This window comes from Microbacterium sp. (assembly GCF_047971895.1).
GTDB lineage: Bacteria > Actinomycetota > Actinomycetes > Actinomycetales > Microbacteriaceae > Microbacterium.
The window spans coordinates 1-55,436 of record NZ_JBKEAF010000019.1 but is presented as its reverse complement, the minus strand read 5'-3'; the positions used below and the strand labels follow the sequence as shown (position 1 = coordinate 55,436).

Sequence of the window (55,436 nt, the reverse complement as noted above, 5' to 3'; positions counted from 1 at the left end):
CTCGGGAGAGGCGGTGCCACGCGAGCACGCGGTGTTCGATCAGCCCGAACAGGACGTTCAGGAGATAGCCGATGATGCCGAGCAGGATCATCCCCGACCACATCTCGGGGAGCGAGAACTGCCGTTGCGACTCGAGGATGAAGTAGCCCATACCGCTTGAGCTTCCCAGAAGCTCACTGGCGACCATCAGCACGACGGCGACGGCGAGACTGGCGCGGATCCCTGCGAAGATCTGAGGGCTGGCAGCGGGGAGAACGATGCGGAAGATCCAGTCGACGGGCGAGATGCGCGTTGAGCGCGCGACGTCGACGACGGCGGGGTGAATCGCACGCACGCCGTCCATCGTGTTCAGCAGGATCGGCCAGACGGCACCGAGAACGATGATCGTCACCCGCATCTCAATCCCGATTCCGATCAGCTGGATCGCCAGAGGGAGCAGGGCGACTGCGGGAAGGTACCGAAGGAACTGCAGGACTGGGCTGACGGTCTCGCTGATAAAGGGGGAGAGTCCCAGGATCACCCCCGCCGTCACTCCGATGACGATCGACGCCAGGAGGCCAAGTCCGATGGAGGCGAGGCTGGGAGCGACATGCACGGGCACCAGGTCGAAGATCCACAGCTCCCGGAACCTTGTGAGGATGGTCTCCAGCGGAGGGAAGTAGAACGATGTCGAGTTCGCGCTGGTGAACCACCACGTGACGACGACGGCGATCGGCAAAAGCAACGCGAGGCCGAGATTGCGGAGACGTCGCGTCATCGTGCTTCCTTCCGAAAGGAGGGATGCCAGCGCAGCATGACCCGTTCCAGTGCGACGAAGGCGGCGTTGAGGGCGATACCAAGGATCCCGGCGAGGACGATATACGCATACATCTTTGCAACCGCTCCACCGAGACTGGTCAGAACGATCTGCTGCCCGATCCCGGGCGACGCGATCACAATCTGCACGCTGAGCGTGAGGAGCAGACAGATCGCCGCACTGAGGCGGAGCCCCGTCGCGATGTACGGAGCCGCGGTGGGAAGGATGAGCCGCGTGAGCACGTCACGTCGGCGCACTCGATACGAGCGGTAGGTGTCGCGGGCAACCGGATCGACGTCGCGCACTCCGTAGATCGTCTGGAGGAGCACGGCCCACACGGCGCCGAAGCTCGCCAGCAGAATTGGACTCTGGATGCGGGTCCCGAACATCAGTAGGACGAGTGGAACCAAAGCGAGCGCGGGAATCGTTCGGCAGAAGTCGAGCAGGAACACGGACGACTGGTACGCGAGCCGGCTTGCTCCGAGGGGGAAGCCCACGCCGATGCCCACGATCGCCGATGCGGCGAAAGAGATCGCCCACGCGCCCATGGTGATGCCTAGCGGGACCCAGACAGACCCGTTGGCGAAGATTCCAACGAGCGCGATCGCGACGTCGGTAGGCACCGGAACTGCACCGAGACCACCGCCGGAGGCAGCAAGTTGCCAGCCGACCAACAGTAGAGCGATGAATGCGATCTTGGCGAACGTGGTGGTGACGTTCAGATGAGGGAGCCGACCAAACAGGCCGACTCCCCCCACCGTGTTGGCATGCCTCATGGCTTCCAGAGCACACCGGCTGTGTCGAACTCGTCCTCGATGAACCCCTGGGCGTACATTGCGTCCGCGAAGAACTGGATGTTCGCGTCGGTAATCTGCGAATTATACACCGGCAGCAGCGCATTTGCGAGCGCCTGCTCTGACATCTCTGTGTAGGTCGCCATGATGCGGCGCACCTCAGCGGGGTTCTCCGCGGCGTAGGCGACAGCCTTCGTCATTGCCGTGGTAAAGCGGACGGCGACATCGGGTTCTTCATCGAGGAACGTGCTGCTCGCAACCCAGGTGGTGCCGACTTCGCCGCCGAGGCCATCCACGAACGGCTGCGAGAGCAACGCGAGCCCGTCAGCCTTTGCCTGCGTGAGGAAGGGCGTGACCACGACAGCTGCGTCGACGCGGTCCGACTGTAGCGCAGAGACCATGTCCGGGTAGGCGATCTCGACAAAGTCGACGGAGTCCGGGTCCACATCGTTCGCTTCGAGCGTGAGCCGCATGGCGAGTTCCGGGGCGGACCTCAGGCCGACGACTGCGATCGTCTTGCCCTCGAGTTCGGTGACGTCGGAAAGCCCGCTGTTCGCGGACGCGATGAGTGCCGCACCGTCTAGGAAATCGGCACCGCTACCGTAGTGGTCGTTTGCGAGCACGATGTTGAGGGGGAGCCCCTTGGAGGCTCCTGTGATGGTTGGTACCGGAGAGACGAGGGCGAACTGAAGCTCATCATTCAGGAGCGACGGAATTGCTGCTGCAGCTGCCTGGATGATCGTGGGTGTCACTTCGAGGTTCTGCTCCTCGAAGAAGCCCTGATCGATTCCCAGATAGACCGGCGCAGCATTCGCGATGGGCGTCACACCGACAGTGATGGTGGCCGCCGGGGTGGCTTCACCCGAAGGGAGACTCTCACTGGTCGGGCCTGAGGCACAGCCGGCAAGAGTCATCGCCGCGAGGGCTGCGATGACCGCCAGAGGGCGGCGCAGTGTTCGGGACATGAACTCTCCTTTGAAGGGTATTAGATGAAGCATAGAATATAATTTATTTTTTTAGAACGCGCAACGCCAGTGATCGTGCCCTGACGATGGATACCTCGCCCATCACGGTGCCCCCAGGCACACCCGCAACACGAACGCTGAACCCGTGCGGTCTGGGCGAGGCTAGGGTCGTAGACCTCTGGTTCGACAGGGATGCTCGGGTTCGGCGAGGGGATACCATGCACCGGCTGGGCGTGCGGGCTACCGGTCGCGCCGCCGGCTCCAGTCAGGTCAGGGCGTGACGACGATCTTGCCGGGCACGTGTGACCCCTCGAGCGCCGTGAACGCGGCGACCACGTCGTCGAGCGAGTACACGTCCGCGACCGGCAGCACAAGTGTGCCGTCGGCGATGCGGTCGCCCAGCTTCGCGAGGTTCTCGGCGGTGCGTGCGTCACGCTCGACGTTGTGCACACCGAGCTCTTCCAGCGCGGCGTAGGCGGCGATCGCGACCATGCGGTCGACCGGAACGCCCAGTTCGACGCCCGCGTCGAGCACCTCACGTCCGTGGCAGTCCATGACGGCGGTCACGGTACCGAGCTCGCGCACGCGCGCGGTCAGCCCCCCGCCGTACGTCACGGGTTCGACGCCGATCGAGCGCAGGAATTCGTGGTTGCGCTCAGACGCCGTGCCGATCACGTGCGCGCCGGCGGCGGCAGCCAGCTGTGCCGCCACGATGCCGACCGCACCCGACGCACCACCGACGAGCACGACATCGCCCTCGCCAACCGGTACGGTCACCAGGCACGACACCGCGGTCAAGCCTGCGATCCAGAGCCCGCCCGCGACCTCGAGTGGCACGGAATCTGCCCGCTTGGCAATTCCATCGGCGGTGGCGATCGTGCGCTCTGCGATTGAGCCCTCGCCGCGCCCGAAGACTTCGTCCCCGACGACGATCGGGGTGCCGTCCCAGTAGACGGCGCTGTCGCCGACGGCCTCGACGGTGCCGGCGACATCCGAACCGACGCGGCGCGGGAACGGCGCATTCAACGGGACGAACCCGGTGCGGATCTTGCTGTCGATCGGGTTCAGCCCCGCGGCGCGCACGCGCAGCACCACCTCGCCCGGTCCGGGCTGAGCGTCCTCCACCGTACCGATGCGAAGGACCTCGGGTCCGCCGGTCTGGTCGTACAGGGCTGCGCGGGTCATGCGGTCTCCTTCACGAATGTCTCTAACAGGTCACTCGTACGAGCGGTGGATCTGCTCGGGCTCGAGCTGCACCGCCCACCCTTCAATGGTGCCCGAGTTCTCGTACTCCTCGATCTGCAGGATCTGCCGGCCACGCTCGACCGTCTGTTCCATCGGCGAGGTGACGAACGCGTACAGGTTCAGCCACGCCGACTCCTCGAAGGCGATGCCCTCGAGCACGAGCACGTTGGCGTCGACGACCGCCCGCGCGCGCACCGAGCCGCGCGGCGAATCGGTGGTCACCGCCCGCGCGCCGTTCACCTTGTTCACAGCGACGACGCCGGCGAATGCGTCGTCCACCACCAGCACGCCGAACGCGTCGACGCTGGCGTCCTGGTCGGTGACGACGGCCGTACCGACGTGCACTGCGAAGATCGGGTAGTCGTCGCCCGGGTCGAGCTGGTCGGCGCCGTGCCAGACCACGTCGAAGCCCGCGGTGATCGCCCGCTGTTCGAGCGCGCGGCCGAGCTCGTACCCGCCGTGGTCGGCGGCGAAATGGATGCGTGTCATGATCTGACCTCCAGAGAGAACGGGCCGCTTCACACGGGGGGGGCTACGAACAGGCCCTTGTCGATGTCGTTGAACGATTCGCGGGCGACGAGCTCGCTCATCTCCTGTGCGGTGCCCCACTGGTCCTGCGTCGAGAGGTGGCTGATGTCGTGCTTGTGCGGCACCCACGTGTCGTCGTCGACCATCGCGAGCTCGGTCGTGTACTCGATGGTGTTCCCGGCCGGGTCGAGGAAGTACGCAAACGTGTTGTCGCCGGCGTTATGACGGCCGGGGCCCCAGATCATGCGCGCGCCGGCGCGCAGGATCTTGCCCGAGCCGCGCATCCACTCCTCGATGCCGCGCATCTCGAACGAAAGGTGGTGCAGCGCGTGGTGCGGGCCCATCGCCACGGCGATCGAATGGTGGTTCTCGTTGCACCGCAGGAAGTGCATCATGTCGCCGCCGTCCGGGCGCACGAGCGAGTCCGAGATCGTGAAGTCGAGGTGGTCGATATACCACTGCACGGTCTGGTTGAGGTTCGCGGAGTTGAACACGACGTGCGAGAGCTTCGCGGGGATCGGCTCGCGCTCGCGGATCTTGCGCGCCTCGCGGTGCTCATACCCGGCCGAGAACTCGAGCACGCGCCCATCGCCGTCGAACACACGGAATCCGTAGCCACCGCTGAAGCCGGCCAGCGCCTGCGGCTCGTGCACGAACTGCACCCCCTTGGCCTTCAGCTTCGCGGCGAGCGCGTCGACGTCGGAGCGGTCGCGCACGCCGAAGCCGACGAGATCGATGCGCTTGTCATCCTTGCGCAGCCGCAGGATGAACGGCTCCTCGGAGCCCTCGGCCGCGAGGTAGCTGAGCCCGTCGCCGCCCTCGACCTCGGTGAGACCCCAGTGCTTCACGAAGAAATCGCGCTCCTCCTCGAAATCGGGCACCGCGAGCGCGGCGTAGCGCAGATGGGACACGAGGCGCTGAGTCATCGTCGACCTTCTTTCCGAGTTCTGGGCGCGCAGGGCGCGTTTCCCCGAGGCTAAGACGAGTGGATGCCGCGGCACCATGGGCCCGCCGGATACCATGCATCTGTGGCGGCTGTCGACGCAGACTTGAACCTGCTCCTCGCGCTGCGCGCGCTGCTGGAGGAGGAGAACGTCACGCGTGCCGGTGCACGCCTGGGGCTCGGCCAGTCGACGATGTCGTCGGCCCTGTCGCGGTTGCGCACCCAGTTCGAGGACGAACTGCTCGTACGGGTCGGGCGCGACTACGAGCTGACGCCACTGGCCCGTCAACTGTTGCCGCAGGTGCAGCTGACGCTGCCGCTGGTCGCACAGGCACTCGGTCAGGACGAGCCGTTCGCGCCGGAGTCTACCGTGCGCACCTTCCGCATCCACCTATCGGACTATGCCGCCATCGAGCTGCGGCCCCTGTTCGCACTCGCTGAAGCGGTGGCCCCCGGCATCCGCTTCGACTTCCTGCGCCTCCCGGTCGATCCGGCCGATTCCGAGCGCGAGCTGCTCGCCAGCGACTTCGTCGTCCTTCCGCCGGGCGTCGGGCTCGACACCGAGAGCATCGAGTTGCTGCGCGATGAGTATGTGGTCATCGCCGATCGCGGCAATCCGGCGGTCGTCGACGGCGAGATCTCGCTGAAGGCGTTCCTGGCCAGCCCGCACATCCGGTGCGACTTCGGGCGCGCGCATCTCACTCAGGTCGAACGGCGGATGCATGAGCTGGATGCCTTTCCGAAGGTGCGCGTGACGACGTCGACGCTGCTGTCGGTACCGCTCATCGTTGCCGGCACCAACCTGATGGGTGTCGTGCCGCGGCGGCTCGTCGCGCGCAACGCCGCCGTCACCGGCACCGTCGCCGTGCCCACGCCCTTCCCGACGGTCGAACTGATCCTGCGGCTGTGGTGGAACGCTGCGCGCGTGCATGGCGCCGGCCACACTTGGTTGCGAGAGCTGGCAGCGCGGAGCGTCGCGAACGGCCTGCTGCGCCCCTGACGGCGATAGCAGGCATCGGGTTGCGTGACTGGTGGCACGGCGGCCCCCCCCCTAACGTCGATCACGACGACAGGCGGCCGCACCGAGGCTGCGCAGGATCAGGAGACGAAGATGTCGGTTCACAACGTGCTCATCGTCGGCGGGGGATTCACCGGCCTGACGACCGCGATCGCGCTCGCCCAGCGCGACGTGAAGGTCACCCTCGTGGACAAGGCGCCCGCGTGGGCGCGGGTGGGCCACGGCCTCACGATCCAGGGCAACGCGCTGTGGGTCTTCAAGGAGATCGGCGTCATCGACGAGGTCCTCGAGGTCGGCCAGGCCGAGAACGGTGTCACGCTGTACTGGGCCGACGGCCGTGTCATGGCCGAGATGCCCACGCCTCGCACGGGCGGCGACGACCTGCCCGCGACGATCGGTGCGCTGCGGCCCGACCTGCACGAGATTCTCGTGCGCAAGGCCGAAGAGCACGGCGTCGAGATCCGGCTCGGGCTCGAGCTGACCGACTTCGAGACTGACGGCGACACGGCCACGTCGGTGCTGTCGGACGGCACGCGGGAGACATGGGACATCATCGTCGTGGCCGACGGCATCAAGTCGGAGAACCGCGCGAAGCTCGGCATCGCCGAGGACCGCGCGCCGAGCGGCCTGGGTATCTGGCGTGCGGTCACCTCGCGCCTGCCGGAGATGACCGGCGGTATCGCCTACCCGCTCGACGACAGCGGTGCGTACAAGGTCGGGTACACGCCGGTGAGCGAAGACCAGTGTTACATCTTCGTACTGTGCCCGCCCGAGCGCCCCGACAACGGCCTGGAAGGCTGGCAGGAGGCACAGCGCCTCATGGCGAACTTCCACGGCCCGTTCGACTACCTGCGCGAATCGCTCGGTCCCGACACGTTCCTGAACTTCCAAGAGATCGAGTGGATCTTCGTTGAGGGTCCGTGGAACAAGGGCCGCGTCGTCGCGCTCGGTGAGGCCGTGCACGCCGTGCCACCGCTCATCGCCCAGGGCGCCGCGCAGTGTGTCGAGGACGCGCTGCTGTTCGCCGAGTACATGACTGCTGAGGACGACTTCGACGAGCAGCTCGCCGCCTTCCACGCCCGCCGCATCCCGCGGATCAAGGGAGTGGTGGATGCCTCGTTGCAGCTGGCCAACTGGGAGCTGCACCCCGGCACCCCCGACGCCGACCCGGGCCGTGTCATGGCCGAGGCCCTCGTCGCCCTGGTGCCCGAGCCGTGAGCGGCTTCCGGGTCCCCCGCCGCATCGTCACCGGGCACGATGCGGGCGGGGTGTCGATCGTGGTCAGCGATGCGCCCGTGCCCGTCACGCGCGAACTGCCCGATGACGGCGTCGCGTTCCACGAGGTGTGGGTGACCGACACGGTTCCGGCCGTCATCGGCGCGGGGCCCGAGGACCCCACCGCGGGCGCCATCACGGTGCCGCCGCCGACGCACGGCACGCGCATCCGCATCAACGAGTTCCTGCCCGGCAGCCTCGACGAGCACGGTTTGCAGTCGCCGGTGCACCGCACGCAGTCGATCGACTACGGCATCGTGCTCGAGGGCGAGATCACACTCATCCTCGATGACAGCGAGGTGACCGCGCGTGCCGGCGACATCGTCGTGCAGCGCGGCACCGATCACGCCTGGGCCAACCGCGGCGATACGATCGCCCGGGTCGCGTTCGTGCTGGTGGGCGCGGAGTACGGCGAGGACGCACTCGCCGTACTGCCGGCGGGCGCGATCGACGGACTCATGCACCACGGACCGAGGGACTCATGACACAGCTCGACCACGTCGGCCTCTCGGTCGGCGCTCTCGACGCCCAGGCCGACTGGTACGCCGAGGCGCTGGGGCTCGAGAAGCTCGAGCCCGGCGGTATCCCCGCCGTGGGGTTGCGTGTCGTCTTTCTCGTCGACCCCGAGTACGGGTGGGCGCTCGAGCTGCTGCACCGCCCCGGCTCGCAGCCGAAGCCGCGCGCAACCAGTGCGCCCGAGCACGTGCTCAGCCAGGGATACGGGCACATCTGCCTGCGCGTCAACGACGTGGATGCGCAGTACGATCGGCTCATCGCCGCGGGCGCGGCATCCATCATGCCCCCCGGTGACTCCCCGGTCTCCGGCGTGCGCATGGCGTTCGTCGCCGATCCCGAGGGCAACTTCATCGAGATGCTCGACCGCCCCGGCCCGCCCGGAACGGCGGTGACGACATGAATCTCCCGGGTGTAGCCGGCAACCTCTTCGTGATCACCGGTGCCGCCGGTGGCCAGGGTATGCAGGAGGCTCTGCTGCTCGCCCGGCAGGGCGCCGACATTGTGGCGGCCGACCTCCGCGATGACGCGCCCGAGCTGCGCGAGGCCGCGGCACCCCTCCGGGGGTCTGTGTCCTACCGCCGTCTCGACGTGACCGACGAGGCCGACTGGGCCGCACTCGTCGGCTCGCTCGGCGGGCGCGCCGTCAAGGGCCTCGTCAACAACGCCGGCGTCACGCACCGCGTGCGCATCGGCAACGTCGACCGGGCCGACTGGGATCGGGTGCTCGCGGTCAACGTCACCGGCGCCATGCTCGGCATCCAGGCTCTGCTGCCGCTCATGGGGCGGGGCTCGTCGATCGTCAACATCGGCTCGGCGGCAGGGCTCACCGGCCACTACACCGCCGCGTACACGACGAGCAAGTGGGCGATCCGGGGGCTTACGCATACATGCGTGACAGAGCTCGGGCCGCGAGGCATCCGGGTCAACATCGTCCACCCCGGCTACATCCGGACCGAGATGACGGCGAACGCACCGACCGCATTCCTCGACGCGAACGTCCAGATCGCGCCGCTGCACCGCGGCGGCGAGCCCGAAGAGGTCGCGAACCTTGTGGCCTTCCTGCTGTCGGACGCCGCCTCGTACATCACCGGTGCCGAGATCGGTGTCGACGGCGGCCAGTACCTCTCCGGCGTCGCGACGTTCCTCTCCGACGCCGTCCGCTCCGAGACCTCCTAGGAGATCCCATGTACATGTACTACCCCACCAACTACGTCTGGAGCATGGCGGTCGTCGCCTCGCTTAACAACGGCGGGTTCATCGACGAGGTCGACAAGGCCGCCCGTCCGGCGCTGGAGGCCTCGCAGCAGGGCGACGACGTCGGCACCGAGTTGCTGTACGCGTCGTGGCAGGCCGTCGCCGACCGTCTGCTCGCATCGGCAGAGGCCGACGAGGCGCGCGGCTGGACGCTCAGCGCATCCGACAAGTACTATCGCGCGGCGCTCTACACGTCGCAGGCCGAGCGCCTGCAGTCGCCCGCCTGGGAGGGCCGCAAGGCCGCCTACCAGAAGTCGATCGACCTGCTGCTCAAGCACGTCGAGCTCGGCGGCATCCCCGTCACCACGGTAGACGTGCCCTACCACGGCGACGACGCACCTGCGGGGTCGGCGCTGCCCGGCTACTTCTACCGTGCATCGGGCGACGGCCCGAAGCCGCTCATCATCATGTGGAACGGGCTCGACTCCACCAAGGAGATGATGTATACCTCCCGGTTCCCGCAGCAGATGGCCCGCCGCGGCATCTCGACACTCATGATCGACCCGCCCGGATCGGGTGAGGCGCTGCGCATGCGCGGCTTGCATGCCCGTTACGACACCGAGGTGTGGGCGAAGTCCATCATCGACTGGGTCGAGGCAAACGCCGCAGAGCTCGACGTCGACACCGCCAAGATCGGTCTCGTGGGCTGGTCGCTCGGCGGCTACTATGTGCCGCGTGCCACCGCGTTCGACAAGCGCATCGCGCTCGCTGTCGCGTGGGGCGCCAACTACGACTGGGCAGCCGTGCAGGAGGCCCGGCGCAACCGTGAGGGCGAGAACCCCGTGCCCCACTACTGGGACCATGTGCACTGGGTCTTCGGTGCGAAGGACGACGCCGACTTCCTCGAGAAGACGAAGAACATGCGCCTCGAGGGCGTCGTCGAGAAGATCACGGTGCCGTTCCTGGTCACCCACGGCGAGGGCGACCGGCAGATCCCGGTGAAGTATGCCTACGACGAGTACGAGGCGGCCGTGAACTCGCCCAAGCGCGAGCTGCGCATCTTCACGCAGGAAGAGGGGGGCGCCGAGCACATCGGCATCGACAACATGGAGTACGTTGGCGAGTTCACCGCCGACTGGGTTGCCGAGACCTTCGCCGAAGTGGGCTGAGCCGCTGCCGCCTCGCCGCGGCCGCGTTGCGGCGAGGCGGCAACCCTTACTTCAGCGTGCCGCGATGAAGGTCAGGGCGAGCGAGAACCCGCCCACGGCGATCGTGAACGCGACGAGCGCGAGCAGCAGCGCGCCGCCGGGCGCGCGCACATGCGGATCGGCGAGGTGGCGTGCGAACGCGCGGCTGCGGTATTGCCCGGTGGCCCAGATGAGCGTCGCGGCACAGAGCCCGAGGCACCCGATCGCTGCGCCTGCTCCGCCGATCAGCTCGGGCAGCAGGCGCAGAGCGATGAGCGAGCCGACCCCGACGGCGAGCGCTGAGCGGCGCCATGCCAGTTCGGTGCGCTCAGCCTGCGCCCCGCGGTCGCTCATCATCGCCCCTCGCCTCTCATCGCCACAGGGTGCCGAGCACGATGAGCACGCCCACGACCACGACGACGACCGCGATGGCCACACTCATGCGCGAGCCAGGCAGCGGCGCTGCGCGCCGCAGCGCCCGTTCGGTGCGCATCCAGTCAAGATACGCGGCAGGAGCGAGGACGATGCCTGTGCCGATGAGAAGAAGGGATGCCGCGAGCCGTAGCTGCGGCTGTAGATCGAGCGCCAGCGCCTCCAGCGCGACGCCTCCGGCGATCATCGCGAGGGCCGTGCGCGTCCACGCGAGGAACGTGCGCTCGTTGGCCAGCGTAAAGCGGGCGTCGGGCTCGTCCCCCGTGCGATACACCGACGGTGGGAAGCGCTTTTCGGGCACGTCAGACCCCTCTCGGACTCAGGTCAGTATGTGCGCGCAGTCGCGACCGCTCGTATCAGCTCCTCCGATAATACGTATCGATTGACAGAACTATTCTGCCAAAAGAATCATTGGCCGTGGTCACCTTCGTGAGGGAGTCGCCGCATTCTGAGGCGTAGCACGAGGTGTGCAAGGAGGCACAGATATGACGCTCACCCCACGGCGCGGAGTTGCGACTGTGGTCGCCGTCACGGCGACAGCAGCACTGATTTTCTCGGGCTGCGCGTCGGCCAGTCCGGACGCGCCCGCGACACTCGATCCCGAGAATCTCACGGAACTGAACGTCATCCGGTCATCGGGTGGTCAGTTCGAGCCGCTCATCCTCGGCATGGAGCAGGGCTTCTTCGAGGAGGAGGGGCTCAAGCTGAACGTCAAAGCGGGCACCGGCAACCCCGCGAGCCTCGCGCCGCAGCTCGTCAGCGGCCAGATCCAATTCGCGCAGCTCGATATCGCGTCGCCGATCAGCGCCGTGGCCGAGGGCGTGCCGATCTCGCTGCTGTCCGTGATCCAGAATGACGACCCGTCGCTCCCGTCGAGTGCCGGTGTGCTCGTTCCGCCCGGGAGTGACATCACCTCCGTCGCCGATCTCGAAGGAAAGACGATCGCGACGAACCAGCTGGCCGGACTTCCCGTGATCTCCACCAACATCGCGCTGGGTAAGGCAGGGGTACCGCTCGATTCGGTCACGTGGGTGCAGCTGACGCCCGATGCGCTCGCAGACGCGGCGCTCGGCGGTCAGGCTGACGCCATCCTCACCTTCGCGGCGTTCTTCGCCGGGGCGGTGGAGCAAGGGTTCACGTTCCTCGAGGACACGGCGGCGTCGCAGACGCTGCCGCGCATCACTCAGGTCGTATGGTCCGCGAGCGATCAGTACATCGCCGAGAACCCCGAGATCGTCGAGGCCTTCGTGCGCGCGAATGCCAAGGCCGAGAAGTATGCGAACGAGAACCCTGATCTTGTGCGCGCCGTGGACAAGGAGTTCACGAAACTTCCCGAGAGCTACATCGACACGCGTGCGATCCAGCCGTTCAGCGGACCGTTCCACGTCGACATCATCCAGCAGGCGGTTGACGCGATGGTTGAGCAGGGCTACGTCAGTCAGCCCATCGACGTCGCGACAGACCTGCTCTGGAGCGGCGCCAAGCTCGACTGAGCAGGGGCCGAACAGGACAGGCAGACGTGAGCACCATTACTGAGACGCCCCGTCGTCTACGACGGGGGAGGAGCAAGGGAATCGAGCGTTCGCGCGGCCAGCGGGCTATCGCGCAGATCGCGTTCGTCGTCGGGGCGATCGCCGTCTGGGAGCTCGTCGCCCTCAGTGGCCTGCTGCCGCCGGCGCTCCTCCCCCGCGTGGGGCCGGTCCTCATCGCCCTCCTGGAGCTCCTCGTCACCGCGGAGTTCTGGGCGGCGGTCGGCATGACCCTGGGTGGCGCCATGCTCGGACTGCTCATCTCCGCGGCCATCGCGATCCCCATCGGGCTCGTCGCGGGGACAGCGACCTTCATCGAACGATCGATCCGCATCCTCGTGGATCTCGGGCGTTCGTTCCCCTCGATCGCACTGCTGCCGGTCATCATGCTGTTCTATGGGACGACGATGCCCACCAAGCTCATCGCGATCGTGCTCGCCTGCGTGTTCCCGCTCATCGTCCAGACGCTGTACGGCGCGCGCGCGATCGAGCATTCCATCATCGAGACGAGCCGATCGTACCGCATCCGGTTCGGCTACTACTTCCTGCGCGTGGCGTTGCCGACAGCGACGCCGTCGATCATGACCGGGCTGCGACTCGCGGCGACGATCGCCGTCCTCGTGTCGGTCGGCGTCGAGATCGTCGGGGGCTTGCCCGGGATCGGCTCCGGCCTGTCGCGCGCACAGCTCGACGGTGCCACGCCGATCGCGTTCGCATACTTCATCGTGGCAGGCAACCTCGGCTATCTCGTGACGCGCGTCGCCGAGATCGCCGAAGAGAGATTCCTTCGCTGGAGGGCCTCGACCAATGACTGACAACACGGCAACATCGATGATCGGCCCGCGTATCGGACGTCTCGTGACCTTCGTATGGCTGCCGATCGCCCTCATCGCGTTGGTGTTCATTCTCACGGCCAACAGCACCAACATCTACTTCCCACCCGCGACGCACGTCATGGACACCATCTTCCGCGGCTTCACGGAGGGGCAGCTCGGCGCCGACCTTGGGTACAGCATGGTCAACTTCTTCGCCGGATACCTCATCGCGGCCGTGATCGGCATCGCCGTCGGTCTCTTTCTCGGCGAACAGGCGGCACTGCGCGACGCGGCTCAGCCACTACTGAACTTCGTGCGCGCGCTGCCGTTCGTGGCGCTCGTGCCGATCTTCATCACGGCGCTCGGCATCGGGGCCGGGCCGAAGATCGCCCTGATCGCACTCGGTTGCGTGTGGCCCGTACTGCTGCATACGACCGATGGCGTGCGCGGCATCGCCCCCTCGATCCTCGAGACGTCGCGCAGTTACCGCATCCGCAACGAGCTGCGCCTGCGCCGCGTGACCCTCATGGGGGCGCTGCCGCAGATCTTCGCCGGGCTGCGCATCGCGCTGTCTGTCGGCATTGTCATGGTCGTCGTGAGCGAGATGTTCGGATCGGCCGAGGGCATCGGCTACTACATCCTGTTCAGCGGGCAGCGTTTCGCGGTCGCCGAGACGTGGGCGGGCACGATCACACTCGCGGCCGTCGGCTACCTCGTCAACGTGGTGTTCATGTGGATCGAGCATCTCGCGCTGGGGTGGTACGAACGGCGCCCGGGCAGACAGAAGCCGAAGGCGAAGGTGAGCGCACGATCGTCACAGATCTCACAGAGGGGACCACACTCATGACACCCATCGAGACGACCGCAGGGAAGATCAGGGCGGATCACGCGCTCACGGTCGAGAACCTGACGAAGGACTTCGGCGACAAGCACGTGCTCGGCGGACTCGACCTCACGGTGCAGCCGGGCGAGTTCGTCTGCATCGTCGGCCCGTCCGGTGCAGGCAAGACGACACTGTTGCGGTGCTTGTCGGGACTGATGGGCCCGACCGCCGGAACGGTGAAGTACGGCGACCGGAACGTCGATCGCCCGCTCGCCGACATCGCCGTCGTCTTCCAGGACTACCGCGGGTCGCTCATGCCCTGGATGCGGGTGTGGGACAACGTAGCGTTCCCGCTGCAGAGCAACGGTGTGCGCAAGCAGGAGCGCCGCGAGCGGGCGGTGCGCGCACTCGAATCCGTCGGGCTCGGCGATGTCGCCGACCAGTATCCGTGGCAGCTGTCCGGCGGCATGCAGCAACGCGTTGCGATCGCGCGCGCACTCGCATATGACGCACCGATCCTGCTCATGGACGAGCCGTTCGGCTCGGTCGACGCGCAGACGCGGTTCGAGCTCGAAGACCTCATCCGGCAGTTGCGTACCGACCTGGGGCTCACGATCACGCTCGTCACGCACGACATTGACGAGGCGGTCTATCTGAGCGATCGCGTGGTCGTCGTCGCGGGTACGCCCACGCGCGTGATCGATGAGATCCCGGTCGACCTCGGCGCGGAGCGGGATCAGATCGGTACCAAGGCCAGCCCGCGCTTTGGCGAGCTGCGCAGCCGCGTCATGCGCGAGATCATCGACCCCCGGTTCCGGGACGAGCGGACGGAGAAGACGGATGCCTGAGCAAACCCGGACTGGAACCCCGCCGTTCGCCCGCGGCTACGACGGCTTCGACGGTCACGTCGGGCGCACCTACGGCGAGTCCCGCCCTTCATGGCCGCCGGAGCCGACGCCGCCCGACGGCGCGCCGAACGTCATCGTCATGCTCGTCGACGACATGGGCTACGCCGACATCGGTCCGTTCGGCAGCGAGATCGACACGCCCAATCTCGACCGGCTCGCCGCCGCGGGCGTGCGCTTCACGAACTACCACACGACGCCGGTGTGCTCGCCTGCGCGCGCGTCGCTGCTGACGGGCATCAACCCGCACCGCGCGGGCTTCAGCACCGTCGCCGGCTTCGACCCCGGCTTCCCGAACTCCACCTTCGAGATCGCCGACGACGTGGCCACGCTGCCGGAGACGCTGCGCGACGCCGGCTACGCCACATTTATGGTCGGCAAGTGGCACCTCAGCCGCGGCGGCGTCACGAACGACGGCGCCTCGAAGGCATCGTGGCCGATCCAACGCGGGTTCGACCGGTATTACGGATGCCTGGAGGGATTCACTCCGTTCATGGCACCCAACCGCCTCGTCCGCGACAACAGCCCGGTCGAGGTTGATCGCTACGCCGACGACTACTACCTCACCGACGACCTCACCGACGAGGCGATCGGCATGATCAAGGCGCTGCGGGCACACGATGCGCAGAAACCGTTCTTCCTGTACTTCGCCCATCACGCCATGCATGCGCCGTTCGCCGCCAAGCCGGAGGACATGGCGAAGTACCGTGGGCGTTACAACGACGGCTGGGACGCGCTGCGCGACGAGCGCTTCGCGCGCCAGCGCGAGCTCAGCGTGGTCGAGGAGGGCACCCGGCTGCCGACGCGCAACCACGAGGGACCGGCGCTCGACGTGCCGCCGTGGGACGACGTCCCTGCCGACGAACAGGCCAAGACTGCCAGGATCATGGAGGTCTACGCCGCCATGGTCGACAACCTCGACCAGAACCTCGGGCGGCTGCTGGAGATGCTGGAACAGTACGGCGAACTCGACAACACCATCATCGTGTTCACCAGCGACAACGGCGGCGCTAACGACGGCGGGCCCCTCGGAACGCGCAGTTACCTCGCCAACTTCCTCGGGTTCATGCGAGGCATCCCCGACGACTGGCAGCGCGACAGCGACATCGACATCGACCTCATCGGTGGCCCGCAGGCCATGGTGCAGTACCCGCGCGGCTGGGCGATGGTGTCGAACACGCCGTTCCGTCTCTACAAGGGGTCGACCTTCGGCGGTGGCGTGCGCACGCCGATGATCGTGCACTGGCCGGAGCGGATCGCGCGGGCAGCGTGCGACGACGGCTTCCGGCGCCAGTACGCCTTCGTCTCTGACATCGCTCCGACGATCCTCGAGGCGGTGGGCGTTCCCGCCCCCACCACGCGCCGGGGGAAGCCGGTCAAGGACGTAGACGGCCAGAGCTTCCTGCCGCTGCTGGCGGATAGCGATCACCCGGGTGTGCGCACCTCGCAGTACACGGAATGGAACGGCCACCGCGGCATGTACCGCGACGGCTTCAAGGCGCTGACGCTCCACCGCCCGGGCGCCGAGTACGACGACAGCGAGTGGCAGCTGTTCGACGTGCGCAACGACCCGACCGAGATCGACGACGTCTCGGTGCAGCATCCCGATCTCGTGCGCGATCTCGCCCAGGAGTGGGAGCGCGAGGCCTGGCGGAACACCGTCTTCCCCCTGGAAGACGCGAAGGGCTATCTCACGCAGGTGCACCGCCCGCGGGAGGACGCGTTCTCGGAACCTGTGCGCCTCCTCCCCGGCACTCCACAGCTCGAGCGCGAACGGTCGGCTGCGCTCATCGCGCAGCGGTCCTTCGAGGCCGTCGCCGAGATCACCGTCGACGGTGCCGATGAGGGCGTCCTCTTCGCCCATGGCGACCAGAACGGCGGATACGTCGTCTACCTCGAGGACGGCCGGGTGCATCTCGACTACAACGAGTACGGGCACCTGCACCGCGTCGCCGGTCCCGTCGTGGGTGCGGGCCGGCACCGGGTGGTCTTGGCCGCCGAGTGGCGGCCAAGACTGCGGTGGGATCTCTCGCTGTCGCTTGACGGCTCCGACGAGGTACGGCTCGACGGTGTGCAGATGATGATCGGCCTCGCTCCGTACACGGGGATCGACGTCGGGATTGACCGCGGCGGCCCCGTCTCGTGGTCGATGCACGAGAAGCACCGGTCTTACCCTTTCACTGGCCGGCTGCACAACGTGACCTACCTGCCGGGCGAGCTCGCCGAATTCAACCGCGCCGAGCATTTTCGGGCATGGCGGGACGCTGCGCTCGCCTTTGACTAGTCTTTCGGGTGGAGAGGCAAGTTCTGTGACGATGATGATGCCGGGATCGCAGCACCTGACCGATCTGGTCACCCGGATCCGGCGGGTGCTGCGCGCCAGCGTGCGCAGCGAGATCCCGTGGGAGGCCCTGCCGATGGCCCAGGTCGAGGTGCTGCAACGCCTCGACGACGAGCCGGGTATTCGCATCAGCGAGATGGCGCGGCGGCATCGGCTCGCGACAAACACCGTGAGTACGATCATCCAGCAGATGGTGGTCGCGGGCCTCGTCGCACGCGAACCGGATCCGCTGGACCGGCGGGCCGTCAGCCTGCACCTCACCAAGCAGGGCCGGCAGACCCTCGACCAGTGGCTGCACGCCAACCAGGAGCGCGTGAGCGCGGCGATGCAGCAACTGTCGGCTGATGAACTGAGCATGATCGAGAAGTCACTCCCCGCGCTCACCTCGCTCGTGCAGAGTCTCGAGGCGGACCACGTGCAGCGAATGGACGTGCCGACAGCGCCGCCCACGGCGAAGGCGTGAGATGGCAGCGGAGGAGTGCACCGACGGCTGCGGGTGCGGTGCGCCCGCACGGGCCCGCCTCGGTACCGAGGAGCGCACTCCCGCACCGACCGGCGAGAACTCCGGCCGGGGAGAGCATAGCCTGGAGCAGGCCACCATCCGTGCGGGCACCTTCACGATGGGGGATTCGAGCGGCGACCGGAACATCGGCGACGGCGAGCGCCCTCTGCACGACGTCACGCTGTCGGCTTTCACCATCGACGCGACCTCGGTGACGAACGACGCGTTCGCCCGCTTCGCCGACGCGACCGGGTACCGCACCGAGGCGGAGGAGTTCGGCTTCTCGGCGGTGTTCCACCTGGCCGTGCGGGCCCCGGCATCCGATCTCATGCAGCCCGTTCCGCAGGCGCCCTGGTGGGTCGGCGTGCGTGGGGCTGACTGGCGCCGCCCCGGCGGCCGGACGTCGTCGATAGACGGGCTCGGTGACCACCCGGTCGTCCACGTCAGCTGGAACGACGCGATGGCGTACTGCGCCTGGGCGGGCCGGCGTCTGCCCACTGAAGCGGAGTGGGAGTACGCCGCGCGCGGCGGTATCGCATCGGCGAAGTACCCGTGGGGCGACGAGGAGATCGCCGCCGGAGGGTGGCGGGCCAACATCTGGCAGGGTGAGTTCCCCCGCGTCAACACCAGGGCGGACGGCTGGCTGACGACCGCGCCCGTGCATACGTATCGACCCAACGGGTACGGGCTCTGGCAGATGGTGGGCAATGTCTGGGAATGGTGCCAGGACTGGTTCGACCCTCGGTACTACGAAGCCTCGCCGCCGGAGAATCCGTGCGGGCCACCGCGGGCCGCCGCGCGGGTGCTGCGCGGCGGCAGCTATCTCTGCCACATCTCCTACTGCAACCGGTACCGCAACTCCGCCCGCTCGCAGAACACGCCCGATTCGTCGATGGGCAACGCCGGGTTCCGCACTGTTGCGCTGTGACGCTCCACAGTTCCAGTGCGCCGCTCAGCGCGCCGGGTTGTGGAGACTGAATAAACGCTGGCATCGTTCGTTGTGGGACTCGGTATCCTGTTACGTGGGATGCAGTCCCACACCGATGTGCAGTCCGCCCAGGACATCGAGAGAGGAGATCGCGATGGAACGCGACATCTACGACGAAGACCACGAAGCCTTCCGCGACGTCGTCAAAGAGTTCATCAAGCGCTACGCGACCGAAGAGAAGCGCAAGCAGTGGGAGGCTGACGGCGAGATCGACCGGGCCACGATGCTCGCGGCCGGGGAAGCGGGCATCATCGGACTGAGCGTGCCCGAGGAGTTCGGTGGCGCCGGGATGCTGCAGGACTACCGCTTCCGCTCGATCGTGCTCGAAGAGACCATCGGTGCCGGGCAGGGTTCGCTCGCCGGTGCCTTCGGCATCCAGGACGACCTGGCGGTTCCGTACCTCGTGCACATGGGCACGCAGGCGCAGAAGGAGAAGTGGCTGCCGGGCATGGCCACCGGCGAGATCCTCGGCGCCCTCGCGATGACCGAACCCGGCGCGGGCAGCGACCTGCGCGGCATCAAGACGACCGCGAAGAAGGTCGACGGCGGCTACCTGGTCAACGGTGCGAAGACGTTCATCTCGTCGGGCAAGACGGCCGACATCGTCGTCACGTTCGTGAAGACCGGCGAGGGCAACCGTCCCGACGCCTTCAGCCTGCTGATCCTCGAGGACGGCATGGAGGGCTTCGACCACAGCAAGAAGCTCGAGAAGATGGGCTTCCACGGCTGGGACACCGCCGAGCTGTCGTTCGTCGACGTGTTCGTTCCGGAGGAGAACCTCATCGGCGGCAAGGAGGGGCTGGGCTTCGTCCAGCTGATGATGAACCTGCCGCTGGAGCGTCTCTCGATCGGCGTCGCGGCAGCTGCGGCCGGCGAGGCCGCCTTCGACTGGACGCGCGACTACACGCTCAGCCGTGAGGCGTTCGGCGAGCGCATCGCCGACTTCCAGAACACCCGCTTCCTGCTCGCCGACATGGCGACCACGGTCGATGTGATGTGGGCGTATATAGACCGCGCCATGCTGCTCTACAAGGACCAGAAGCTCACCGCCGAGGAGGCCGCCAAGGTCAAGTTCTGGGCGACCGACCGCGAGGCCGAGCTGCTCGACATCGGTGTGCAGCTGCACGGCGGGTACGGCTACATCACCGAGTACCCGATCGCGCGCGCCTACCTCGACGCCCGCGTGCACCGCATCTACGGCGGCACGAACGAGATCATGCGCGACATCGTGTCGCGCCAGATCGTCGGCAAGCGCTGAATCGAGGCGAAGGGAACCCCGGACGAGGGGAAACCGACCGCCTGACCGGGGGAACGGTGTCGGTGGCGGACTCGGTGGGCTTCACCGTCACCGGGCAGGCGAACCGCACCACGCACATCGAGCTGATCGCCGAAGACCGCGCGGGGCGCGGCAGGACGGATGCCGGGGGTGGACGCGCTCCGAACCTACCCCGGCTCAGAGCAGAACGAACAGCGCCGCCGACACCGCCCAGAACAGCAGGATGAACACGATGTCGCGTGCACGGAACGGCACGGGGTAGCGCTCGGTGCGGGTCGGGTAGGCGCCGAACGCACGGGCATCCATCGACAGGGCGACCCGCTCGGCGTGCCGGATCGCGCCGGCCAGGAGCGGTACGACGTAGCCCACGCCGCGCGCGATCGCGGCGAACGGGCCGCGACCGCCGTGCGCCCCCCGCACCCGGTGCGCGGCACGGATCACCTCGAGCTCGTGCCGGAACCGCGGCACGAACCGGAATGCCGCCATCGCGGTGTACCCGATGCGGTACGGCACTCGCAGGTGCTGGATGAGTGCACGCACCAGGTCGGGGCCGTTTGTCGTGAGCCCGGGGATGAGCGATAGGGCCAGGATGGCACCGAGCCGCAACCCCGTGGCGAACCCGGTGTGCAGGGCCGCGCCATAGAGCGTCCACTCGCCGAGCTGCAGCACGACGACGGAATGGTCGATGCGCGAGGCATCCGTCCACAACGCGAAGGCGACACCGAGCACGGCGATCGCCGCCGGCACGGCCACCGCGAGGAACACCAGCATGCGCCCGCTCAGATGGGCGCCCACTACCAGCAGCACATAGGCCAGAACGAAGAACGCAATCGGCGTCGCCAGGTCGCGCACGAACACCAGCAGCACCATCGCCGGAAGCGGAGCGGCGAGCTTCGCGAGGGGGTTGAGCCGGTACAGGAAGTGCACTGCGGCGGTGCGCGGCGTGGGCGCGTACGGGTCGAACGCGGCACGCTTCGGGACGGCGACGGTCTCGGTCGTCATCCCGCACGCCCCACATCGCTCAGGCGCACCACGCCGTCGAGCTCGGGATGCGACGGGATGCCGGCGAGGGTCGCCGCCAGCGGCGGCTGCCGCAGGCCGGCCGACTCGATGAGCTCACGATCGGCGAAGACATCCGCCGTCGTACCGTGCGCGACCAGCCGCCCCTGCGACAGCACCGCGACGTGGGCGGCATGGTCGGCGACCAGCTGCATGTCGTGCGTGACCACGAGCACCGTGCATCCCTCGCGGTGCAGGTCGCCGAGGATCCCGAGCAGTTCTTCGGCGCGTTCGCGGTCCTGTCCGAACGTCGGCTCGTCGAGGGCGAGCACGGGCGCGCCGGCGATCAGCGCCGTTCCCACCGAGAGCCGGCGCTTCTGCCCGCCCGACAGCAGGAAGGGATGCTCGTCCGCCTTCGCAGTGAGGCCGAACCGGGAGAGCATCTCGTCGACGCGCGTGCGCACCTCCGGCTCGGGAACGCGGCGCAGACGCAGCCCGTGGGCGAGCTCGTCGAAGACCGTGTGCGCGATGAACTGCTGTTCGGGGTTCTGGAACACGAAGCCGACGTGCTGCACGAGCTCCCGCGCCGGGGCGCGGCCGGGGTCGATGCCGTCGACCTGCACGCTGCCGCGCGGCGGCGGCACGACCCCTGCGACGGCCTGCACCAGCGTGGTCTTGCCGGCGCCGTTCGCGCCGACCACGGCCAGGAAGTCGCCGCGCGGGATGTCGAGGTCGATGCCGTGCAGCACCTCGCGGCGCCCGCGTGTGACGCGCAGCCCGCGCACGCGGATGAGCGGCGGTGCGGGGGCGATCGCGGCGTTCGCAGAATCGCGCGAAGTTCGCAGAGAGTCGGGGGATGCCTGCGAGCTCGGCGCGAAACTGCGAACATCGTGCGGTGCGGGGGTCTCGGCCAGGGCGGACCGCAGCTCGCCGGGGGTGAGGGGCAGCGGGTCGAGGGCGTACCCCGCGCGGCGCAGCCGCAGCGCGGCGAGGGTCGCCACCGGCAGCCACACCCCCAGGGCGTGCAGGTCGGCGGCGTGGGCGCGCAGCACCGCGTCGACGCGGCCGTCGTGCACCAGGCATCCCGCCGCATCGAGCACCACCACGCGGTCGACGAACTCGATCGCGGCATCGAGGTTGTGCTCGATCAGCACGATGGCACGGTCGCCGACCGCGACCAGGTCGGCCAGCGCCGCATAGACCTCTTCGATGCCGACCGGGTCGAGGTTGGCGGTGGGCTCGTCGAGCACGAGCACCGACGACTCCATCGCGAGCGCGCACGCGATGGCCAGGCGCTGACGGCCGCCGCCTGAGAGGCGGTCGGGGTTCTCGGCCCGGCGCTCCCACAGCCCGACGCGCCGCAGCGCGGCCTCGGCACGGCGCATCACCTCGGCGGCGGGCAGCCGCAGGTTCTCGACACCGAACGCCACCTCGTCGAGCAACGTGCCCGTCACCAGCTGCGCATCGGGATCCTGGAACACCATGCCCACGTGCGTGCTCAGCCGCGCGACGGTGGACGTGGATGTCTCGTGTCCGGCGACAACGACCGATCCCGTCATCTCGGCGGGCAGCGCGTGCGGGATGAGGCCGTTCAGCGCGAGTGCGAGGGTGGACTTGCCCGATCCGCTCGGGCCGAGCACGAGTACGACCTCGCCCGGTGCCACGGTGAACGACACGTCGCGCGGGGTCGCGGCATCCGCGCCCTCGTGCGTGATGGAGAGATCACGCACGGCGAGCAGCTCGGTGGCCTCGGGCACCGCGGTCGCGGCGGAGGCAGCGCGGTCCACGGATGTCACGGGCGTCTTTCGGGGTATGGAGCTTAGCCTGTCCTAAGTCCAGCGTAACCTGCGGGCGGGGCGCGTGTCAGCGGCGGCCGATGCCGCGGGCGACCCCCGCACGCCTCAGGCCCGCCCCGATCGCCAGGGCCACGGCGGTCCACGCGATCGGCCCGAGGAACAGCACCACGACGAAGGTGATCTGCGCCCACGGCTCGAAGGTCGCCAGGTCGAACACGAACGCCATGATGACGGCGAGCGCCAGCCCCACGATCGCGCCCGAGATCATGAATCGCCACCACTGCCACGTGCGGTAGCGGGTGAGCGCGGCGATGCCCTCCTGCAGGGCGCCGATGAGCACGGCCATGCCCACGTAGCGCACGAGCCACTGCGGCGAGAACGCCGAGGCGACGAGCGCCGCGACCAGGTGCGCGATGAGCGCCACCCACGGCAGCCGCAGCAGCTCCTGTGCGATGATGCCGGGCACCACGTGCACGCCGAGCACGAGCCCGTAGACGACCGCGAGCGGATAGACCGCCCAGATCGGCACGCTGATCCAGCCGGCGATGGCCGTCAGCAGGCCCGTGGCGACGCCGACGGCCGCGCAGCTGAGCAGCACGCGCGTCGACAGCACAGAGCGGGAAGGTGAGGCCACCCGTCAAGCGTAGAGGAGGAGCGTCACGCCCCGGTGCCGGAGCCGCCCTGCGACGGTGCCGACCAGTCGACGTCGAGCCCTGGGACGGTGTTCTCGTTCAGGTACCGGCGCACGAACGGGCACAGCGGCAGTACGCGGTCACCGCGCGACGCGGCATCCTTCATCGCCTCGCCGACCAGCACCGAGCCCAGCCCCTTGCCCTTGAACGCCGGGTCGACCTCGGTGTGCGGGAAGATCAGTTCGCCGTTGGGGGCGGGGCTGAACTCGACGAACCCGGCGAGCACATCGCCCAGATGGATCTCGTAGCGGCCGGCGCTGTCGTTGCGGGTGACGGTGGGCGTTTCGTCCATGGGGTTCCCCTTCCTCTGACCTCTCACCGTACGGCGTCTCGGACTATCGTGGGCGCCATGACGACGTATCTCGCGTTTCTGCGCGCGATCAATCTGGGCGCCACGCGGACGTTCCCCAAGGACGACATCCGCCGCGCGGTGGAGTCCGCCGGCTTCACGGGCGTCGAGACCCACCTCAACACGGGCAACGTGCGGTTCGACACCGCGATGCGATCGCGCGGCCTGATCGAGCAGGTGCTCGAGCAGGCCTTCGTCGCCGATCGGGGCTTCGAGGTGCCGACGGTCGTGTACATGACAGCCGAGTTCACTCAGATCGCCCGCACGGCGGCCGCCCTCAGCGCTGAGCGCCCCGATCTTGTGCGGGACTACGTCTACCTTCTCAAGGACGAACTGGGACCGGATGCCGCGGCCGCTGTCGAGGCGACGCGAACCGACCGTGGCGAGATGGTGGTGCGTGGCCGCGCCGCGCACGCGCTGCTGGGGCCCGGGTACGAGCCGGGCGCCGTCGATCCGCTCGGCGCCGCGAAGCTGCTGGGCGTCGCGACCAATCGCAACGTCAACGTCGTGACCACGCTCGCCCAGAAGTGGTGCGGTGCATGACGCTCCCCTTCCCCGAACCTCCGCCGGACGATGACTGGGCCCCGCCGGAAGACGAGTGGATGCCTCCTCCCGACGACCCCGACGACCCCGACGACCCCGACGGTGCCGGCGAGGGCCGCCCGGCCGCGACCGCGGCATCCATCCCTCGCCGCGATCTCACCGGAACCGACCCGCGCGCGGTGCTGCACGAGGTCTTCGGGTACGACGCATTCCGCGGCGACCAGGGCGCGATCGTCGACCAGGTGATCGCCGGCGGCGACGCCGTCGTGCTCATGCCCACCGGGGCCGGCAAGAGCATCACCTACCAGGTGCCGGCGCTCGTGCGCGAGGGCACGGGCCTGGTGGTCTCGCCGCTCATCGCCCTCATGCACGACCAGGTCGACGCGCTGGTGGCCAACGGCGTGCGGGCGGCGTATCTCAACTCCACGCAGCTGCCGCACGAGCGTCAGGCTGTGGAGCAGGCGTACTTGGCCGGCGAGCTCGACCTGCTCTACGTGGCGCCCGAGCGGCTCTCTGTGCCGCAGACGACGCAGCTGCTGCAGCGGGGCCGGCTGAGCGTGATCGCGATCGACGAGGCGCACTGCGTCTCGCAGTGGGGCCACGACTTCCGGCCCGACTACCTGGCCCTGGGCGACCTGGCCGAGCGGTTTCCGGGGGTGCCGCGCATGGCGCTCACCGCGACGGCGACGCGGGCGACGCACCGCGAGCTCACCGAACGGCTGCGTGTGCCGGACGCCGAGCACTTCGTGGCGAGCTTCGACCGGCCGAACATCCAGTACCGCATCGCGGCGAAGGCCGAACCCCGGCGGCAGTTGCTCGAGTTCATCCGGGCGCAGCCCGACCGCGCGGCGGGCATCGTCTATGCGCTGAGCCGCAAGTCGGTCGAGCAGACGGCCGACTACCTGTGCGCCCAGGGCATCGACGCGCTGCCCTATCACGCGGGGCTCGCCGCCGAGGTGCGCGCCGCGAACCAGTCGCGGTTCCTGCGCGACGACGGCGTCGTCATGGTGGCGACGATCGCGTTCGGCATGGGCATCGACAAGCCCGACGTGCGCTTCGTCGCCCATATCGACCTGCCGAAGTCGGTCGAGGGCTACTACCAGGAGACCGGCCGCGCCGGCCGCGACGGCGACCCGGCGGTCGCCTGGATGGCGTACGGCCTCGGCGACGTCGTGCAGCAGCGGCGTCTGATCGACCAGTCGCCCGGCGAGCGGGCCTACAAGATGCGGCTGGGCCAGCACCTCGATGCGATGCTCGCGCTGTGCGAGACGGTGACCTGCCGGCGACAGAACCTGCTTGCCTATTTCGGGCAGGAGTCGGATGCCTGCGGCAACTGCGACACGTGCCTCGAGCCGCCCGAGACCTGGGACGGCACGGTGCCCGCGCAGAAGCTCCTGTCGACCATCGTGCGGCTGCAGCGCGAGCGCGGCCAGGCGTTCGGCGCCGGGCACCTCATCGACATCCTGCGCGGAGCCTCGACCGACCGCATCCGAAAGCTGCGGCACGACGAGCTGGCCACCTACGGCATCGGTGCCGACCTCAGCGATCAGGACTGGCGGGGCGTCGTGCGGCAGCTCATCGCCGGCGGGCTGCTGGTGCCGCAGGGCGAGTACGGCACGCTGGCGCTCGGCGAGGCGGCGGGGGCGGTGCTGCGCGGCGAGCGCACGGTCGCGCTGCGGCGGGACGTGCTGCGGTCGGCGGGCCGGTCGCGCGCACGTCGGGCGGCGGCTCCGGAAGAGCTGACGGATGCTGCGGACCGTGCGCTGTTCGAGGCGCTGCGCGCGTGGCGCGCGGGCGCGGCACGGGAGCAGGGCGTGCCCGCCTATGTGGTCTTCGCCGATGCCACGCTGCGTGCACTGGCCACCGCTCGCCCGCGCGCGCTCGCCGACCTCGACGGCATCACGGGCATCGGTGCGACCAAGCGCGAGCGCTACGGCGACGCGGTGCTCGAGGTCATCGCCGGCGCGTGACGAGGCGCTCTGTTGGCGCAGCCGAGGCGCCCCCGCGCCACCGGTGGCACTGAGGGACCATGTCGACAAGGCACAATCCGCTGAAGGCACGCCCCGCCGCTGCGTTGTGGCACCTCTGCAATCGGCTTGAGGCTCTGTTGTGGGAGTCCTACCATCGGCAGTGACTTGCCCGCACCCGCTCATTCTCTAAGGTGATGCCCATGGCCGATGCCGTCGTTCGTTCCAAGAAGCCCGCCACGAAGAAGCGCACCCCTGCGGGCGGCGCCCCCGCCGCTCCGCGCAGCGCCGACGAGGCGCACGAGGCCCGCATCGATCGTGCCGCGGTGACCGGCCTGCTGCTCGGCACGTGGGCCGACACCCGCCGTGAGGCGCGCGAGATGATCAAGGACCCCGCGTTCCACAAGATCGAGGGCATGCCGATGGCCGAGCACCGTGAGCGGGCGCTCAGCCAGCTGCAGCTCGTCGTGCAGCACGGCGGATCGCGGCGCGCGTTCCCCGAGGAGTACGGGGGGCTCGCCGACAACGGCGCGAACCTCGCCGGGTTCGAGGAGCTCGTGCTCGCCGACCCCAGCATGCAGATCAAGGGTGGCGTGCAGTGGGGCCTGTTCGGCTCTGCCATCTACCAGCTCGGCACGAAGGAGCACTGGGACGCCTGGCTGCCCGGGGTGATCGACCTGAGCCTGCCGGGTGCGTTCGCGATGACCGAGATGGGGCACGGCTCGGATGTCGCGGCCATCGGCACTACGGCGACCTACGATCCCGAGACCGAGGAGTTCGTGATCCACACGCCGTTCCGCGCGGCGACCAAGGAGTTCCTTGGCAATGCGGCGCTGCACGGGCGCGCGGCGACGGTGTTCGCCCAGCTCATCACGGGCGGCGTCAACTACGGCGTGCACTGCTTCTTCGTGCCGATCCGGGACGAGGGCGGTGCGATGCTGCCCGGCATCACGAGCGAGGACGACGGGGTCAAAGGCGGCCTCAACGGCATCGACAACGGACGGCTCGCGTTCGATCAGGTGCGGGTTCCGCGCACGAACCTGCTCAACCGGTATGGCGATGTGGCCGCCGACGGCACGTACAGGTCAGACATCCCGTCGCCCGGTCGCCGCTTCTTCACGATGCTGGGCGCACTCGTGCAGGGGCGCGTCTCGCTCGACGGCGCCGCGACGACCGGTGCGGCGCTCGCCGAGTACATCGCGATCACGTACGCCAACCAGCGCCGTCAGTTCGACTCCGGCGCGGGCACCGACGAGGTGGTGCTGCTCGACTACGGCAAGCATCAGCGCCGCCTGCTGCCGCGCCTGGCGCAGACGTACGCCCAGTTCTTCGCGCACGACGAGCTGCTGCAGAAGTTCGACGGGGTCTTCTCGGGTCGCACCGACACCCCCGACGAGCGCGAAGACCTCGAGACCCTCGCGGCGGCGCTGAAGCCGCTGAGCACGTGGAACGCGCTCGACACCATCCAGGAGTGCCGTGAGGCCTGCGGCGGCGCTGGATTCATGGCCGAGAACCGGCTCGTCGGCCTGCACCACGACCTCGACGTGTACGTCACCTTCGAGGGTGACAACAACGTGCTGCTGCAACTGGTCGGCAAGCGCCTGCTCAGCGACTACGCGAAGCAGTTCAAAGGGGCGGATGCCGCGGCGCTCGCGCGCTACGCGGTGGGGCAGACCGCGGGCAAGATCTTCCACGGTGCCGGGCTGCGTCAGCTCGGTCAGGCCGTCGCCGACCTCGGCTCAACAGCACGCTCGGTCGAGCTCGGCCTGCGCGCCGACCAGCAGCACGAGCTGCTGGCCGACCGCGTGCAGCAGATGACGGCCGACCTGGCCATGGTGCTGCGCCCGGCATCCAAGCTCTCGCAGGACGAGGCAGCGGCGCTGTTCAACGAGCACCAGGCCGAGCTCATCGAGGCCGCCCGCGCCCACGGCGAGCTGCTGCAGTGGGAGGCGTTCAGCGACGGGGTCGCGGCGATCGAGGGCACTTCGACGGAGCTCAGTGCGGGTGGCTCGCGAGAGCTCGCTGGCACCGCACAGGTGCTGGGCTGGCTGCGCGACCTGTTCGGCCTGTCGCTCGTCGAGAAGCACCTCGCCTGGTACCTCGTGAACGGTCGCCTGTCGACGCAGCGCGCCGCCGCCGTGTCGCGGTACATCGACCGGCTGTGCCGGCGGCTGCGGCCGCATGCGCAGGACCTCGTCGACGCGTTCGGCTTCGCGCCCGAGCACGTGCGCGCGCCCATCGCACTCGGCGGCGAGCAGCAGCGCCAGGACGAAGCCCGCGCGTACTACGCCGAGCTGCAGGCCTCGGGCCGGGCGCCGGTGTCGGAGAAGAGCCTCAAGAAGAAGTAGCCGCGATCGACGTGTCCCAGAACATGCAGATCGACCAGAGAACATGACGGATGTCCCGGCGGGCGCAGGTCGCGGGTGACGTCTCCTGTTCTCGGCACCGGCATGGGTGGGGCCTACCGTATGGGTTGGCCTATTCTGGGCCGGTGAGCATCCATCGCGGCCCCGATGGCCTGGCGCGCTGCGCGTGGGTCGGCGATGACCCCGAGTACCGGCGCTACCACGACGAGGAGTGGGGGCGCCCGCTGCACGGCGACCGTGCGCTGTTCGAGAAGCTGAGCCTCGAGGGCTTCCAGGCTGGGCTCAGCTGGATCACGATCCTGCGCAAGCGCCCGCGGTTCCGTGAGGTGTTCGCGGGTTTCGAACCCGAAGCGGTCGCGCGCTTCGACGAGGGCGACATCGAGCGCCTGATGGCCGACCCGGGGATCGTCCGCAACCGCGCGAAGATCGTCGCGACGATCGGCAACGCCCGGATCGTGGAGCAGATGGATGCCGGCGAGCTCGATGCCCTGATGTGGTCCTTCGCACCGACGGGTCGCCGTCCCCGGCCGGCGGCGCTCACCGATGTGCCGGCCGCGACGCCGGAGTCGGCCGTGCTCAGCAAGGAGCTGCGCCGCCGGGGGTTCCGCTTCGTCGGCCCGACCACGATGTACGCCCTGATGCAGTCGACAGGCATGGTCGACGACCACGTCGCCGGATGCTGGCGTGCCGCCTCTCCGTCGACCAATAGGTGACAGCACGTGTCAACCGATGGTTGAAGCGATTCGGCCGACCGGTCGATCCGAGCACGGGCCCGTCCCCTCCCGAGTCGCCGACCCGCCGCTCAGGAGTCCCAGATGGGGCCGAAGGCCGGGATGCCGCGGCGCTCGAACGCGCTGACCACGCGGCGGGTGACGCCCTGGTTCGCGACGCAGATCACCGCGTCGGCGCCCGAGGCGACGAACGCCTCGTAGGCGACGTCGACGACGTCGGGCTTGCCGCGCTCGGTGGTGTTCCAGATGACGGCATCGGGCTGAGCCCGCTCGACCTCGTCGACGAGCTCGTCGCCGTACGTCTCCCGCGGATCCTTGGTGACCCACACCAGCCGGGCGCCCTGGGTATCGGTGAGCAGGTGCCCGAGCGCCGGCCCGATGCCGCTGCCGGTCGTGACGTACAGCACACGGCGGAACAGCTTCTTCGCGTTGGCCACGCCCACGGTCGGGATGCCGCGCACCCACACGTGAGCGGGTGTGTCGTCGATGAACCGGGCGGTCCAGGTGCCGGCGCGCGAGACGACCATGCGGTAGCCCGTCTGTCCCGGTTCGGCGGGTACGCAGGCGAAGGGATGCCAGCCCAGCAGCGGGTGGCGGCTGATCCCGCGGGTCGTGCCCACCGGCGGTGCGGACCCGTGGTCGAGGTAGACGATGGCGGCGTGGCTGGAGGGATGCTCGACCCTGATCGGCACGCGCCGGAGCAGCAGCCACGGCCACGCCGCGAGGAGGGTCGACGCCACCAGCATCCAGAAGATCGGGGATGTCAGCAGCGCGTGACCGAACGTGCGCATGTCGGTCTGCAGACCCGCGAGCACCAGCGCGTTGATCCAGCTGAGCACGAACACGGTCCAGATGCCGAAGCGGTGCGACGCCTCGAAGAGGTCGTGGTGGTCGCGACGGATGCCCGGTGCGGCGAGGATGCAGACCACCAGCAGCCCGATCACGATCAGCAGCGCGAGCAGCACCGACAGGTCGTCGTAGCGCACCATGCCGTCGAGCCAGGCCGGGGCGAGGATCACGACGTACAGCACATACCACAGCGTGCCCGCGATCGCGCCGCCCACGTGCAGTCCACCCACGTGGTAGTACTGCGCGAGGCGCCAGCGCAGTGCGAGCGGCCACGAGACCGGCGCCCGTGTGGCGACGGCCGAGATGAGGTTCACCACCCAGTACTGCCGGGGAAGCACCGCGAACAGGATGTTCACCTGCGAGATCGCGGCGATGATCTGCAGGCTGTGCGCCGTCGGCATCCACCAGTCGAAGAAGAGCCCGACGATGAACACCGCGATGTTCACGACCAGTACGATCACCAGCAGTACCGCGTACAGCATGAGGCGCACGCGTCTGCGCCGCTGTTGCGGATCGAGGACTTCCGACGACGCGGCGCTGGTCATCGCCCCATTATTCACCGGAACGGCAGGCCTGCGTGACGGATTCGCCTCGATGAGCGCAGGAGGAAGAAGTGGACTACGGACACCGACTCGAGTTCGGCGCGTTCCTCACCCCGTCCGCCGCCGACCCGCAGGCGTCGATGGGGCTGGGCGCGGGCGGCTTCTGGGACGCGACCTGATCCGCGCGCTGGTCGCCGCAGCGCGAGAGCGACCCTAGGATTCCGACGTGGACACAGCCCCGAGTGCCGACGCGGCCCGGCTCGACGCGGCCCTGACGGCGATCGACTGGAACGTGCTGCCCGACGGCTCCGAGCGGGACACGGTCGCCGCGCCCAGTGGACGCCTCGCGCGGGTGAGCCTCGGCCCCGCCGGCGGCGAACGCGTCGTGCTCGTGCCGGGCATGACGGGCTCGAAGGAGGACTTCGTCCTCATGATGCCGCTGCTGGCTGCGGCCGGGTACCGCGTCGAGGCGATCGACCTCGCCGGTCAGTATGAGTCCGCTGCGGCGGGACCGGAGAACCTCGACCCGCCGCAGCCGCGCTACACGCTCGACCTCTTCGTCGACGACCTGATCGCCGTGCTCGACGGCGGTCGCGCACCGGCGCACGTGCTGGGGTACTCGTTCGCCGGCACCGTCACCGCAGCGGCGGCCACGCGGCATCCCGAGCTGTTCAGCACCCTCACGCTGCTGTCGGCACCGCCGTTGCCCGGGCAGTCGCTGCGCGGGTTCAAGGTGCTGGGCCCGTTCAGCGGCCTCGTTCCCGGGCGTGCACTGGGTCCGCTGTTCATCGCCGCGGTCGGGCGCAACGTGCACCGCGCTCCCGCCGACCGGGCCCGGTTCGTCACGGCGCGCTTCGCGCACACGCGCCACTCGAGCGTCGGCGACATGATGACGCTCATGAAGCGCACCCCCGACCTGGCTCCGGCGCTGCGAGCCGCCGGCATTCCGATGCTCGTCGTGACCGGCACCGGCGACGTGTGGTCGGTCGACGCGCACCGCGCCCACGCCGAGCGGCTGGGCGCGCGCGTGCTCGTGCTGCCCACCGGGCACAGCCCGTGCGAGACCGCCCCCCACCAGCTCACAGAGGCGATGCTCGCGCTCATGCGCGACGCCGACCCGGCATGACACACGGGTGTGCGAGAATCCTGATTACTCTCACGTAACGAAGGGATGTGCCGTCTCATGTGCACACGCGTTGTCTGGCCCGATGCCAACGGATCGGTGATCGTCGGCCGAAACATGGACTTCCACATGGATCTCCTGACCAACCTCTGGAAGTACCCCCGCGGCATGAAGCGCACCGACGGCGTCGAGGGGAACCTCACGTGGACGTCGAAGTACGGCAGCGTCGTCGCCACAGCCTTCGACCTCATCGGCACAGACGGCATGAACGAGAAGGGCTTCGCCGGTCACATCCTGTGGCTCGTGGAGTCCGAGTACGGCAAGCCCGAGGCGCAGGCGACGCAGCTCAGCCAGGCCGTCTGGCTGCAGTACTACCTCGACAACTTCGCCACCGTGGCCGAAGCCGTCGAATGGACGAACCAGTCGCAGGTCGAGATCGCGCAGCTGTTCGACCCCACCGGGCACATCGTGCCCACCCTGCACTTGGCCCTCGACGACGCCACCGGCGACTCGGCGATCATCGAGTACACCGACGGCAAGCCCACGGTGTATCACAACCGTGACTACAAGGTCATGACGAACTCTCCGACCTTCGACAAGCAGCTCGAGCTGGTCGCGCAGGTACAGGGACTGGGGGGCGACAAGCCGCTGCCGGGTTCGACGCTGGCCAGCGACCGCTTCGCCCGGGCCTCGTACTACGTCGAGCAGCAGGTGCAGCCGAAGACGCAGCTCGACGCCATCGCCGCGATGTTCAGCATCATCCGCAACGCGGCCCAGCCGTTCCGGGAGCCCGAGCCTGGCCACCCCGAGGCATCCAAGACGATCTGGCAGGTCGTGCTCGACCTCACCAACCGGCGCTACGTGTTCGAGTCGACCACGCGCCCCAGCACCGTGTGGGTCGACCTCGACGAGCTCAGCTTCAACGAGGGCACCAAGGTGCTCAGGCTCGACCTGGTCGGCCGTCTGGCGCTCGAGGGCGGCTTGGCGGGCAACGTCAGCCACAGCTTCCACGACGTCGGCGAGGTGGCCACCGAGGTGCTCGCGACCGGTATGACGGCTCTCGAGTGGGTGGCCAAGAAGCAGGACGACTTCGTGGCGATCAAGAAGGCCGTGCAGGATCTGGTCGGCAAGAAGAAGCCCGTGGCAGCGCAGTGACGCCCGGCGGCGTCGTCAGAAGCGGCGGATGCCTTCGGCCCGCTGCCGACGACGGCGCCGCGACCTGCCGCGCGCGTTCTCGACGATCCGGCGTGGCCAGCTGCGCTCGCGGAAGTTCACCCCTGTGATGTGGAACGCCCACGCTGCGCGGCGTGCGAACCCCGCGAAGCTGTCGAACGGGCGTGCCGACACGCCCACCTGGAGCAGGCGGTCGTAGTCGACGCCCATGTCGGGGTCGAGCACGAGGCTCAGGTCGAGATCGTCGTGCGCCTTGGGGTCGTCCAGGTGCACGCGCTCGCGCAGGTGCCGCCAGGCATCCCGGCGCAGCCCGAAGTTCGACCCGAACAGCGGGACCCGCGCCACCACACCCTGGAACACCCAGAAATACCCGCCCAGGTAGACATAGCGGCCGACGAACCGCCAGAACCGGACCCTGCCGTAGAACGACCCCGTGCCGGTGAGCCCCGTGAGGGTCGGATCGGCGTCGAACCGTTCGGCCAGCCGGGCCACCCAGTCGGCCGCGGGGCGCGAGTCGGCGTCGAGCCGCCCGATGATGTCGCCCGTGGCCGCATCGAACCCGGCCGCCGTCGCCCGCAGCACCCCACGCACCGGCTCGTGCACGACGCGGACACCAGCCGCGTGCGCCACGGCGGAAGTCTCGTCGGTCGAGCCGTTGTCGACCACGATCACCTCATCGGCGGGGCGCGTCTGCCGCGCCAGTGCGTCGAGACAGTGCGTCAGCATGTGCGCATCGTTCAACGACGGGATCACGACGCTGATGGTGGTCATCGCAGAAATCCTAGGGGTGGCGACGATGGGTGATGCTCGCCATCGTCTGGTTTCGGAGAAGACGCCGGATCGACGTAGGGTGCAATGTCGAGCGCCCCGGCGTGCTCGTTGACGTGCCGCGTTCTGCGGTGCGCGCCCGCGATTCGTGACAGGTGAACGTGTGCGTAGCAGCACACGGCGGGGGCGTGCGGGCGTCGCGTCAGCGGCCGCTGTCGAACAGGTGGCGCCCGCTGTGGTCGAGCACCTTGACGGTGATGCCGCGCTCGCGCAGCACCGCCACGGTGCGTGTCTCCTCGTCGAGAGTGCGGCCCAGGGCGTGCACGTTGGCGACGACCACGATATCCCCCGCGTGCAGTGTGCCGAACAGGCGCACGAGGCGTGTCTCCCACGACTCGAGGGTCTCGGGTGCCGGGTGGCGGAATCCCTCGATCGGCACGCCGAAGCGGGCGAGGTCCTCGCGCTGCTGCACGACCGACGGCATGTCGGGCCGCGCGACGACGAGTCCCACGAGCCGCGCGTTGTCGGGCCGCGCCTGCCACCAGTCGCGGTCGCGCTGCAGTTCGGTGAAGCACTGCGGGCACTCGGCCGCCGCGTGCGGCGGGTGCATCGGGCTGGTGTCGGCGAGAGTGGATGCCGCATCCGCGCCGGCCGGGACGGCACGCCGCGTCGCGGCATCCGCCGTGGTGCTCGCGTCCATGACGCCCCCTTTCTGCTCCCCTCCATTGTGGCCCCTCGCGCCGCTCCCTGCGGCCCGCGCCATGCCCAGGAGCCCGTGCCCGCCTCCCCGGTGCGCGGCGCCCGGCGCGCTACCGTGGGTGGAGGAAAACGTTGGGGGCGGTGTCACTGGTGACCGAGACAGACCTGGATCACATCTTGTATCCCGCGATCGAGCCGTACGATGCGGGATCGCTGCTGGTCGGCGACGGCAACCGTGTCTACTGGGAGCAGAGCGGCAATCCGAACGGCAAGCCCGTCGTGTTCCTGCACGGGGGCCCGGGTGGCGGCACCGCGCCGTGGCACCGCCGGTTCTTCGACCCCGAGCGCTATCGCATCGTCCTGCTCGACCAGCGCGGATGCGGGCGCAGCACCCCGAGTGCGAGCGAGCCGGACGCCGACCTGCGCCACAACACGACCTGGCACCTGGTGGCCGACCTCGAGCTGCTGCGCAAGAACCTCGGCATCGAGACGTGGCAGGTGTTCGGTGGCTCGTGGGGCAGCGCGCTCGCCCTCGCCTACGCGCAGACGCACCCCGAGGCGGTGAGCGAGCTCGTGCTGCGCGGCATCTTCACGCTGCGCCGGCACGAGCTGGAGTGGTTCTACGAGGGCGGCGCCTCGGCCCTGTTCCCCGACCTGTGGGAGGAGTTCATCGCGCCGATCCCCGTGCTCGAGCGGTCGCACCTGATCGAGGCGTACCACCGGCGGCTGAGCGACCCCGACCCCGCGGTGCACACGCCGGCGGCCATCGCCTGGTCGCGGTGGGAGGCGGCGACGGTCACGCTGCGTCACGATCACGAAGGAGTGCGGCGGATGTCGGATGCCGCCACCGCGACGGCGTTCGCCCGCATCGAGAACCACTACTTCCTGCACGGCGGGTGGTTCGAGCCCGAGCAGCTGATCGCCGGTGCGGCGGCGCTGCGCGGCATCCCGGCGGTCATCGTGCAGGGCCGCTACGACGTGTGCACGCCGATGATGACGGCGTGGGATCTGCACCGGGCGTGGCCCGAGGCCGAGCTCGTCGTCGTCGACGACGCCGGGCACTCGGCCTCGGAGCCGGGCATCGCGCGGGCACTGCGCGCTGCGACCGACCGGTTCAGCGGCCTCGGATGAGGTCTGCCGCGACCTCGCCGATCACGATCGCGGGGGCATTGGTGTGCCCTCGGATCACGGTCGGCATCACCGACGCATCGGCCACCCGAAGGCCCTGCACGCCGCGCACGCGCAACTCGGGATCGACCACCGATGCGTCGTCCGACCCCATACGGGCCGTGCCGACCGGGTGATACAGCGTGTGCGAATAGCGGCGCAGCGACAGCTCGGCGCGCTCGTCGGCCGTCATGTCCTCGCCGCCGACCGGCTGCACCCACGTCCCGGTGGTGACCGCGCGCAGCGCATCGGTGTCGATGAGCCGCTCGCACACGGCCAGTCCCGCCCGCAACGTGGCGACGTCGACACCATCGGCGTCGGTGAGGTAGCCGGGATCGATCAGCGGGTGCGCGGTCGGGTCGGGGGAGGCCAGCCGGATGCTTCCACGCGACCGCGGCCGCAGCAGGATCGCCCCCACCGTGATCCCCTCCGCCGGCAGCGGCACCAGTCCTTCGCCGATGTAGGGGGCGGCGGCGAAGATGACCTCGATGTCGGGCAGCCCGTCGGGCACGCCGGCCGCCTCGGCGACCTCGGTGCGCACGAAACCGTACGCCTCGGCGACATTGGAGGTCAGCATGCCCGTGCGCGCCGTCAGGTATCGCGCGAGCTGAGGCAGCCGTTCGGCGCCGTACAGCGTGCCGCCCTTCGCGGCGGGCACGAGACCCGAGACCAGATGGTCCTGCAGGTTCTGGCCGACTCCCGGCGCGTCGAAGACCAAGGGGATGCCGTGCTCGGCGAGGTGCGCGGCGGGCCCGATGCCCGACAGCATGAGCAGCTGCGGCGTGTTGATCGCCCCGCCGGCAAGGATGACCTCGCGGCGGGCCAGGGCGTGGCGGGTGATGCCGTCGATGTCGACGTACACGCCGGTCGCGCGTACCTCGTCCCCCGAGCCTCCACGGTTCCCGAGCTTGTCGAGGGGGCCCGCGTTCGTCGCGGGGCCGAACGTCACGCGCCGCACGAGCGCACCGGTCACCACCCGCAGGTTGCGGCGCCGGCGTGCCGGTCGCAGGTACGCATCGGCGGTCGACGCGCGGGCACCGCGATGCTGGCTGACCATGGTCTGCGAGAAGCCCTGCCCGGTGGGCAGGTTGGGTGCCGTCACGGTGTGGCCGGCCTCGGCGGCCGCCTTCAGGAACGCTGCGGTGTGCGGCCGCGGGTCGCGCTGGTGCTCGACCGCCTGCGCGCCCGCCGCACCCTGCGTCGGATCGGCCGGGTCCTCGGTGCGCTCGACGCGCTGGAAGTAGGGCACCAGCGACGACCACGACCAGCGGGAGCCCGCGGCATCCGCCCACTCGTCGTAGTCTGCAGCGAAGCCGCGCACCCACATCATCGCGTTCAGCGACGACGACCCGCCGAGGGTCTTGCCGCGCGGCCAGAAGACCGTGCGACCCTCGAGTTCGCGCTGCGGGACGGTGTCGTAGCTCCAGTCGTACTCGCCGCGGAACAGCTTCGAGAACGCGGCCGGCACGTGCAGCTCGAGTGCCTTGTCGGGGCCGCCGGCCTCGAGCAGCAGCACGCTGGCCGAGGGGTCTTCGCTGAGCCGGGCCGCCACGGCCGCTCCCGCCGACCCTGCGCCGACGACGATGTAGTCGGCCTCCAGCGGTGCGCCGCCTCGAGCGTGTCGAGGGGCCCTCATGCGCGGAACGCCGCGACGAGCGTGCCGACGAGCTTCGCCACGTTGCCGTCGATGCGGAACCGCGTGAAGCCCTCGCTGACCTGCGCGCCGGTACGCGCGGTCACGAACCACGGCGGCTTGGGCAGCACGCTGCGCCGGCCGCCGGTGAACGAGCGGGGGAACGGCCGGAAAGGCCCGCGCACCACCGAGCGCTCGGTGGCGTCGACGAGCAGCGCGTTGTGCACGACCCCCATGCCGCTGCCGACCGCATCGAGCGTGTTGCCCGGGTAGGCGCCCCACGTGAGCGTGGGGGTGAGAAACGCGAACGCCGTCCACGCGTTGATCGCGATGGCCCCGTAGCGTAGGTCGGCGATGGCGCGTTCGAACCCGTCGCCCAGCGCCCGCTGCGTGACCGGGTCGACGAGCACGTTGGCGCCGAGCGTGCCGACCAGCCGGGTGTTGGCGTGCTGCACCGCCGTGTCGAGGAACTCCTGCCCGAGCCCGGGCAGCGTGACGACGCCGAGCACCGGCGCGAAGTACTCTGTGGTCTCGAGGGCCGCGGCATCCGTTCCGTCCTGGACCGTGACGACGGCGCGCGTGCCGCCCGCCAGCCAGTCGGCCTCGGGATACGCCTCGCTCGCGGTCGCGAGCTTCTTGTCGCTGCCGGGGTACCAGACGGGGCGGCCGGGAGCCGTCGCGAATGCCTCGTGCAGCGCGGCGAGGAACGCCTCGCGCTGCGGCCAGTCGCGGCTGAGCAGCACCACCTGGCCGGCGATGCAGTTGTGCCCGCTGTTGTGCAGGCGCATGGTGGCGATGTGCTCGGCGTGGAAGCGCAGGTCGGCGTCGGTCCACCGGCCGGGCACGACGATGATCGGCGACACCCCGCCCAGCTCGGCGGTGATGGGCGTGCGCAGCAGCGGTCGGCCCTCGCGCCGACGGCGTGTGGCGGCGGCCTTCGCCTGGGGCGAGCCTGTCGAGCCACCCCAGACGATCGCGTCGAAGGTGGCCTCGGAGCCGGTGATGTGCACGTGGTCGATGCCGTCGTGGCCGGTCAGGTAGGAGCCCACGTCGCCGCCGCCGGTCACGATCTTCAGGAAACCGGGCTCGATCAGCGGGGCGAGCGCCCGCTCGAACACGGGGAGCAGCGGATCCATCGTCGGGTTCAGCTTGAGCAGGGCGACGCGGTTGTGTGCGAGCAGCTCGTACAGCACGTCGAGCACGGGGATCGACGTGACGTTGCCGGCGCCGAGCACCAGGCCGACGCCCCCCGACACGGTGGGAGCGAGCTGGGCGAGCCCGGCGTCGGCGCGCGCCTCGTCGAGCGTCACGCCCGGTCGCAGCCACAGCTCGCCGGTGTAGCCCGACAGCAACAGCCCGTCGACGGCGTTCGTCGGGAACGTGTGCAGGGCGATGCGGTCGCCGGGCGCGGGCGACGCCTTCACGTCGGCGAGCGGGCTGCGACCTCCGGCCAGGGCGCGCAGTGTGCCGATGTACGCGTCGAGGGCGGTGAGGAGCGCATACGGTCCCGCCAGCCACTCCTCGCCGGCGAGTGGATGCCCCGGCTCGATGCCCTTGATCGTGTTGGCGACTGTGGTCCACTCGGGTGCGGCGCGCCCGACCTCCTCGCGCACCCGCTCCAGCAGCCGGGCACGCTGGTCGAGCGTGAGGTGCGTCCAGCCCTTCGCGCCGGTACGCAGGGCCGCGATGTCGCTGTCGAGCCGGGTGCGGACGTCGGCGGAGAGAGCGGGAGGGGATGCCGGTGGCGCGGTGCTCTTGGCGGCCGGGCGCGAGGGCCTCTTCGCTTTCGCAGCGGGTCGGGCGGTCGCGGGCGTCGCGGCGGAGGGCACGGGTCATACTCCTTCGTGCGGGGGAACAGCGGGCACGGCATCGTGCACGCGGGAACTCGTCTCCAGCTTACGTCCCCCGGCGCACGGCGACGACCGGATGCCGCACGTGCGCGGCTCAGCCGTCGATGTCGGCGCGCCGCAGTCGGTACCGCGACAGCGTGATCAGGCTCAGCGCGATGAGCGCCGCGGGGATCACGCTGAAGCTCACGGTGATGCCGACGACGGCCGCCGCGGGCTGGGTCGCCGTGGCGGTGGCGACAGTCGAGACGTACCCGGTCGCGGCGAGCACGATCGACAGCGCCGTGGCGCCGAGCGCGAAGCCGGTCGTCTCGCCGGCGGTCCAGACGCCGCCGAACGCCCCTGCCCGGCCCTTGCCGTTGCAGGCGGCGTCGTGGGCGATGACGTCGGGCAGCATCGCCATCGGCAGTGACTGCATGCCGGCGTAGGCGATGCCTGCCACGCCCACCGGCACGTAGATCCACGCCCCCGGTGACCACACCGCGCCGAGCGTTGCCAGTGCCGCCACGGCGTACAGCACGCTGGCGGCGGCGAAGATGCGCTCCTTGCCGTGCCGCCGGGCGAGCCACTCCCAGCCGGGGGCGGCCAGCAGCGCCGGTGCGATGAGCGCGACGAACAGCAGGGTCACGGCGCCCTCGGAGCGCAGCACCCAGGTGGCCAGGTACTGGGCACCCGCGAGCATGAGACCGGTCGCCAAGGCCTGCAGCACGAACGTGCCGAGCAGGGCCCGGAACGGCTGGCTGCGCCGCAGCGCGTCCAGCGCGGCGCGGAAGTTCGCGCCGACCCCGGTGTCGAACGCCGAAGGCGCGGTCTCGAGGTCGCGCAGGCGGGTGCGGTCGAGCTCGTCGGCGATCAGCTCGGCCTCGGCCGCCGTCGCATTGCCCGCCGCCGACATCGCCGGGCGCTGGATGGCCGCGTGACGTGCCGATCCGGTGGCCACGAGCAGGCCGATGCCGATGACCACGCCCGCCACGATCCCCATCACCAGATAGCCGGTGGTGGGGTCGCCGGTGAGTCCGCGCAGCATGGGTCCGCCCGCGCCGAACAACAGGATCGCGAACGTCAGGACGACCACCCGCCAGGTCAGCAGCGTGGTGCGCGTGTCGTAGCTGTCGGTGAGCTCGGCAGGCAGCGCGATGTACGGCACCTGGAACAGGCTGAACGCCGTCGCTGTCAGCAGGAACGCCACCAGCACCCAGATCGCACCGACGGCGGGCCCGAGCGACGGCGGCACGGCGAACGTGAGGGCGAAGAACACCGGAAGCGCCAGCGCGCCGATCACCATGAGCCTCCGCCGGTCACCGTGCCGTGCCCGGTCGCGGTCGGTGAGCGCGCCGATCACCGGGTCGATCACCACGTCCCACACCTTCGACGCGGTGACGATGACGCCGGCCAGCAGCGCCGTCACGCCGAGACTGTCGGTCAGGTAGTAGGTCAGCACCAGGCCCGGCAGCGTGCCGAACCCTCCGGTGCCGATCGAGCCGACGGCGTACTGTGCGACGGTGCGGCGGGGAAGGGAGCGTGCGGGAGCGTCTGTGCCCATGCGACGCAAGTGTAGGCGGTCGGCCGCGGTCAGCGTTCCTCGTGCACGAGCTCCTCGTCGGGCACGACCGTGCCCGAGGCGAGCCAGCCGGGAAGCTCGTCGAGCGTGGCGGGGGCGGCGCCCGGAAGGAACGTCGCGACCCCGCTCGGCAGGGCGGGTGCGGGCCACGGATCGGTGAGGGCGGCGATCAGCTCAGAACCGCGGATGCCGGCGGCATCCATTCTGCGCAGCTCTTCGCGCTGGATTCCGGGTGTGCGCTCGCCGTTGCCGAGATCGGTGCCGTACTGCACCCGCCCGCCCGCGGCGGCGAAACGACGCAGATTCTCGGTCGCGCGGTCGAGGTCGTCGCCGGCGTGGATGCCGAGCGTGGTGATCCAGCGTTGCCCGCGGGCCACCGCGCGCGCGATGTCGTCGTCGTCGACTCGCTCGCTGAACGGGGTGTGCGCGAGGGCGTCGACGTCGGCGGCCATCGCGAAGCGCGTCATCCCGTCGCCCTCCACGTGGGCGACGACCGGCAGTCCGTGCCGATGCGCCGCGGTCACGATCGCGTGGAGCGTCACCGTGTCGAACACCGGCCCCGCCGCCGCGTTGAGGGCGACCTTGATCACCGAGGCTCCGCACGTCGCCTGCTCGTCGACCGCGGTCGCCGCGCCGCCCGGTGCACCCGGCTCGGGCGACGGGCTCGAGACGGTGCGCCATGTCGCGGCCGGCGCCCAGCCGCGGCCCGAAGGGTCGCCGCCCGGCGTCGTCAGCATCGCACCGGCGTACGCGACACGGGGAAAGCCGTCGCGCGGACGGCGCGCGAGGTCGACCGGTGACCCGCCCAGGTCGAGCACCGCGGCGATGCCGTGGGCAGTCAGCGCGTGCTCGTCGATGAGGTGCAGGTGCACGTGCGCGTCGACGAACGGCGGCAGCGCCGTGCCCTGCTCGCCGGTCAGCACCCGCCGGTACGCCTGCGCCGGGCCCCGTCCGTCGCCGAACCCGGTCATGCGCCCAGCTCGGTGCGCACCGCGTACAGCTCGGGGAAGAACGTCAGATCGAGTGCGCGGCGCAGGAACGGCACACCGCTCGACCCGCCGGTGCCCTGCTTCATGCCGATGATGCGCTCCACCGTCCTGAGGTGCCGGAAGCGCCACAGCTGGAAGTTGTCCTCGAGGTCGACGAGCTCTTCGCACGTCTCGTACGCGGCCCAGTTGTTGCTCGGATCGGTGTAGATCGCGGTGAACACGGGCACCAGCGCGGGGTCGTAGCGCCACGGCTCGGTGACATCCCGGTCGAGCACCGCAGCCGGCACCGGGTAGCCCGCGCGAGCCAGCAGCCGCAGGAACTCGTCGTAGAGACTGGGCGCCTCCAGCGCCGCCTGCACGAGCGCGAGGCTCTCGGGCTCGGCGGCGAAGACGCGCAGCATCCCTCTGTTCTTGTTTCCGAGGGTGAACTCGACCGCACGGTACTGCGGGGACTGGAACCCACTGGCATTGCCGAGCACGCCCCGGAACTCGGCGTACTCGGCGGGCGTGAGCGTGGACAGCACCGACCACTGGTCGGTGAGCGTCTTCTGGATGTGCTTGACGCGCGCGATGCACTTCAGAGCCGGCGCGAGCGTGTCCTCGCGCATGAGCCGGCATGCCGCGCTCAGCTCGTGCAGCACGAGCTTGAGCCACAGTTCGCTGGTCTGGTGCTGCACGATGAACAGCAGCTCGTCGTGGTGCTCGGGGTCGCTGAGCGGACGCTGCGCCGACAGCAGGGTCGCTAGATCGAGGTAGCCGCCGTAGCTCATGCGGTCGTCGAAGTCGGTGACGACGGTGTCCTCGATGGCTCGGGTGTTGCGTTCGACGTCGCTGTCCACGCGGCTCAGCCTAGATCAGGGCGAGCTCGCGCAGCTTGGCCTCGACGTCGGCGTTCGACGGCTCGACGTGGTGCGACGCGTCGGGGTACACGACGACGGGAATGTTCGTGCGCCCCGAGATGTCGCGTGCCACCTCGGCCGCGGCGGGCTCGGCCTCGAGGTCGACATACGTGTACTCGACGCCGAGCTCATCGAGCTGCTTCCTGGTGCGGCGGCAGTCGCCGCACCAGGCGGCGCCGAACATGGTGACCGTGGACGGATCTGGCTGGGTCATGCATCCATTCTGCCGCACTTCTGCCGTACTCAGGCGGCCGTGTCACGATGGACGGATGCAGCTCACGATCATCGTGCCGACGCGGAACGAAGCGCCGAACGTCGCCGAGCTCGTGGCGCGCGTCGGCGCCGCCGTGCACGGAGTCGACGCCGAGCTGCTGTTCGTCGACGACAGCACCGACGACACCCCCGACCGGGTGCGCGAGGCGGCCGCGCACGCGCCGCTGTCCGTGCGGCTCGTCCACCGCGACGACCCGGTCGGCGGGCTCGGCGGGGCCGTGCTCGAGGGGCTGGCGGCGGCGCGGGCCGACGTGTGCGTCGTGATGGACGGCGACCTGCAGCATCCACCCGAGACGATCCCCGCCCTGCTCGATCGTCACGTGGCCGGCGACGTCGACCTCGTCGTCGCGTCGCGCTACCAGCCCGGTGGGTCGAACGGGGGGCTGGCCGACGGGCGGCGCGTGCTGGTGTCGCGCCTGTCGACGATGCTCACCAAGGCGATGTTCCCGATCCGGCTGCGCGAGGTCTCCGACCCGATGACCGGGTTCTTCCTCGTCGACCGGCGCGCGGTGAACCTCGAGGCGCTGCGCCCGCGCGGCTACAAGATCCTGCTCGAGGTGCTCGCCCGCAAGACGATGCGCGCCGCCGAGGTGCCGTTCGTGTTCGACGGCCGGCACGGCGGTCAGTCCAAGGCGACGTTCCGGCAGGGTGCGCACTTCCTCGGCCAGCTGTGGGGGCTGCGGTTCGGCAAGATGTCGCTGTTCGCCGTCATCGGTGGACTCGGCGCCGTCGTCAACATCGCGATCGTGTGGCTGCTCACGGCGCTGGGCGTGAACTACATCGTTGCGGCGGTCGTCGCGGCGGAGGCGACCATCGTCGGCAACTTCCTGCTCATCGAACGCTTCGTCTTCCAAGACATGCGGGCCGAGGCATCCGGTGTCTGGCGTCGCTTCGCCACGTCTTTCGCGTTCAACAACGTCGAGGCGCTCGTGCGCATCCCGATCATGGCACTCATGGTGGGCACGTGGAACATCACGGCCGTGCTCGCCACCGCCATCACGCTCGCGCTCGCGTTCGTCGTGCGCTTCGTGTTCCACTCCCTCGTCGTCTACGCGCCGCGCAAGGCCGGCCGGCCGTCGGCCGCGCGCCAGCTGATCGACGCGCTCGACGAGCAGGCGATGTCGCCGGGCGAGCTCTAGACCCTCGCAGCCGCCAGCACCGCATCGCTGAACGGCGGCCACGCCTCGGCCGCCCATGGGCCGAAGTCGCGGTCGGTCAGGGCGACGAGCGCGAGGTGGGCCGCAGGGTCGACCCACAGGAACGTGCCCGACTGCCCGAAGTGCCCGAACGTCGCAGGGGAGTTGCGCGTGCCCGTCCAGTGCGGGCTCTTGCCGTCGCGGATCTCGAAGCCGAGACCCCAGTCGTTCGGGTCCTGCCTGCCGAAACCGGGCAGCACGCCGCGCAGACCCGGGAAGGCGACCGACGTCGCCTCGGCGAGGGTCTCGGGCGCGAGCAGTGCCGGCCGCTGCAACTCGGCGGCGAAGCGGGAGAGATCGGATGCCGTGGAGTGACCACCGGCGCCGGGTGAGCCGGTGATCGCGGTTGCCGTCATGCCGAGCGGGTCGAAGACTGCCTCGCGCGCGTACTCGCCGAAAGGTATGCCCGTCTCGGCATGCAGCAGCTCGCCGAGCATCGCGAAGCCCGCGTTGGAGTAGAGGCGCCGTGCGCCGGGCGCACCGCGCACGGTGCGGGAATCGAAGTCGTACCCGGCCGTGTGCGCCAGCAGGTGTCGCACCGTCGCACCCTCGGGGCCCGCTGCCTGATCGAGGTCGAGCGCACCCTCTTCGACCGCGACGAGCAGCGCGTAGGCGCTCAGTGGCTTGGTGACCGACGCCAGTCGGTACCCGCGGTCCTGGTTACCGTGCGTCGCTCGTACCCGCCCCTCGGCATCGACCACTGCGACGGCGACGTTGTCGGCCGGCCATTCCGCGGCGGTGGCGAGGGCTGTGGTGAGGTCATCGGACACGCCTGCCACGCTACGGCATCCATTCTTCGGATCAGCCGGCGCGCTCGACGGCGGCGATCACCACTTCGAGTTCGTCGCGCAGGGCGACGAGTCGCTACAGCGGCAGGCCGAGTCGGTCGATGACGGCGGGCGGCATGGCGAATGCCCGTTCGCGCAGAGCGCTGCCGGCCACGGTCGGCTGAAGGCAGAAGGTGCGGTCGTCGCCATCGACCGGGGTGCGCTCGACGAGCGCGAGCATCTGAGCCGGCCTACGTGCCGGCGTCCAACCCCGGTGCCCCATCTGCGGCGCACCCATGAACGCGCATCGCATCGAGCGCCGCGGCGGAGGAAAGTTGACGAGCCTCATGTGCCTGAACCGCAGCCGCGGGAATGAAGAAACCCCCGCGATGTAGAAGCTACGCGAGGGTTTCCGTGGCTCCGACCGGCATCGATCCGGTGACCTTTCGATTTTCAGTCGAACGCTCTACCAACTGAGCTACAGAGCCACGCAACGTGAGGTTGCCTGCCCATTCTAGGGCAACCGAGGTTCTACAAGAAGAATCCTGGTCAGGAGACATAGACAGCGGCACCGTTCTCTGCTCGAGCGGAGAAGCGCCATCCCATGACGCAAGACTCGGGTGGATGGGTGACGTGGGCGGATGGGTGACGTGGGCAGAGTGCAGCGCATCGCCGCTGACTCCCATCGGCGCGCAGCGGAGCACGTTGTGAATGAGAACGCTCGCGAACACGATGCGTCTGAACAGGGTGACTCCCTCTGGCCGTCGCCGATGGCTCGACCCGGTGGCCTTCTTCGGGGGTGCCAAGGGCGGCACGGTAAGCTTGAGGCGATGGTATCGTCCGCTTGGAATCCTCGGTCCTCGGTGCTGGCTGAGTGGCTGCTGATAACGAGGATCATTGCCAGCCTCGGACTCGCCTTGCTCCTCATACTCGGCATCGCTGCCGCAGGACACGGAGAGTCGGAGGGCGCGCCGCCCGTGTCGCTGGCGATGGCCGCAGTCGTCAATCCGCATTTGGACCCACTGAGCCACGGCTCAGCTACGGCGAGCCTCGGCGCGGAGCATCAGGTGGTCTCAAGCGGTTCGCAGGAGTCGAGCGCCCTGATGGGTGCGGCGTTGTGCATGCTCGGCATGCTGTGCGGCCTCGTCTTCGCTGTGTTGACACGCGGGCTGTGGCGAGGGCGTACCCCTCCCGATCGTGGGTTGCTGCTGCCGCGCGTGTTGTCGTTGCTTCCTGCTCGGGTTGCGCGTCCGGGCGCGACCGTTCTGTCTCTGACGCAGTTGGGCTTGTCCCGAACCTGACTTTCGACACGCCGTCCCGCTGTGGACGGTGCTTCGCCCCGGGCTGTGCCTGGGTTCTGTCCTGTGCCGTTTCTGTGTTTGGAGTACCCGATGAAAGCCCCTATGAAGGCGACGTTGATCGCCATTGCGGTTGCTGTCGTGCTAGCGCTGGCTGCGTTCCTCTATGCCCTTGTCAATCAGAGTCCCGCTCCACAACCCGAGGAGGGCGGTGGCGGAGCCGCATCGGTGGTTCGAGAGAACTCGCATGTTCTTGACGACGGCGGCCCGGACGCCGTGACCGTCGTGGAGTTCGTCGACTTCGAGTGCGAGGCGTGTGGTGCGTTCTACCCGATCGTGGAAGATCTGCGTGAGCAGTTCGCCGGGCAGATCACCTATGTGGTCCGTTACTTCCCGATGCCGGGTCACTTCAACTCGATGAACGCGGCGTTGGCGGCGGAGGCAGCTGCGGCGCAGGGCCGGTTCGAGGACATGTACCACCGGCTGTTCGAGACGCAGGCGGAGTGGGGTGAGGCGCAGGAATCTCGCGCGGATCTGTTCCGTGGCTTCGCGGAGGAGCTCGGACTGGACATGACTGCTTATGACGAGGCGGTGGCTTCCCCAACCACCGCACAGCGTGTGGAACTCGACTTCAACGAGGGCCATGCGCTTGGTGTGGGCAGCACGCCGACGTTCTTCGTCGATGGAGAACTGCTCGAGCTGCAGGCATGGGACGACCTCGAGAACGCCATCGACGCCGCGGTGAACGGTGAACGGTGATGCGGACGAGTTTGTCGGTTCCCACGATCTACCGGGATCGGTCGGCGTCCTCACCATCGCAGGGGGCTTTCGCGATGCACCCGTCCACCGACAGGTCCTCACGCCACTCGTCACGACGCCGAGCGCGAGCACCTGCACGAGCTTGTCGAACACGATCCGATCCGGCACCCGGGGCCGGTGGCAGCCCAGCGGATGCTCATCCACGACCGGCGGGATGAGCACCTCGAACTGGTGCCAGATCAGACTTCGCACCCGCATCACGTCAACACCACACGGATCACCTCACGGCGGAACCTCGCAAGTGATCGTGGAGCCGAACATCAGTGCCTGGGCTTGTCTTCGTGATCGATGCCGTGGTGCTCTTTGCCGCGCTCGAAGTTGAGCAGTCGCAACGCGTTGGCGACGACGATCAGGGTGGAGCCTTCGTGGATGAGGACGACCGCGCCGATGTTCAGACCGACGAACGTGGCAATGACGAGGAACCCGACGACGGCGAGGCTCGCGATCAGGTTCTGCCGGATGATCTTGCTCGTGGCGCGGCTGAGTCGCACGGCGAACGGGACGCGGCCGAGATCGTCGCTCATGAGTGCGATGTCGCAGGTCTCCAGCGCGACGGTCGAGCCCGCGGCGCCCATCGCGATGCCGATGTCGGCGCGGGCCATCGCGGGGGCGTCGTTCACACCGTCGCCAACCATCGCGATCGGTCGGTGGGTCTCAGATAGCCGGGCGATCTGCGCGACCTTGTCCTCGGGCAGTAGCTCTCCGAGGGCGGTGTCGATGCCGACCTCCCGGCCTACCGCGTCGGCGACGCGCTGGTTGTCGCCGGAGATCATGACGAGCTGGTCGACGTTCGCACCGCGGAGAGCGCTCAGAACCTGCGCGGACTCGGCACGGGAGGCATCCATCACCCCGACGATCCCGAGGAACCGGTCGCCACGTCGCACGATCATCAAGGTCTGACCGGAGTCGCGGGCCTTCTCGTAGGCTGCCATGAGGGGCGTGGGGAGGGTGAGCTGCTGCTCCTCGAACATGCGGAGGTTGCCGACTTCGACCCGCTCTCCGTCAATCGTGGCAAGGACGCCACGGCCCGTGACGGCGGTCAGATCGGTCGCGTCCACCCGGCCGGAGTCAGGAACCTGCCCTGCGAGATCGCGGACGATCGCGATGGCGAGGGGATGGTCACTGAGCGATTCCACCGCCACCAGCGTCGGCACCAGCAGGGCACCCTCGGGGCCATCGGCGGGAGCGACGGAAGTCACCCGCGGCAGGCCCCAGGTGAGCGTGCCGGTCTTATCGAAGGCCATCGCCCGGACACGTCCGAGGGTCTCCAACGGTGCACCGCCCTTGACGAGCACCCCAGCACGCGCAGCGCGGGCGACCCCGGCCAGGACCGCTGCGGGCGTCGCGATCGCGAGAGCGCAGGGGCTCGCGGCCACGAGCACCGTCATCGCGAGATAGAACGCCGCGGCGAACGGCTCGGCGAAGGCGAACATCGACACAAGCAGCGTGACGGCAACGCCGAGGACCACCACGGGTACGTACCATCGCTGGAACCTGTCGATGAACTGCTGAGTCGGCGACGTCGCCTGGTCGGCGGTGCGGACGAGCTCGACCACCTTGCTCAGCGTGGAGTCCGCCGCCGTCGTGGTCACAATGATCTCCAGTACCCCGGAACCGTTGACGGTGCCCGCGAACACCCGGTTGGCTGCCGGGAGTGTGTCGACGGTGCGCATTGCCCGCTCCGTGTCGTCGACGGGCTCCTTCTCGACGGGAATGGACTCGCCGGTGACGGCCGACTGGTCGACGGCGGACAGCCCCGAGACGACGAACCCGTCTGAGGGGATGCGGGAGTTCGGGCGGATGACCACGACATCTCCGACCGCTATCTGCTCGACGGGCACCTCGACGGGCTCGCCATCGCCGCGTCGCACGAGCGCGCTGCGCGGGGCGAATTCGGCGAGGGACTCGATGGACTTGCTGGCGCGACTGAGTGCATACTCCTCGAGTGCGTGACCCAGGCTGAACAGGAACAGCAGCACTGCCCCTTCCGCCCACTGGCCGATCACGGCAGCGCCCAAGGCTGCGACGAGCATGAGGAAGTCGACTTCGAACTTGCCGCGCAGCGTCGAGGAGATCGCGGTGCGCACGGTGAAGAAGCCGCCGAAGAAGTAAGTGGCGAGGAAGAACACCAACGGCCATCCGAGCATCGGCAGCCCCATCGCATACTCCGCGATCATCCCCGCCGCGTAAGTCACGCCGGAAGCGATCGCGAACCAGAGCTCCCATCGACGGGAGCCGTGCGCATGCTCCTTCGCATCGGCAGGCGGAAGAGGAGTTGAAATCGGGGTACTCATGTTTCGACAATACATCACAACATCATGATATGTTGTAGATGTGAATGATTATCGTGCGCAGCGGGCACAATGGTGGACGTGAGCGAGATGGTGCGACAGGCCACGGGCCCGCTCTCCGTCTCCGACGCCGAGCGGCTTGCGGAGATCATGCAGGCATTGGCATCACCCGTCCGCCTTCGCATCCTGAGCGTACTGCGTGCGCGACCCAGCACGGTCACCGAGCTCGCCGAACAACTTGAGGTCGGCCAGACCACGGTGTCGAACCATCTGCGGCTACTGCGGCATCTTGACTTGGTGGCAGGCGACCGAGACGGGCGTCGCATCCACTACGCGCTCTTCGATGACCACATCGCGGAACTGCTCGACGAAGCCATCGGACACCTCGGGCACCTCCCGCGCAGCGGGTGACTCGTCAGTCGGCAAACCGGCGGCACGGCAGCAGAGTCGCCTGCGAGAACCAGGCCGAGCCGATCTGAAGGATCGAGCGATGCGAGTCGCTTGTCAACGTCTTCGAGAGTGTGTGCGAGAGTCAGTAGATGGGGCGGGAACGGGTCTCGATACCGGTCTCGTAAGGCTTCGAGGTCGACGCCGCGGAAAACGAATCTCGCTGTTGACCGAGGAGAATCTTGGCTGTCAGGTCGCAAGCCTTCACGCGCCACGCCGTTGGTACCGTCTTCCATGCGCCCTTGCCGTGGAACATATCCACTGCGTGGAACTCGGTCAACGGATCGAAACCCGGAACGTTGTGCGCGAGGAGCTTGGCGACCTCGTCGATGCCAGCCCCGCAGCCTATGCGAAAGGCCCTCTGCCGGATTCTCGGGAAAAGGGCCTGTCGCTCGGAGCGACCCTGACGGGACTTGAACCCGCGACCTCCGCCGTGACAGGGCGGCACGCTAACCAACTGCGCTACAGGGCCATGCATATTAAGTTGTCCGGGTGACCCCAACGGGATTCGAACCCGTGCTACCGCCGTGAAAGGGCGGCGTCCTAGGCCGCTAAACGATGGGGCCGAGCGAACCTCGCGGCTCACGCTTACCGACGGTCAAGCATACGCAATTCCGGCTTGTTGCACCAAATCGAACCGAGAGGGGAGCACCGTATGATCACGCCGATTGTCAGGATGCCCTTGCATCTGTGACTCGTGTTGCTAGTGTGAATGACGTTGTTCTGCCTCAGAGAGGAAGAAGCGTTGCGTTCTGAACGCGTCGAAGCGAGCACGGAGGACTGCGGCTGCGCGCCCACTCCCGCGGAACAGCGCGCCTTCTGGCCCTCGGTCGTGAACCGGCGCACAGCCCTCGGCGTCGGTGCCCTCGGCATCGCCGGGGCTGCCTTGCTCGGGGCGCCGAGCCTGCCGGCCGCCTACGCCGCCAACTACCCGTCGTGGGACGACGTCGAGAAGGCCAAGCGCAACGAATCCGCCAAGGCGAGCGAGATCCGTCGCATCGAAGGCCTCATCCAGTCCCTCACCGAGAACGTTCGCGTCACGCAGGAGATCGCCGAGCAGCGCGCCGCCGAGCTGTTCCAGGCCCAGCAGGACTACTTCGAGGCCGTCGACCGGGCAGAGGACCTTCAGGCCCAGGCCGACGAGCAGTCGCAGATCGCGACGGATGCCGCCGACAAGGCCGCTCGGCTCGCGGTGCAGCTGTATCGCAACGGCGGCGACGATGCGTCGTTGCAGCTGCTGTTCGCAGGGTCGGCAGCGGGGGCCGACGACCTGCTCGCGCGCCTCGGCACGATGGACAAGCTGCTCGAGCGCAACCAGGACGTGTACGCCGCCGCGGTCACCGCGCGCGACAGCGCCCAGGCGCTCAGCGATCAGGCCGAGGTCGCTCGTGCCGAACGCGACCGGTTGCAGAAGGTCGCCGAGGAGAAGATGGCCGAGGCCCAGGCAGCGGCCGACGCTGCACAGGCGGCCCTCGACGCGCAGACCGCGCACCTAGCCGACCTCCAGGCGCAGCTGGCCGCGCTGAAAGACACCACGACGAAGACCGTCGCCTCGTACCAGGCCGGGGTCGAGGCCGAGCGCAAGGCGCGTGAAGCCCGCGAGGCCGAGGCCAAGCGCAAGGCCGAGGAGGCCGCTCAGAACAGCGGTGGCGGCGGCGGTGGCGGTGGTGGCGGCGGTGGCGGCGGCGGTGTGGCCAGCAGCGGCTGGAGCCGCCCGAACCACGGCCGCATGATCTGGGGCTTCGGCCCCCGGCCGCTCATGTGCGGGTCCGTCGGATGCGGCAGCACCAACCACCGCGGCATCGACTTCGCCGGCAGCTGCTGGAGCCCGATCTTCGCCGCCAGCAGCGGCACGGTCACCATGGCGTGGCCGTACAGCGGCTACGGCAACTACATCCGCATCGAGCACGGCGGCGGCATCGCCACCGGCTATGCGCACATCGTCAACGGCGGATTCGCCGTCCGCAGCGGTCAGCGGGTCAGCGCCGGGCAGGTCATCGGCTACGTCGGGCAGACCGGCGTCGCCTTCGGCTGCAACCTGCACTTCGAGGTGTACGCGCCCGGCACGATCGACCCCGAGGCGTTCCTGCGGGCGCGCGGCGTCTCCATCTGAGCGGCCGGCGCGTCAGAGCGAATTGGGCGCTTCGCCCTCGCCCTGCGTCTTGGTCTGGCCCTCGTGCTCGTCGAAGCGCACGAACGCCTCCGCGACGAGCCGCTCGGCCTCGGCGGCATCCGCCCATTCGTCGACCTTGACCCACTTGCCGGGCTCGAGATCCTTGTAGTGCTCGAAGAAGTGCGCGATCTCGCCGCGGGTCCACTCGTCGATGTCGTCGACATCGGTGACGTGCGCCCAGCGCGGGTCTTTCGCGAGCACGGCCACGACCTTGTCGTCGCCGCCGGCCTCGTCGCTCATCTTGAGCACGCCGATGGGGCGCACCGATGCGAGGATGCCGGGGTACAGGTCGCAGTCGAGCAGCAGCAGCACATCCAGCGGGTCGCCGTCCTCGCCGAGCGTGTTTTCGAAGAACCCGTAGTTCGCGGGGTAGCCCATGGGCGTGAAGAGGATGCGGTCCAGGAACACGCGGCCGGTGCCGTGGTCGACCTCGTACTTCACGCGGCTGCCGCGCGGGATCTCGATGACGGCGTCGTACGCGCCCATACTGGTGCTCCTTCAGAAGATCGAGTGGATGCCGCGGACAAGCCTAGTCGGCGACGCCGGCACCAACGCAGGCAGGATCGGGTGCTGACAGCTGCGACACGGTCGACGGCCCGATACGGCCTGCGTTGGTGCAACGGGCAGCGTGCGGGTCGGGTGCGGCCGGAGGCAATCGGTAGCGTGGGTGTGTGAGACCCGACGGACCTCTCGACCCCGCCGTCGCCGAGACGCGCGTCGCGGTGCGCCGCGTGCTCGACGACCTGCCGGCCGGGGCCGTCGTCGTCGCCCTGTCGGGCGGCGCCGACTCGCTCGCCCTCGCCGCTGCGACGGCGTTCGAGGCCCGCACGCGTGGCGTGCGGGCGCTGAGCGTCACGGTCGACCACGCGCTGCAGCCGGGCTCGGCCGACATCGCCGCGACTGCGGCTCGCCAGGCCGCGGGCCTCGGGCTCGACCCGATCATCGTGCGGGTCGAGGTCGGCTCCGGGGGCGGCCCCGAGGCGGCGGCACGCGAGGCCCGGTTCCGTGCGCTCGCCGTTGCGGCGCGGGATGCCTCGGCCGCGGCGATCCTGCTCGGTCACACCCTCGACGACCTGGCCGAGACGGTGCTGCTCGGTCTCGCGCGCGGCTCGGGCACGGCGAGCCTGCAGGGCATGGCGTCGCACAGCGAGCTGCGCGGCATCCCGCTCGTCCGTCCGCTGCTCGGCCTCCGGCGCGAGGCGGCTCGCGCGGCCTGCGCCGCCCAGGGCCTCACGCCTTGGCACGATCCGCACAACGACGACGACCGGTACACGCGTGTGCGGGTGCGCCGGCACGTGCTGCCGGTGCTCGAAGCCGAGCTGGGGCCGGGGGTCGCCGAGGCGCTCGCGCGCACCGCTGAGCAGCTGCGCGAAGACACCGACGCCTTCGCCGAGATGATCGACGAGACCATCGAAGACGTCGTGGAGCATGCCGAGGCCGGTATCTCGGTGTCGGTGGCGGCGCTGGCCGCGAATCCTGCCGCGCTGCGGCACCGGATCATCAGGCACGTGGTGGCCAGTGAGTTCGGCACGTCGCTGTCGCGGGCGCACACGCTCGAGGTGGCGCGCCTGGTGACGGACTGGTCGGGGCAGGGACCTCTGGACCTGCCTGGATGCCGCGCCCGGCGCGTCGGCACGCGCATCGAGTTCACCGCACCCCTCGACAGGCTCGGGGAGCGGGGCGAGACATAGACTGGCGGCATGCGCGCGGCCGACATCGCCTCAGATCTGAAAGAAGTGCTGGTCACCGAGGAGCAGATCCTCGCAAAGCTCGAGGAGCTGGCCGCGCGCGTGACCGCCGACTACGAGGGCAAGGAGCTGGTCCTCGTCGGGGTGCTCAAGGGCGCAGTCATGGTGATGGCCGACTTCTCCCGCGTGCTGCCGCGCGATGCGCCGATGGACTGGATGGCGGTGTCGTCGTACGGAGCCGGCACCAAGTCGAGCGGTGTCGTGCAGATCCGCAAGGACCTCGACACCGACCTCACCGGCAAGCACGTGCTCATCGTCGAGGACATCATCGACTCGGGCCTGACCCTCAGCTGGCTGCTGGAGAACTTCGCCTCCCGCGGTGCCGCGTCCATCGAGGTGCTCGCGCTGCTGCGCAAACCCGAAGCGGCCAAGGTCGAGGTCGACGTGAAGTATGTCGGATTCGACATCCCGAACGAGTTCGTCATCGGATACGGCCTCGACTACGCCGAGAGCTACCGCAACCTGCGGGACGTCGCGATTCTCGCGCCCCACATCTACGCGTAGCGGCTGCGTTCCGCCGTGGGCGAATGCACAGACGCCGCATAGGCGGCGCGCGATACCCTGAAGGCCCATGAACGTCAAGAAGCTCTCTCGCAACCCGCTGATCTATGTGCTGCTGATCGGCGTGTTCCTCATCGTCGGCTTCTCGCTGATCTCGAGCCTGGGTGCCGCCAAGCAGGTCACCACACAGGAGGGTCTCGAGCTGCTGAAGGGCTCGACGGTCACCAAGGTGGTGAACACGGATGGCGACCGGCGCATCGACCTCACGCTTTCCGAGGAGTTCGAGGGCGCCAAGGAGGTGCAGTTCTATTACGTCTCGGCGCGTGCCGACGAGGTGATCGCGGCGATCGACGCGGCCGAACCCGCCGAGGGCTTCAACGATCTCGTGCCGCAGCCGTCGTTCTTCGACGGCTTCCTCTCGCTGCTGATCCCGCTGCTGCTGCTGGGTCTGCTGTTCTGGTTCCTGCTGTCCAGCGCGCAGGGCGGCGGCAGCAAGGTCATGCAGTTCGGCAAGTCGAAGGCGAAGCTCGTCACGAAGGAGACGCCGACCGTTACCTTCGCCGACGTCGCCGGAGCCGATGAGGCCATCGAGGAGATGCAGGAGATCAAGGACTTCCTGAAGGACCCCTCGAAGTTCCAGGCGGTCGGTGCGCGCATCCCCAAGGGCGTGCTGCTGTACGGCCCGCCCGGAACCGGAAAGACGTTGCTGGCCCGCGCCGTCGCGGGCGAGGCGGGTGTGCCGTTCTACTCCATCTCGGGCTCGGACTTCGTCGAGATGTTCGTCGGCGTCGGCGCCAGCCGCGTGCGCGACTTGTTCAACCAGGCCAAGGAGAACGCGCCGGCGATCATCTTCATCGACGAGATCGACGCCGTCGGGCGCCACCGCGGCGCCGGCATGGGCGGCGGGCACGATGAGCGCGAGCAGACGCTGAACCAGATGCTCGTCGAGATGGACGGCTTCGACCCGAAGGCGAACGTCATCGTCGTCGCGGCGACGAACCGGCCCGACATCCTCGACCCCGCGCTGCTGCGCCCGGGCCGCTTCGACCGGCAGATCGGCGTGGACGCCCCCGCCCTGCAGGGCCGAAAGACGATCCTCGAGGTGCACGGCCGTGGCAAGCCGCTGGCCGACGGCGTGGACCTCGAGGTCGTCGCGCG

Annotated in this window: 53 protein-coding genes, 3 tRNA genes and 1 pseudogene (1 of these 57 running past the window's edge); 28 read left to right on the top strand and 29 right to left on the bottom strand. The window is 69.1% G+C overall.

The window, feature by feature from the left end; genetic code table 11:
* From ACK5IN_RS02370 to ACK5IN_RS02345, 6 genes are all read right to left on the bottom strand, one after another.
* A protein-coding gene (locus tag ACK5IN_RS02370) for an ABC transporter permease (RefSeq protein WP_416894625.1) crosses the window boundary here: on the bottom strand, positions 1-757 show its 5' portion. The gene continues 5 nt to the left of window position 1, outside the view; the window shows 757 of its 762 coding nt (coding positions 1-757); its start codon is at positions 755-757; its stop codon lies beyond the left edge, outside the window.
* Positions 754-1,572, bottom strand: coding sequence for an ABC transporter permease (locus tag ACK5IN_RS02365; RefSeq protein ID WP_416894624.1), 819 nt, complete (start codon positions 1,570-1,572; stop codon positions 754-756). The genes ACK5IN_RS02370 and ACK5IN_RS02365 overlap by 4 nt, the downstream gene beginning before the upstream one ends.
* Positions 1,569-2,555 carry an ABC transporter substrate-binding protein gene (locus ACK5IN_RS02360; protein WP_416894623.1) on the bottom strand — a complete coding sequence of 329 codons (987 nt, stop codon included), beginning with the start codon at positions 2,553-2,555 and terminating at the stop codon, positions 1,569-1,571. Before ACK5IN_RS02360 ends, ACK5IN_RS02365 begins: the two co-directional genes overlap by 4 nt.
* Positions 2,556-2,825: 270 nt before the next feature.
* A complete protein-coding gene (locus ACK5IN_RS02355) occupies positions 2,826-3,740 on the bottom strand; it encodes an NADP-dependent oxidoreductase (RefSeq protein WP_416894622.1) in 915 nt (304 codons plus the stop codon).
* A 30-nt stretch (positions 3,741-3,770) separates the two neighbouring features.
* Positions 3,771-4,289 (bottom strand): RpiB/LacA/LacB family sugar-phosphate isomerase, encoded by a 519-nt coding sequence (locus ACK5IN_RS02350; protein WP_416894621.1) that lies wholly within the window; start codon positions 4,287-4,289, stop codon positions 3,771-3,773.
* A gap of 29 nt (positions 4,290-4,318) precedes the next feature.
* Positions 4,319-5,254 (bottom strand): VOC family protein, encoded by a 936-nt coding sequence (locus ACK5IN_RS02345; protein WP_416894620.1) that lies wholly within the window; start codon positions 5,252-5,254, stop codon positions 4,319-4,321.
* 102 nt (positions 5,255-5,356) lie between these two features.
* Between ACK5IN_RS02345 and ACK5IN_RS02340 the strand changes: the two genes are divergently transcribed.
* The 6 genes from ACK5IN_RS02340 to ACK5IN_RS02315 all read left to right on the top strand — a co-directional run bounded on the left by ACK5IN_RS02340 (position 5,357) and on the right by ACK5IN_RS02315 (position 10,443).
* Positions 5,357-6,271, top strand: coding sequence for a LysR family transcriptional regulator (locus ACK5IN_RS02340; RefSeq protein ID WP_416894619.1), 915 nt, complete (start codon positions 5,357-5,359; stop codon positions 6,269-6,271).
* A gap of 111 nt (positions 6,272-6,382) precedes the next feature.
* Positions 6,383-7,507, top strand: a complete 1,125-nt coding sequence (locus ACK5IN_RS02335; RefSeq protein WP_416894618.1) for an FAD-dependent oxidoreductase — start codon at positions 6,383-6,385, stop codon at positions 7,505-7,507.
* Entirely contained in the window at positions 7,504-8,049 is a 546-nt protein-coding gene (locus ACK5IN_RS02330; protein ID WP_416894617.1) for a cupin domain-containing protein, read from the top strand. Before ACK5IN_RS02335 ends, ACK5IN_RS02330 begins: the two co-directional genes overlap by 4 nt.
* Positions 8,046-8,480, top strand: coding sequence for a VOC family protein (locus ACK5IN_RS02325; RefSeq protein WP_416894616.1), 435 nt, complete (start codon positions 8,046-8,048; stop codon positions 8,478-8,480). Before ACK5IN_RS02330 ends, ACK5IN_RS02325 begins: the two co-directional genes overlap by 4 nt.
* Positions 8,477-9,256, top strand: coding sequence for an SDR family NAD(P)-dependent oxidoreductase (locus ACK5IN_RS02320; protein ID WP_416894615.1), 780 nt, complete (start codon positions 8,477-8,479; stop codon positions 9,254-9,256). The genes ACK5IN_RS02325 and ACK5IN_RS02320 overlap by 4 nt, the downstream gene beginning before the upstream one ends.
* An 8-nt stretch (positions 9,257-9,264) precedes the next feature.
* Positions 9,265-10,443 (top strand): alpha/beta fold hydrolase, encoded by a 1,179-nt coding sequence (locus ACK5IN_RS02315; RefSeq protein ID WP_416894614.1) that lies wholly within the window; start codon positions 9,265-9,267, stop codon positions 10,441-10,443.
* Positions 10,444-10,494: 51 nt separating this feature from the next.
* On the opposite strand, the gene ACK5IN_RS02310 is transcribed toward ACK5IN_RS02315, so the two are convergent.
* Positions 10,495-10,815, bottom strand: a complete 321-nt coding sequence (locus tag ACK5IN_RS02310) for a DUF202 domain-containing protein (RefSeq protein ID WP_416894613.1) — start codon at positions 10,813-10,815, stop codon at positions 10,495-10,497.
* A 16-nt stretch (positions 10,816-10,831) separates the two neighbouring features.
* Entirely contained in the window at positions 10,832-11,194 is a 363-nt protein-coding gene (locus ACK5IN_RS02305) for a YidH family protein (protein ID WP_416894612.1), read from the bottom strand.
* 184 nt (positions 11,195-11,378) lie between these two features.
* Here ACK5IN_RS02305 and ACK5IN_RS02300 point away from each other — a divergent pair, with 184 nt between their 5' ends.
* The 8 genes from ACK5IN_RS02300 (at position 11,379) to ACK5IN_RS02265 (ending at position 20,054) form a co-directional block, all read left to right on the top strand.
* Positions 11,379-12,386 (top strand): ABC transporter substrate-binding protein, encoded by a 1,008-nt coding sequence (locus ACK5IN_RS02300; RefSeq protein ID WP_416894611.1) that lies wholly within the window; start codon positions 11,379-11,381, stop codon positions 12,384-12,386.
* Between the two features lie 26 nt (positions 12,387-12,412).
* Entirely contained in the window at positions 12,413-13,237 is an 825-nt protein-coding gene (locus tag ACK5IN_RS02295) for an ABC transporter permease (protein WP_416894610.1), read from the top strand.
* On the top strand, positions 13,230-14,084 hold the full coding sequence (locus ACK5IN_RS02290) for an ABC transporter permease (RefSeq protein ID WP_416894609.1): 855 nt from the start codon (positions 13,230-13,232) through the stop codon (positions 14,082-14,084). Before ACK5IN_RS02295 ends, ACK5IN_RS02290 begins: the two co-directional genes overlap by 8 nt.
* Positions 14,081-14,908: an ABC transporter ATP-binding protein gene (locus ACK5IN_RS02285; RefSeq protein WP_416894608.1), complete on the top strand. Its 828-nt coding sequence runs from the start codon at positions 14,081-14,083 to the stop codon at positions 14,906-14,908. The genes ACK5IN_RS02290 and ACK5IN_RS02285 overlap by 4 nt, the downstream gene beginning before the upstream one ends.
* Complete coding sequence (locus tag ACK5IN_RS02280; protein ID WP_416894607.1) at positions 14,901-17,249, top strand: arylsulfatase; 2,349 nt, start codon at positions 14,901-14,903, stop codon at positions 17,247-17,249. The genes ACK5IN_RS02285 and ACK5IN_RS02280 overlap by 8 nt, the downstream gene beginning before the upstream one ends.
* A 31-nt stretch (positions 17,250-17,280) precedes the next feature.
* A complete protein-coding gene (locus tag ACK5IN_RS02275) occupies positions 17,281-17,769 on the top strand; it encodes a MarR family winged helix-turn-helix transcriptional regulator (RefSeq protein ID WP_416894647.1) in 489 nt (162 codons plus the stop codon).
* Position 17,770: 1 nt separating this feature from the next.
* On the top strand, positions 17,771-18,736 hold the full coding sequence (locus ACK5IN_RS02270; protein WP_416894606.1) for a formylglycine-generating enzyme family protein: 966 nt from the start codon (positions 17,771-17,773) through the stop codon (positions 18,734-18,736).
* A gap of 154 nt (positions 18,737-18,890) precedes the next feature.
* Positions 18,891-20,054, top strand: a complete 1,164-nt coding sequence (locus ACK5IN_RS02265; RefSeq protein WP_416894605.1) for an acyl-CoA dehydrogenase family protein — start codon at positions 18,891-18,893, stop codon at positions 20,052-20,054.
* Positions 20,055-20,249: 195 nt separating this feature from the next.
* On the opposite strand, the gene ACK5IN_RS02260 is transcribed toward ACK5IN_RS02265, so the two are convergent.
* From ACK5IN_RS02260 to ACK5IN_RS02245, 4 genes are all read right to left on the bottom strand, one after another.
* Positions 20,250-21,074, bottom strand: a complete 825-nt coding sequence (locus ACK5IN_RS02260) for an energy-coupling factor transporter transmembrane component T family protein (RefSeq protein WP_416894604.1) — start codon at positions 21,072-21,074, stop codon at positions 20,250-20,252.
* On the bottom strand, positions 21,071-22,867 hold the full coding sequence (locus ACK5IN_RS02255) for an ABC transporter ATP-binding protein (protein ID WP_416894603.1): 1,797 nt from the start codon (positions 22,865-22,867) through the stop codon (positions 21,071-21,073). The genes ACK5IN_RS02260 and ACK5IN_RS02255 overlap by 4 nt, the downstream gene beginning before the upstream one ends.
* A gap of 67 nt (positions 22,868-22,934) precedes the next feature.
* Positions 22,935-23,501, bottom strand: a complete 567-nt coding sequence (locus tag ACK5IN_RS02250; protein ID WP_416894602.1) for an ECF transporter S component — start codon at positions 23,499-23,501, stop codon at positions 22,935-22,937.
* Positions 23,502-23,524: 23 nt separating this feature from the next.
* Positions 23,525-23,851, bottom strand: a complete 327-nt coding sequence (locus tag ACK5IN_RS02245) for a GNAT family N-acetyltransferase (RefSeq protein WP_416894601.1) — start codon at positions 23,849-23,851, stop codon at positions 23,525-23,527.
* A gap of 57 nt (positions 23,852-23,908) precedes the next feature.
* Between ACK5IN_RS02245 and ACK5IN_RS02240 the strand changes: the two genes are divergently transcribed.
* The 4 genes from ACK5IN_RS02240 (at position 23,909) to ACK5IN_RS02225 (ending at position 29,497) form a co-directional block, all read left to right on the top strand.
* Positions 23,909-24,451, top strand: a complete 543-nt coding sequence (locus ACK5IN_RS02240; protein ID WP_416894600.1) for a DUF1697 domain-containing protein — start codon at positions 23,909-23,911, stop codon at positions 24,449-24,451.
* Between the two features lie 59 nt (positions 24,452-24,510).
* Entirely contained in the window at positions 24,511-26,421 is a 1,911-nt protein-coding gene (gene recQ / locus ACK5IN_RS02235; RefSeq protein WP_416894599.1) for a DNA helicase RecQ, read from the top strand.
* 200 nt (positions 26,422-26,621) lie between these two features.
* Complete coding sequence (locus tag ACK5IN_RS02230) at positions 26,622-28,766, top strand: acyl-CoA dehydrogenase (RefSeq protein ID WP_416894598.1); 2,145 nt, start codon at positions 26,622-26,624, stop codon at positions 28,764-28,766.
* Positions 28,767-28,909: 143 nt separating this feature from the next.
* The gene (locus tag ACK5IN_RS02225; protein ID WP_416894597.1) at positions 28,910-29,497 is read left to right on the top strand and encodes a DNA-3-methyladenine glycosylase I; all 588 of its coding nucleotides are present in this window, start codon (positions 28,910-28,912) and stop codon (positions 29,495-29,497) included.
* 89 nt (positions 29,498-29,586) lie between these two features.
* Here the strand turns inward: ACK5IN_RS02225 and ACK5IN_RS02220 are convergent, their stop codons facing one another.
* Positions 29,587-30,909 carry a hypothetical protein gene (locus ACK5IN_RS02220; RefSeq protein ID WP_416894596.1) on the bottom strand — a complete coding sequence of 441 codons (1,323 nt, stop codon included), beginning with the start codon at positions 30,907-30,909 and terminating at the stop codon, positions 29,587-29,589.
* A gap of 223 nt (positions 30,910-31,132) precedes the next feature.
* Between ACK5IN_RS02220 and ACK5IN_RS02215 the strand changes: the two genes are divergently transcribed.
* A complete protein-coding gene (locus tag ACK5IN_RS02215; RefSeq protein WP_416894595.1) occupies positions 31,133-32,032 on the top strand; it encodes an alpha/beta fold hydrolase in 900 nt (299 codons plus the stop codon).
* A 45-nt stretch (positions 32,033-32,077) separates the two neighbouring features.
* The gene (locus tag ACK5IN_RS02210; RefSeq protein WP_416894594.1) at positions 32,078-33,184 is read left to right on the top strand and encodes a linear amide C-N hydrolase; all 1,107 of its coding nucleotides are present in this window, start codon (positions 32,078-32,080) and stop codon (positions 33,182-33,184) included.
* A gap of 15 nt (positions 33,185-33,199) precedes the next feature.
* Here the strand turns inward: ACK5IN_RS02210 and ACK5IN_RS02205 are convergent, their stop codons facing one another.
* Together ACK5IN_RS02205 and ACK5IN_RS02200 are read right to left on the bottom strand one after the other, a co-directional pair.
* On the bottom strand, positions 33,200-33,973 hold the full coding sequence (locus ACK5IN_RS02205) for a glycosyltransferase family 2 protein (RefSeq protein ID WP_416894593.1): 774 nt from the start codon (positions 33,971-33,973) through the stop codon (positions 33,200-33,202).
* Positions 33,974-34,172: 199 nt separating this feature from the next.
* Positions 34,173-34,670 carry a dehydrogenase gene (locus tag ACK5IN_RS02200; RefSeq protein WP_416894592.1) on the bottom strand — a complete coding sequence of 166 codons (498 nt, stop codon included), beginning with the start codon at positions 34,668-34,670 and terminating at the stop codon, positions 34,173-34,175.
* A gap of 149 nt (positions 34,671-34,819) precedes the next feature.
* Here ACK5IN_RS02200 and pip point away from each other — a divergent pair, with 149 nt between their 5' ends.
* Positions 34,820-35,800 (top strand): prolyl aminopeptidase, encoded by a 981-nt coding sequence (pip, locus tag ACK5IN_RS02195; RefSeq protein WP_416894591.1) that lies wholly within the window; start codon positions 34,820-34,822, stop codon positions 35,798-35,800.
* Here the strand turns inward: pip and ACK5IN_RS02190 are convergent.
* The 6 genes from ACK5IN_RS02190 to ACK5IN_RS02165 all read right to left on the bottom strand — a co-directional run bounded on the left by ACK5IN_RS02190 (position 35,784) and on the right by ACK5IN_RS02165 (position 42,979).
* Positions 35,784-37,472 (bottom strand): GMC family oxidoreductase, encoded by a 1,689-nt coding sequence (locus ACK5IN_RS02190; RefSeq protein ID WP_416894590.1) that lies wholly within the window; start codon positions 37,470-37,472, stop codon positions 35,784-35,786. The two genes, pip and ACK5IN_RS02190, sit on opposite strands and share 17 nt — an antisense overlap.
* Positions 37,469-39,298 (bottom strand): aldehyde dehydrogenase family protein, encoded by a 1,830-nt coding sequence (locus tag ACK5IN_RS02185; RefSeq protein WP_416894589.1) that lies wholly within the window; start codon positions 39,296-39,298, stop codon positions 37,469-37,471. Before ACK5IN_RS02185 ends, ACK5IN_RS02190 begins: the two co-directional genes overlap by 4 nt.
* A 115-nt stretch (positions 39,299-39,413) precedes the next feature.
* Positions 39,414-40,859 (bottom strand): MFS transporter, encoded by a 1,446-nt coding sequence (locus ACK5IN_RS02180; protein WP_416894588.1) that lies wholly within the window; start codon positions 40,857-40,859, stop codon positions 39,414-39,416.
* 29 nt (positions 40,860-40,888) lie between these two features.
* Positions 40,889-41,848 (bottom strand): amidohydrolase family protein, encoded by a 960-nt coding sequence (locus ACK5IN_RS02175; protein ID WP_416894587.1) that lies wholly within the window; start codon positions 41,846-41,848, stop codon positions 40,889-40,891.
* Positions 41,845-42,705, bottom strand: coding sequence for a tryptophan 2,3-dioxygenase (gene kynA, locus ACK5IN_RS02170; RefSeq protein WP_416894586.1), 861 nt, complete (start codon positions 42,703-42,705; stop codon positions 41,845-41,847). Before kynA ends, ACK5IN_RS02175 begins: the two co-directional genes overlap by 4 nt.
* 10 nt (positions 42,706-42,715) lie before the next feature.
* Entirely contained in the window at positions 42,716-42,979 is a 264-nt protein-coding gene (locus tag ACK5IN_RS02165) for a glutaredoxin domain-containing protein (RefSeq protein WP_416894585.1), read from the bottom strand.
* Positions 42,980-43,034: 55 nt separating this feature from the next.
* Between ACK5IN_RS02165 and ACK5IN_RS02160 the strand changes: the two genes are divergently transcribed.
* A complete protein-coding gene (locus tag ACK5IN_RS02160; protein ID WP_416894584.1) occupies positions 43,035-44,177 on the top strand; it encodes a glycosyltransferase in 1,143 nt (380 codons plus the stop codon).
* Here the strand turns inward: ACK5IN_RS02160 and ACK5IN_RS02155 are convergent.
* The 3 genes from ACK5IN_RS02155 to ACK5IN_RS02145 form a co-directional block, all read right to left on the bottom strand.
* Positions 44,174-45,004 (bottom strand): serine hydrolase domain-containing protein, encoded by an 831-nt coding sequence (locus tag ACK5IN_RS02155; protein ID WP_416894583.1) that lies wholly within the window; start codon positions 45,002-45,004, stop codon positions 44,174-44,176. The genes ACK5IN_RS02160 and ACK5IN_RS02155 overlap by 4 nt on opposite strands.
* Positions 45,005-45,098: 94 nt before the next feature.
* A complete protein-coding gene (locus tag ACK5IN_RS02150; protein WP_416894582.1) occupies positions 45,099-45,242 on the bottom strand; it encodes a hypothetical protein in 144 nt (47 codons plus the stop codon).
* A 174-nt stretch (positions 45,243-45,416) separates the two neighbouring features.
* Positions 45,417-45,489 (bottom strand) — tRNA-Phe (locus ACK5IN_RS02145).
* A gap of 903 nt (positions 45,490-46,392) precedes the next feature.
* Between ACK5IN_RS02145 and ACK5IN_RS02140 the strand changes: the two genes are divergently transcribed.
* Positions 46,393-47,058 carry a DsbA family protein gene (locus ACK5IN_RS02140; protein WP_416894581.1) on the top strand — a complete coding sequence of 222 codons (666 nt, stop codon included), beginning with the start codon at positions 46,393-46,395 and terminating at the stop codon, positions 47,056-47,058.
* A gap of 5 nt (positions 47,059-47,063) precedes the next feature.
* Here ACK5IN_RS02140 and ACK5IN_RS02135 read toward each other — a convergent pair.
* Both ACK5IN_RS02135 and ACK5IN_RS02130 read right to left on the bottom strand, forming a co-directional pair.
* Positions 47,064-47,316: pseudogene (locus tag ACK5IN_RS02135) on the bottom strand (IS5/IS1182 family transposase); the annotation flags it as partial.
* 62 nt (positions 47,317-47,378) lie between these two features.
* On the bottom strand, positions 47,379-49,295 hold the full coding sequence (locus ACK5IN_RS02130) for a heavy metal translocating P-type ATPase (protein ID WP_416894580.1): 1,917 nt from the start codon (positions 49,293-49,295) through the stop codon (positions 47,379-47,381).
* 204 nt (positions 49,296-49,499) lie between these two features.
* Between ACK5IN_RS02130 and ACK5IN_RS02125 the strand changes: the two genes are divergently transcribed.
* Positions 49,500-49,820: an ArsR/SmtB family transcription factor gene (locus tag ACK5IN_RS02125; protein WP_416894646.1), complete on the top strand. Its 321-nt coding sequence runs from the start codon at positions 49,500-49,502 to the stop codon at positions 49,818-49,820.
* A 434-nt stretch (positions 49,821-50,254) separates the two neighbouring features.
* On the opposite strand, the gene ACK5IN_RS02120 is transcribed toward ACK5IN_RS02125, so the two are convergent.
* Positions 50,255-50,328, bottom strand: a tRNA-Asp gene (locus tag ACK5IN_RS02120).
* Between the two features lie 21 nt (positions 50,329-50,349).
* Positions 50,350-50,422, bottom strand: a tRNA-Glu gene (locus tag ACK5IN_RS02115).
* 266 nt (positions 50,423-50,688) lie between these two features.
* Between ACK5IN_RS02115 and ACK5IN_RS02110 the strand changes: the two genes are divergently transcribed.
* On the top strand, positions 50,689-51,969 hold the full coding sequence (locus ACK5IN_RS02110; protein WP_416894579.1) for a peptidoglycan DD-metalloendopeptidase family protein: 1,281 nt from the start codon (positions 50,689-50,691) through the stop codon (positions 51,967-51,969).
* 12 nt (positions 51,970-51,981) lie between these two features.
* Here the strand turns inward: ACK5IN_RS02110 and ACK5IN_RS02105 are convergent, their stop codons facing one another.
* Positions 51,982-52,515, bottom strand: coding sequence for an inorganic diphosphatase (locus ACK5IN_RS02105; RefSeq protein WP_416894578.1), 534 nt, complete (start codon positions 52,513-52,515; stop codon positions 51,982-51,984).
* Between the two features lie 185 nt (positions 52,516-52,700).
* Between ACK5IN_RS02105 and tilS the strand changes: the two genes are divergently transcribed.
* The 3 genes from tilS to ACK5IN_RS02090 form a co-directional block, all read left to right on the top strand.
* Positions 52,701-53,720 (top strand): tRNA lysidine(34) synthetase TilS, encoded by a 1,020-nt coding sequence (tilS, locus tag ACK5IN_RS02100; protein WP_416894577.1) that lies wholly within the window; start codon positions 52,701-52,703, stop codon positions 53,718-53,720.
* A gap of 9 nt (positions 53,721-53,729) precedes the next feature.
* Complete coding sequence (gene hpt, locus ACK5IN_RS02095; protein ID WP_416894576.1) at positions 53,730-54,281, top strand: hypoxanthine phosphoribosyltransferase; 552 nt, start codon at positions 53,730-53,732, stop codon at positions 54,279-54,281.
* A gap of 67 nt (positions 54,282-54,348) precedes the next feature.
* Positions 54,349-55,436: ATP-dependent metallopeptidase FtsH/Yme1/Tma family protein (locus ACK5IN_RS02090; protein WP_416894575.1), on the top strand; the 1,088-nt coding region annotated here is incomplete at its 3' end.

Excerpts from the sequence above, each read along its gene's own strand:
- ACK5IN_RS02365 (WP_416894624.1), bottom strand. The coding sequence starts at position 1,572 with ATGAGGCATGCCAACACGGTGGGGGGAGTCGGCCTGTTTGGTCGGCTC.
- ACK5IN_RS02360 (WP_416894623.1), bottom strand. The coding sequence starts at position 2,555 with ATGTCCCGAACACTGCGCCGCCCTCTGGCGGTCATCGCAGCCCTCGCG.
- ACK5IN_RS02355 (WP_416894622.1), bottom strand. The coding sequence starts at position 3,740 with ATGACCCGCGCAGCCCTGTACGACCAGACCGGCGGACCCGAGGTCCTT.
- ACK5IN_RS02350 (WP_416894621.1), bottom strand. The coding sequence starts at position 4,289 with ATGACACGCATCCATTTCGCCGCCGACCACGGCGGGTACGAGCTCGGC.
- ACK5IN_RS02345 (WP_416894620.1), bottom strand. The coding sequence starts at position 5,254 with ATGACTCAGCGCCTCGTGTCCCATCTGCGCTACGCCGCGCTCGCGGTG.
- ACK5IN_RS02335 (WP_416894618.1), top strand. The coding sequence starts at position 6,383 with ATGTCGGTTCACAACGTGCTCATCGTCGGCGGGGGATTCACCGGCCTG.
- ACK5IN_RS02325 (WP_416894616.1), top strand. The coding sequence starts at position 8,046 with ATGACACAGCTCGACCACGTCGGCCTCTCGGTCGGCGCTCTCGACGCC.
- ACK5IN_RS02320 (WP_416894615.1), top strand. The coding sequence starts at position 8,477 with ATGAATCTCCCGGGTGTAGCCGGCAACCTCTTCGTGATCACCGGTGCC.
- ACK5IN_RS02315 (WP_416894614.1), top strand. The coding sequence starts at position 9,265 with ATGTACATGTACTACCCCACCAACTACGTCTGGAGCATGGCGGTCGTC.
- ACK5IN_RS02310 (WP_416894613.1), bottom strand. The coding sequence starts at position 10,815 with ATGAGCGACCGCGGGGCGCAGGCTGAGCGCACCGAACTGGCATGGCGC.
- ACK5IN_RS02300 (WP_416894611.1), top strand. The coding sequence starts at position 11,379 with ATGACGCTCACCCCACGGCGCGGAGTTGCGACTGTGGTCGCCGTCACG.
- ACK5IN_RS02290 (WP_416894609.1), top strand. The coding sequence starts at position 13,230 with ATGACTGACAACACGGCAACATCGATGATCGGCCCGCGTATCGGACGT.
- ACK5IN_RS02285 (WP_416894608.1), top strand. The coding sequence starts at position 14,081 with ATGACACCCATCGAGACGACCGCAGGGAAGATCAGGGCGGATCACGCG.
- ACK5IN_RS02280 (WP_416894607.1), top strand. The coding sequence starts at position 14,901 with ATGCCTGAGCAAACCCGGACTGGAACCCCGCCGTTCGCCCGCGGCTAC.
- ACK5IN_RS02275 (WP_416894647.1), top strand. The coding sequence starts at position 17,281 with ATGATGATGCCGGGATCGCAGCACCTGACCGATCTGGTCACCCGGATC.
- ACK5IN_RS02270 (WP_416894606.1), top strand. The coding sequence starts at position 17,771 with ATGGCAGCGGAGGAGTGCACCGACGGCTGCGGGTGCGGTGCGCCCGCA.
- ACK5IN_RS02265 (WP_416894605.1), top strand. The coding sequence starts at position 18,891 with ATGGAACGCGACATCTACGACGAAGACCACGAAGCCTTCCGCGACGTC.
- ACK5IN_RS02260 (WP_416894604.1), bottom strand. The coding sequence starts at position 21,074 with ATGACGACCGAGACCGTCGCCGTCCCGAAGCGTGCCGCGTTCGACCCG.
- ACK5IN_RS02245 (WP_416894601.1), bottom strand. The coding sequence starts at position 23,851 with ATGGACGAAACGCCCACCGTCACCCGCAACGACAGCGCCGGCCGCTAC.
- ACK5IN_RS02240 (WP_416894600.1), top strand. The coding sequence starts at position 23,909 with ATGACGACGTATCTCGCGTTTCTGCGCGCGATCAATCTGGGCGCCACG.
- recQ (WP_416894599.1), top strand. The coding sequence starts at position 24,511 with ATGCCTCCTCCCGACGACCCCGACGACCCCGACGACCCCGACGGTGCC.
- ACK5IN_RS02230 (WP_416894598.1), top strand. The coding sequence starts at position 26,622 with ATGGCCGATGCCGTCGTTCGTTCCAAGAAGCCCGCCACGAAGAAGCGC.
- ACK5IN_RS02220 (WP_416894596.1), bottom strand. The coding sequence starts at position 30,909 with ATGACCAGCGCCGCGTCGTCGGAAGTCCTCGATCCGCAACAGCGGCGC.
- ACK5IN_RS02210 (WP_416894594.1), top strand. The coding sequence starts at position 32,078 with ATGTGCCGTCTCATGTGCACACGCGTTGTCTGGCCCGATGCCAACGGA.
- ACK5IN_RS02205 (WP_416894593.1), bottom strand. The coding sequence starts at position 33,973 with ATGACCACCATCAGCGTCGTGATCCCGTCGTTGAACGATGCGCACATG.
- ACK5IN_RS02200 (WP_416894592.1), bottom strand. The coding sequence starts at position 34,670 with ATGGACGCGAGCACCACGGCGGATGCCGCGACGCGGCGTGCCGTCCCG.
- ACK5IN_RS02190 (WP_416894590.1), bottom strand. The coding sequence starts at position 37,472 with ATGAGGGCCCCTCGACACGCTCGAGGCGGCGCACCGCTGGAGGCCGAC.
- ACK5IN_RS02180 (WP_416894588.1), bottom strand. The coding sequence starts at position 40,859 with ATGGGCACAGACGCTCCCGCACGCTCCCTTCCCCGCCGCACCGTCGCA.
- ACK5IN_RS02175 (WP_416894587.1), bottom strand. The coding sequence starts at position 41,848 with ATGACCGGGTTCGGCGACGGACGGGGCCCGGCGCAGGCGTACCGGCGG.
- ACK5IN_RS02165 (WP_416894585.1), bottom strand. The coding sequence starts at position 42,979 with ATGACCCAGCCAGATCCGTCCACGGTCACCATGTTCGGCGCCGCCTGG.
- ACK5IN_RS02160 (WP_416894584.1), top strand. The coding sequence starts at position 43,035 with ATGCAGCTCACGATCATCGTGCCGACGCGGAACGAAGCGCCGAACGTC.
- ACK5IN_RS02150 (WP_416894582.1), bottom strand. The coding sequence starts at position 45,242 with ATGCTCGCGCTCGTCGAGCGCACCCCGGTCGATGGCGACGACCGCACC.
- ACK5IN_RS02140 (WP_416894581.1), top strand. The coding sequence starts at position 46,393 with ATGAAAGCCCCTATGAAGGCGACGTTGATCGCCATTGCGGTTGCTGTC.
- ACK5IN_RS02130 (WP_416894580.1), bottom strand. The coding sequence starts at position 49,295 with ATGATCGCGGAGTATGCGATGGGGCTGCCGATGCTCGGATGGCCGTTG.
- ACK5IN_RS02125 (WP_416894646.1), top strand. The coding sequence starts at position 49,500 with ATGGTGCGACAGGCCACGGGCCCGCTCTCCGTCTCCGACGCCGAGCGG.
- ACK5IN_RS02105 (WP_416894578.1), bottom strand. The coding sequence starts at position 52,515 with ATGGGCGCGTACGACGCCGTCATCGAGATCCCGCGCGGCAGCCGCGTG.
- hpt (WP_416894576.1), top strand. The coding sequence starts at position 53,730 with ATGCGCGCGGCCGACATCGCCTCAGATCTGAAAGAAGTGCTGGTCACC.